Source organism: Brevibacillus daliensis (assembly GCF_021245735.1).
Taxonomy (GTDB): Bacteria; Bacillota; Bacilli; order Brevibacillales; family Brevibacillaceae; genus Brevibacillus_B; species Brevibacillus_B daliensis.
Window position 1 is genome coordinate 1 of the sequence record NZ_JAJISB010000006.1, and the last position, 57,671, is coordinate 57,671.

The 57,671-nt window shown below is 41.2% G+C and carries 57 protein-coding genes and 1 other RNA gene (1 of these 58 running past the window's edge); 43 read left to right on the top strand and 15 right to left on the bottom strand.

Features of this window, described 5'->3' with window-relative positions:
• Positions 1-631: 631 nt before the first annotated feature.
• Both LM917_RS07670 and LM917_RS07675 read right to left on the bottom strand, forming a co-directional pair.
• Positions 632-1,585 (bottom strand): stalk domain-containing protein, encoded by a 954-nt coding sequence (locus LM917_RS07670; protein ID WP_232696915.1) that lies wholly within the window; start codon positions 1,583-1,585, stop codon positions 632-634.
• A gap of 171 nt (positions 1,586-1,756) precedes the next feature.
• Positions 1,757-2,275: a hypothetical protein gene (locus LM917_RS07675; protein ID WP_232696916.1), complete on the bottom strand. Its 519-nt coding sequence runs from the start codon at positions 2,273-2,275 to the stop codon at positions 1,757-1,759.
• A gap of 792 nt (positions 2,276-3,067) precedes the next feature.
• On the opposite strand from LM917_RS07675, the gene LM917_RS07680 reads away from it, so the two are divergent.
• Both LM917_RS07680 and LM917_RS07685 read left to right on the top strand, forming a co-directional pair.
• Complete coding sequence (locus tag LM917_RS07680) at positions 3,068-3,607, top strand: GNAT family N-acetyltransferase (protein ID WP_232696917.1); 540 nt, start codon at positions 3,068-3,070, stop codon at positions 3,605-3,607.
• Between the two features lie 164 nt (positions 3,608-3,771).
• Positions 3,772-4,011: a hypothetical protein gene (locus tag LM917_RS07685; protein WP_232696918.1), complete on the top strand. Its 240-nt coding sequence runs from the start codon at positions 3,772-3,774 to the stop codon at positions 4,009-4,011.
• 83 nt (positions 4,012-4,094) lie between these two features.
• Here LM917_RS07685 and LM917_RS07690 read toward each other — a convergent pair whose 3' ends face one another.
• Entirely contained in the window at positions 4,095-4,265 is a 171-nt protein-coding gene (locus LM917_RS07690) for a YjzC family protein (RefSeq protein WP_232696919.1), read from the bottom strand.
• 596 nt (positions 4,266-4,861) lie between these two features.
• Here LM917_RS07690 and ssrS point away from each other — a divergent pair.
• Both ssrS and LM917_RS07700 read left to right on the top strand, forming a co-directional pair.
• Positions 4,862-5,052: non-coding RNA, 6S RNA (ssrS, locus tag LM917_RS07695), on the top strand.
• 551 nt (positions 5,053-5,603) lie between these two features.
• Positions 5,604-6,587, top strand: coding sequence for a LacI family DNA-binding transcriptional regulator (locus LM917_RS07700; protein WP_232696920.1), 984 nt, complete (start codon positions 5,604-5,606; stop codon positions 6,585-6,587).
• Between the two features lie 218 nt (positions 6,588-6,805).
• On the opposite strand, the gene LM917_RS07705 is transcribed toward LM917_RS07700, so the two are convergent.
• From LM917_RS07705 to LM917_RS07715, 3 genes are all read right to left on the bottom strand, one after another.
• On the bottom strand, positions 6,806-7,366 hold the full coding sequence (locus tag LM917_RS07705; protein WP_232696921.1) for a hypothetical protein: 561 nt from the start codon (positions 7,364-7,366) through the stop codon (positions 6,806-6,808).
• A gap of 120 nt (positions 7,367-7,486) precedes the next feature.
• The gene (locus LM917_RS07710; RefSeq protein ID WP_232696922.1) at positions 7,487-8,146 is read right to left on the bottom strand and encodes a hypothetical protein; all 660 of its coding nucleotides are present in this window, start codon (positions 8,144-8,146) and stop codon (positions 7,487-7,489) included.
• Between the two features lie 123 nt (positions 8,147-8,269).
• A complete protein-coding gene (locus LM917_RS07715; protein WP_232696923.1) occupies positions 8,270-9,982 on the bottom strand; it encodes an Rqc2 family fibronectin-binding protein in 1,713 nt (570 codons plus the stop codon).
• A 169-nt stretch (positions 9,983-10,151) separates the two neighbouring features.
• Here LM917_RS07715 and LM917_RS07720 point away from each other — a divergent pair, with 169 nt between their 5' ends.
• From LM917_RS07720 to spoVM, 21 genes are all read left to right on the top strand, one after another.
• Positions 10,152-11,033: a YicC/YloC family endoribonuclease gene (locus tag LM917_RS07720; protein WP_232696924.1), complete on the top strand. Its 882-nt coding sequence runs from the start codon at positions 10,152-10,154 to the stop codon at positions 11,031-11,033.
• A gap of 14 nt (positions 11,034-11,047) precedes the next feature.
• On the top strand, positions 11,048-11,308 hold the full coding sequence (gene remA / locus LM917_RS07725; protein WP_232696925.1) for an extracellular matrix/biofilm regulator RemA: 261 nt from the start codon (positions 11,048-11,050) through the stop codon (positions 11,306-11,308).
• A gap of 23 nt (positions 11,309-11,331) precedes the next feature.
• The gene (gene gmk / locus LM917_RS07730) at positions 11,332-11,946 is read left to right on the top strand and encodes a guanylate kinase (protein WP_232696926.1); all 615 of its coding nucleotides are present in this window, start codon (positions 11,332-11,334) and stop codon (positions 11,944-11,946) included.
• 3 nt (positions 11,947-11,949) lie between these two features.
• Entirely contained in the window at positions 11,950-12,153 is a 204-nt protein-coding gene (gene rpoZ, locus LM917_RS07735) for a DNA-directed RNA polymerase subunit omega (RefSeq protein ID WP_232696927.1), read from the top strand.
• Between the two features lie 261 nt (positions 12,154-12,414).
• Entirely contained in the window at positions 12,415-13,680 is a 1,266-nt protein-coding gene (gene coaBC / locus LM917_RS07740; RefSeq protein ID WP_232696928.1) for a bifunctional phosphopantothenoylcysteine decarboxylase/phosphopantothenate--cysteine ligase CoaBC, read from the top strand.
• Between the two features lie 6 nt (positions 13,681-13,686).
• Positions 13,687-16,119, top strand: coding sequence for a primosomal protein N' (gene priA / locus LM917_RS07745; protein WP_373688768.1), 2,433 nt, complete (start codon positions 13,687-13,689; stop codon positions 16,117-16,119).
• 64 nt (positions 16,120-16,183) lie between these two features.
• Positions 16,184-16,663 (top strand): peptide deformylase, encoded by a 480-nt coding sequence (gene def, locus LM917_RS07750; RefSeq protein ID WP_232696930.1) that lies wholly within the window; start codon positions 16,184-16,186, stop codon positions 16,661-16,663.
• A 3-nt stretch (positions 16,664-16,666) separates the two neighbouring features.
• A complete protein-coding gene (fmt, locus tag LM917_RS07755) occupies positions 16,667-17,620 on the top strand; it encodes a methionyl-tRNA formyltransferase (RefSeq protein ID WP_232696931.1) in 954 nt (317 codons plus the stop codon).
• 13 nt (positions 17,621-17,633) lie between these two features.
• Positions 17,634-18,983: a 16S rRNA (cytosine(967)-C(5))-methyltransferase RsmB gene (gene rsmB / locus LM917_RS07760; RefSeq protein ID WP_232697166.1), complete on the top strand. Its 1,350-nt coding sequence runs from the start codon at positions 17,634-17,636 to the stop codon at positions 18,981-18,983.
• Between the two features lie 170 nt (positions 18,984-19,153).
• A complete protein-coding gene (rlmN, locus tag LM917_RS07765; RefSeq protein ID WP_232697167.1) occupies positions 19,154-20,224 on the top strand; it encodes a dual-specificity RNA methyltransferase RlmN in 1,071 nt (356 codons plus the stop codon).
• A 7-nt stretch (positions 20,225-20,231) separates the two neighbouring features.
• Entirely contained in the window at positions 20,232-21,020 is a 789-nt protein-coding gene (locus LM917_RS07770) for a Stp1/IreP family PP2C-type Ser/Thr phosphatase (RefSeq protein WP_232696932.1), read from the top strand.
• Entirely contained in the window at positions 21,002-22,999 is a 1,998-nt protein-coding gene (gene pknB, locus LM917_RS07775; protein WP_232696933.1) for a Stk1 family PASTA domain-containing Ser/Thr kinase, read from the top strand. Before LM917_RS07770 ends, pknB begins: the two co-directional genes overlap by 19 nt.
• A 14-nt stretch (positions 23,000-23,013) precedes the next feature.
• A complete protein-coding gene (gene rsgA / locus LM917_RS07780) occupies positions 23,014-23,913 on the top strand; it encodes a ribosome small subunit-dependent GTPase A (RefSeq protein WP_232696934.1) in 900 nt (299 codons plus the stop codon).
• On the top strand, positions 23,907-24,554 hold the full coding sequence (gene rpe / locus LM917_RS07785) for a ribulose-phosphate 3-epimerase (RefSeq protein ID WP_232696935.1): 648 nt from the start codon (positions 23,907-23,909) through the stop codon (positions 24,552-24,554). The genes rsgA and rpe overlap by 7 nt, the downstream gene beginning before the upstream one ends.
• A 407-nt stretch (positions 24,555-24,961) precedes the next feature.
• Complete coding sequence (locus tag LM917_RS07790) at positions 24,962-25,735, top strand: class I SAM-dependent methyltransferase (protein ID WP_232696936.1); 774 nt, start codon at positions 24,962-24,964, stop codon at positions 25,733-25,735.
• A 591-nt stretch (positions 25,736-26,326) separates the two neighbouring features.
• A complete protein-coding gene (locus tag LM917_RS07795) occupies positions 26,327-27,151 on the top strand; it encodes a transporter substrate-binding domain-containing protein (protein WP_232696937.1) in 825 nt (274 codons plus the stop codon).
• Between the two features lie 67 nt (positions 27,152-27,218).
• Positions 27,219-27,878: an amino acid ABC transporter permease gene (locus LM917_RS07800; protein ID WP_232696938.1), complete on the top strand. Its 660-nt coding sequence runs from the start codon at positions 27,219-27,221 to the stop codon at positions 27,876-27,878.
• Positions 27,871-28,593: an amino acid ABC transporter ATP-binding protein gene (locus LM917_RS07805; RefSeq protein WP_232696939.1), complete on the top strand. Its 723-nt coding sequence runs from the start codon at positions 27,871-27,873 to the stop codon at positions 28,591-28,593. Before LM917_RS07800 ends, LM917_RS07805 begins: the two co-directional genes overlap by 8 nt.
• A gap of 204 nt (positions 28,594-28,797) precedes the next feature.
• Positions 28,798-29,511 (top strand): thiamine diphosphokinase, encoded by a 714-nt coding sequence (locus LM917_RS07810; RefSeq protein ID WP_232696940.1) that lies wholly within the window; start codon positions 28,798-28,800, stop codon positions 29,509-29,511.
• A gap of 654 nt (positions 29,512-30,165) precedes the next feature.
• A complete protein-coding gene (locus LM917_RS07815) occupies positions 30,166-30,342 on the top strand; it encodes a hypothetical protein (protein WP_232696941.1) in 177 nt (58 codons plus the stop codon).
• A 23-nt stretch (positions 30,343-30,365) separates the two neighbouring features.
• The gene (gene spoVM / locus LM917_RS07820; RefSeq protein ID WP_232697168.1) at positions 30,366-30,452 is read left to right on the top strand and encodes a stage V sporulation protein SpoVM; all 87 of its coding nucleotides are present in this window, start codon (positions 30,366-30,368) and stop codon (positions 30,450-30,452) included.
• Between the two features lie 333 nt (positions 30,453-30,785).
• Here the strand turns inward: spoVM and rpmB are convergent, their stop codons facing one another.
• On the bottom strand, positions 30,786-30,974 hold the full coding sequence (gene rpmB, locus LM917_RS07825; protein WP_232696942.1) for a 50S ribosomal protein L28: 189 nt from the start codon (positions 30,972-30,974) through the stop codon (positions 30,786-30,788).
• A gap of 228 nt (positions 30,975-31,202) precedes the next feature.
• Here rpmB and LM917_RS07830 point away from each other — a divergent pair, with 228 nt between their 5' ends.
• The 8 genes from LM917_RS07830 to LM917_RS07865 all read left to right on the top strand — a co-directional run bounded on the left by LM917_RS07830 (position 31,203) and on the right by LM917_RS07865 (position 39,186).
• Complete coding sequence (locus LM917_RS07830) at positions 31,203-31,568, top strand: Asp23/Gls24 family envelope stress response protein (RefSeq protein WP_232696943.1); 366 nt, start codon at positions 31,203-31,205, stop codon at positions 31,566-31,568.
• Positions 31,569-31,580: 12 nt separating this feature from the next.
• Entirely contained in the window at positions 31,581-33,272 is a 1,692-nt protein-coding gene (gene fakA, locus LM917_RS07835; RefSeq protein WP_232696944.1) for a DAK2 domain-containing protein, read from the top strand.
• 18 nt (positions 33,273-33,290) lie between these two features.
• A complete protein-coding gene (gene fakB, locus LM917_RS07840; protein ID WP_232696945.1) occupies positions 33,291-34,145 on the top strand; it encodes a DegV family protein in 855 nt (284 codons plus the stop codon).
• A 270-nt stretch (positions 34,146-34,415) separates the two neighbouring features.
• A complete protein-coding gene (fakB, locus tag LM917_RS07845) occupies positions 34,416-35,279 on the top strand; it encodes a DegV family protein (protein WP_232696946.1) in 864 nt (287 codons plus the stop codon).
• A 230-nt stretch (positions 35,280-35,509) separates the two neighbouring features.
• Entirely contained in the window at positions 35,510-36,451 is a 942-nt protein-coding gene (locus LM917_RS07850; RefSeq protein WP_232696947.1) for a TraB/GumN family protein, read from the top strand.
• Positions 36,452-36,796: 345 nt separating this feature from the next.
• Positions 36,797-37,366 (top strand): tyrosine-type recombinase/integrase, encoded by a 570-nt coding sequence (locus LM917_RS07855; RefSeq protein WP_232696948.1) that lies wholly within the window; start codon positions 36,797-36,799, stop codon positions 37,364-37,366.
• Positions 37,367-37,467: 101 nt separating this feature from the next.
• The gene (locus tag LM917_RS07860; RefSeq protein WP_232696949.1) at positions 37,468-37,962 is read left to right on the top strand and encodes a cation:proton antiporter regulatory subunit; all 495 of its coding nucleotides are present in this window, start codon (positions 37,468-37,470) and stop codon (positions 37,960-37,962) included.
• A 6-nt stretch (positions 37,963-37,968) separates the two neighbouring features.
• Positions 37,969-39,186, top strand: a complete 1,218-nt coding sequence (locus LM917_RS07865) for a cation:proton antiporter (RefSeq protein WP_232696950.1) — start codon at positions 37,969-37,971, stop codon at positions 39,184-39,186.
• 594 nt (positions 39,187-39,780) lie between these two features.
• Here LM917_RS07865 and LM917_RS07870 read toward each other — a convergent pair.
• Positions 39,781-41,007, bottom strand: a complete 1,227-nt coding sequence (locus LM917_RS07870; protein ID WP_232696951.1) for an MFS transporter — start codon at positions 41,005-41,007, stop codon at positions 39,781-39,783.
• A 229-nt stretch (positions 41,008-41,236) separates the two neighbouring features.
• On the opposite strand from LM917_RS07870, the gene sdaAB reads away from it, so the two are divergent.
• Genes sdaAB through recG form a run of 3 tightly spaced genes read left to right on the top strand, consistent with a single transcriptional unit; the run spans position 41,237 to position 44,865 of the window.
• Positions 41,237-41,902 carry an L-serine ammonia-lyase, iron-sulfur-dependent subunit beta gene (sdaAB, locus tag LM917_RS07875; RefSeq protein ID WP_232696952.1) on the top strand — a complete coding sequence of 222 codons (666 nt, stop codon included), beginning with the start codon at positions 41,237-41,239 and terminating at the stop codon, positions 41,900-41,902.
• A 24-nt stretch (positions 41,903-41,926) separates the two neighbouring features.
• Entirely contained in the window at positions 41,927-42,814 is an 888-nt protein-coding gene (gene sdaAA, locus LM917_RS07880; RefSeq protein WP_232696953.1) for an L-serine ammonia-lyase, iron-sulfur-dependent, subunit alpha, read from the top strand.
• Positions 42,811-44,865 carry an ATP-dependent DNA helicase RecG gene (recG, locus tag LM917_RS07885; protein ID WP_232696954.1) on the top strand — a complete coding sequence of 685 codons (2,055 nt, stop codon included), beginning with the start codon at positions 42,811-42,813 and terminating at the stop codon, positions 44,863-44,865. The genes sdaAA and recG overlap by 4 nt, the downstream gene beginning before the upstream one ends.
• 209 nt (positions 44,866-45,074) lie before the next feature.
• Here recG and LM917_RS07890 read toward each other — a convergent pair whose 3' ends face one another.
• Positions 45,075-46,187 carry an RNA-guided endonuclease TnpB family protein gene (locus LM917_RS07890; protein ID WP_232696955.1) on the bottom strand — a complete coding sequence of 371 codons (1,113 nt, stop codon included), beginning with the start codon at positions 46,185-46,187 and terminating at the stop codon, positions 45,075-45,077.
• A 214-nt stretch (positions 46,188-46,401) separates the two neighbouring features.
• On the opposite strand from LM917_RS07890, the gene LM917_RS07895 reads away from it, so the two are divergent.
• Entirely contained in the window at positions 46,402-46,824 is a 423-nt protein-coding gene (locus LM917_RS07895; protein ID WP_232696956.1) for a GNAT family N-acetyltransferase, read from the top strand.
• An 82-nt stretch (positions 46,825-46,906) separates the two neighbouring features.
• On the opposite strand, the gene LM917_RS07900 is transcribed toward LM917_RS07895, so the two are convergent.
• Positions 46,907-47,278 carry a hypothetical protein gene (locus tag LM917_RS07900; protein ID WP_232696957.1) on the bottom strand — a complete coding sequence of 124 codons (372 nt, stop codon included), beginning with the start codon at positions 47,276-47,278 and terminating at the stop codon, positions 46,907-46,909.
• Positions 47,279-47,291: 13 nt separating this feature from the next.
• Positions 47,292-48,857 carry a hypothetical protein gene (locus LM917_RS07905; protein ID WP_232696958.1) on the bottom strand — a complete coding sequence of 522 codons (1,566 nt, stop codon included), beginning with the start codon at positions 48,855-48,857 and terminating at the stop codon, positions 47,292-47,294.
• A 169-nt stretch (positions 48,858-49,026) separates the two neighbouring features.
• Here LM917_RS07905 and dinB point away from each other — a divergent pair, with 169 nt between their 5' ends.
• Together dinB and LM917_RS07915 are read left to right on the top strand one after the other, a co-directional pair.
• Complete coding sequence (dinB, locus tag LM917_RS07910; protein WP_232696959.1) at positions 49,027-50,265, top strand: DNA polymerase IV; 1,239 nt, start codon at positions 49,027-49,029, stop codon at positions 50,263-50,265.
• Positions 50,262-50,687 carry a YhjD family protein gene (locus LM917_RS07915; protein WP_232696960.1) on the top strand — a complete coding sequence of 142 codons (426 nt, stop codon included), beginning with the start codon at positions 50,262-50,264 and terminating at the stop codon, positions 50,685-50,687. Before dinB ends, LM917_RS07915 begins: the two co-directional genes overlap by 4 nt.
• Here the strand turns inward: LM917_RS07915 and LM917_RS07920 are convergent.
• Together LM917_RS07920 and LM917_RS07925 are read right to left on the bottom strand one after the other, a co-directional pair.
• On the bottom strand, positions 50,605-51,873 hold the full coding sequence (locus tag LM917_RS07920) for an MFS transporter (RefSeq protein WP_444876687.1): 1,269 nt from the start codon (positions 51,871-51,873) through the stop codon (positions 50,605-50,607). The genes LM917_RS07915 and LM917_RS07920 overlap by 83 nt on opposite strands.
• Before the next feature lie 2 nt (positions 51,874-51,875).
• Positions 51,876-52,331, bottom strand: coding sequence for a MarR family winged helix-turn-helix transcriptional regulator (locus LM917_RS07925; protein WP_232696962.1), 456 nt, complete (start codon positions 52,329-52,331; stop codon positions 51,876-51,878).
• Between the two features lie 122 nt (positions 52,332-52,453).
• On the opposite strand from LM917_RS07925, the gene LM917_RS07930 reads away from it, so the two are divergent.
• Both LM917_RS07930 and LM917_RS07935 read left to right on the top strand, forming a co-directional pair.
• A complete protein-coding gene (locus tag LM917_RS07930; protein WP_232696963.1) occupies positions 52,454-52,804 on the top strand; it encodes a YolD-like family protein in 351 nt (116 codons plus the stop codon).
• Positions 52,805-53,089: 285 nt separating this feature from the next.
• Positions 53,090-53,371, top strand: a complete 282-nt coding sequence (locus tag LM917_RS07935; protein WP_232696964.1) for a hypothetical protein — start codon at positions 53,090-53,092, stop codon at positions 53,369-53,371.
• A 190-nt stretch (positions 53,372-53,561) separates the two neighbouring features.
• On the opposite strand, the gene LM917_RS07940 is transcribed toward LM917_RS07935, so the two are convergent.
• On the bottom strand, positions 53,562-54,233 hold the full coding sequence (locus LM917_RS07940) for a GTP pyrophosphokinase (protein ID WP_232696965.1): 672 nt from the start codon (positions 54,231-54,233) through the stop codon (positions 53,562-53,564).
• Between the two features lie 549 nt (positions 54,234-54,782).
• On the opposite strand from LM917_RS07940, the gene LM917_RS07945 reads away from it, so the two are divergent.
• Positions 54,783-55,457 carry a hypothetical protein gene (locus LM917_RS07945; protein ID WP_232696966.1) on the top strand — a complete coding sequence of 225 codons (675 nt, stop codon included), beginning with the start codon at positions 54,783-54,785 and terminating at the stop codon, positions 55,455-55,457.
• Positions 55,458-55,683: 226 nt separating this feature from the next.
• Here LM917_RS07945 and LM917_RS07950 read toward each other — a convergent pair whose 3' ends face one another.
• On the bottom strand, positions 55,684-56,883 hold the full coding sequence (locus LM917_RS07950; protein ID WP_232696967.1) for a S8 family peptidase: 1,200 nt from the start codon (positions 56,881-56,883) through the stop codon (positions 55,684-55,686).
• Positions 56,884-57,362: 479 nt separating this feature from the next.
• On the opposite strand from LM917_RS07950, the gene LM917_RS07955 reads away from it, so the two are divergent.
• A protein-coding gene (locus LM917_RS07955) for a response regulator transcription factor (protein WP_232696968.1) crosses the window boundary here: on the top strand, positions 57,363-57,671 show its 5' portion. Its footprint extends 66 nt past the window's final position; 309 of the gene's 375 nt are visible here — the first part of the coding sequence; it begins with the start codon at positions 57,363-57,365; its stop codon lies beyond the right edge, outside the window.

Genomic DNA, 57,671 nt, shown 5'->3' on the forward strand with positions numbered 1-57,671 from the left:
AATATGTGGAAGGAAAAGGACCTATCGTTTGGGATATTTTACAGAAAGCTCATATTTGGTCGCAAGAAGTAGGTTGGAAACCAGGTGTATCTGATATATAGGGAATTACTTACTTATATCTTGAACTAACGGGTTCGTTAGTTCAATGAAACAGTGACAGTCTAGGACTTTATTTTCACGTCCATGGCTGTCGCTGTTTCAATTTCTGGGGTTAGTCTAAAACTTAATTTACGGAGTCTGACGGTTTGTGGTTGAAAAAGCCACGTGAACTAAACACATTCGGTCTAATACTTTATTTTCAATGTACAGCCGCGGCTTCGGATTAGATTTCTTCACTAGTTGGTTTCAACTTTGAGGCTATACCTGTTGGACTTTCACCAAACCAGCACTTAACGGTCTGAAAGCACACACAAATTAAAAAACAGTCCCAAAACACTAATATCGTGTTTTTGACTGTTTTTTGTTGTATAAGGTGTAAGAGTCAATTAATACTGATTATATCATTGAATACATGAATATAAAGAATTAGCACTAATTAATACGCTATTGTGAAAAAATAAGTCTTGATAACCTGCTTTGAACTATCGAACCAGTTAGCGTAACAAAAGGCTTCCACGTGGAAACTTTCTTGTTAATTTTTAAATTTAAAACTGGTTTTAACCGTATTTATGTGGTCCCACATGGATTTATATTCTGCCGTTAATTTGTCATCGTTTGGATCGTATTGTACATCTGAAGGAGTGTTTATTGTGAAAATTTCGTCTCCCCTTTCTCCAATCTTTGATATTTGAATTAGCCCTTTCACTTCTTCCTCGTCTTTACTCCATTTTTCTTTAGACCATATATGGATAGTAAATAACAGTCCCATAAACCCTTTTTCTTTTGGTATGTTATTATTTGCTTTGCTAATAAAATGAATAGTATCAGTATCTTCAATTACTTCATATTTCCCTTCCCAACTTTTAGGTAGCTTAAGTGTGAAATTGTAATTCATGTTTTCATAAAGTATGCTTGGGGCTTCACTAATAATATGATTATTAACAGCGCCAATGTGAAGGTTGACCGTTGAATATTCTCTAAAATCACCTGAACCCTCTGTCACAAATGTTTGAGAATCGACTCCAAAATCATTTCCATTTATTGCAACATCTCCGATTTTTTCGCTTTTATCATTGTAAAAAGTCAAGTTTGCTCCAATCATATTTTTTGAGCTTCCTACTCCTTCCATTTTCAATTGACCAGTAACTTTTGTGCCATTACTTATTTTAGTTAATATGATATTGCCTACAGATATGCCTTTGTAATCCGGATCTGTTAAGTCTAGTTTTTTATTTTTGATAAAAATTTTTTTTGATTCTGCATCATAGTCGATGGTTGCTCCCAAATTTTCAGCTACAAAACGAATGGGTACATAAGCATTTCCATCTACATTCAGTACCTGGTAGTTATTGTTTAATGCAATATGACTACCATTGATTTCAATACTTGCTGGGAATAACAAGGCTTGAATAGAGCCAGAAGCCAAAGCAACAGATGAACAGGCAATAGCTAAACCGAAACTTAATCCCAATATAAATTTTTTCAAAACTACACCTCTTTTTTTATTGTTTCTTGGTATAGACGTTAAACATTTCGATTAGTTGTTAAAAAATGGGTAATTTACCAAAAATATTTTCCTGTTATCAGCTTTTCTTACTCAGCTATACTGCCCATTAGTTCAATATTTAAAATGGACCTCATACGAGGCCCATTGATATTATCTAATAACTGTTTCGGCAGGAGTAAACGCCTCGTATTCATTAAACTTTGTAGTAATTTCAGTTATAAACCAGTTCTTTCTCAATGGTTCAGGGTTCTTTTTTACCGTAACTACTTTTTGTCCTTTACCGTAGTTTGCTTCAGAAGTTAGTAACTCGTATTCTATCGTATATTGTACCTCGGTATCACTTATCTTTTCTTCTTTTACGAAACGGACATTTTCAACCCACGGACTTGATTGACCTGTACCCCAAGACCTTTTCTCAAATTGATTCCTTGTCTTTTGTTGTAGATTTGGCGATAGCGTAGCATATTGGACGGCACCACTACGATTTTTAACACCTAGAACCCATAATTCAACAGCTTGTTTTGGTGTCTCTGCTTGTAACCCAGCCAAAAATGAATCAATTATTGTCGCTTGTTCTCGTTTTGGGGAAGTTTCAGGTCCAGCATAAACATTGCTTCCAGAAAACCAACATGAAACCAAAAGTAAGATGCAAATAGAGAACCGGAACATACGCTATCCTCCGTTGTATTTATCTTTTGAGGATAATATTCCCAAGACCAAATTAAATGAATCGTATGTTGCGTTAATCCTACCCGTTAGTGGAGCGAAGGCCGGATAATTAGATGAACATAGAAAAAGACCTGTGTTACGGCCTTCTAATAAAACCCTGCTAATGCGGGGGAAGTTTATGTGTTTCTAGGTGTTCAAACTTAACCAATTCTACTTCATCTGGAATTGTCGGAGCTATTTCAAATGTCACCGATGGTATCGAAAGCGCTACGTGACATAATTGTAAGGATCGGAGCATGAAACTGTAAGGGAAATCGATGGGTTCGGCACTTCCTTCATTCTAAACTAACGTTATTGAAGAAATTACAGGCCAGCTAAGGAAAGCCCGTTGTGTATACATTAATGATTGGAAGCTTTATTCCCAATATATGAGTAACCACATATTCAAGCCGTTAGAAATGAGCCATAGCTACACTTCGCCCAAAGGCCAAAGAGAACGGTATGGCAATCAGATAGCTAACCAGGTGTTAAATTGAATAATTTGACCACGGAGAATTTCATAAAAAATCATCGATGAAAACATGAATAAATACGTATTCATATAAATGTAAGAAGGGAGTTACTTCTGATGAATGAAAACAAAGATTTATTATTTACTCAAACGATTGTTATTTCTTGTGCAGCCAGTTTTGTATTACTATGTGGTATAGGTATGATTACAGAAATAGTTCAACACTTTCGAATGTAAAAGGATTGTATCAGTAAATGGTAGAAATAGGAGGAGGATTGGTGGTGTTCATTTTCCAAAATGAATTGCTAAAAGTAAGGACACTACGTGATTCGGATAAGCACAACCTCGTAAAATGGCTCTCCAATCCAATTGTCTTAGAGTATTATGAAGGAAGAGACAACCCTCATGATCTGGATAAAGTTATGGAGAATTTTTATGTACAAGATGATGCTGAGAGCCGCTGCATCATTGAATACGAAGGGCAAGAAATCGGTTATGTCCAGTTTTATGAGGTAGAGAATCAAACCAAAATAGAGTATGGGTACGATGAAAACGAAGTGATCTATGGAACAGATCAGTTTATAGGTGAGAGTACATACTGGAATCGTGGCATTGGCAAACTTTTTGTGGCAGCGATGATCGAGTATCTAATAAATATAATGGGAGCACACAAGATAATTATGGACCCACAGACCTGGAATGAGAGAGCAATTCGTTGTTATGAAAGCTGTGGTTTTCAAAAGATAAAGCTTTTACCTAAGCATGAAATTCATGAGGGGGAAGCAAGAGATTGCTGGCTAATCGAATACAGAAAGAAATAATTCAAGTACTGCTAGTCTTTTCGAAAATCAACCTGTATGGAAAAAGCTGATGCGATGCCGGATGCATGAGAATGTGCGCCTTTTTCTCTTGGAAATGGGTATAGTATAATAACAGTAAGTAGCCAATAGGCCTACATTTGAATGAAATCGGGAGTGAGCGGAGTATGACAAAACAAGAGATTCTAGATGCATTAAAAGAAAAAAGAATGACTGAAATCATAGAGCTGATTGAAGATGCTGAAAGCAAAGATCTGGAAGAACTAGAACTCGTAGAAAGTCTTGGCCTGTTAGCTGATGAGCAATTAAATGCGGAAGTAATTAACCTACTTAAAGATTTAGGAGTTGAAATCATTTATTTAACAGGCGATGAAGAAGATGAAGATGATGAGGAAGAAGAAGATTAATACTGAATCCCCGGAGTTTATACTTCCGGGGATTTTTTTAGGTAGTTCATAATTTCCTAATAGGCCAATAAAGTAGGGAGTACTTATTTTTGCGTCCACACACGATTTTTATTTCGAGTAGCCGGAAACTTTTCATCTTTCTTCAATTCCACAATCATCGGGTCCTCAACATTTGAACCAGATTCGCCTATTTCCATGTAAACCTGATTTTTTGGAGATTTTTGACCTTCCCGAAAACGACTCTGTTCACCCATTATCGTCACCTCATTTTCTTATTGGTTGTTATTATTTTCGATTTCAAGGTGGCACATGTCAGGAAAAGTTTGTGAATCGTGACAAATGAATCAGGACAATCGCTTATTTTCTATGAACTAGGTGTTTTCATCAGTCACCGGGTGGGATTTTTACATACGTTGTAACGTATCAAACAAAGAAAGGATGATTGTCATGGGATTCTGTTGTAGAAGACGAAGAAGAAAAAATAATTGTTGCAACTCTTATGGAGGTTATGGTGGAGGTCATGGCGGAGGTCATGGCGGAGGTCATGGCGGAGGTCATGATGGAGGGCATGACGGAGGTAGAGTCAGACCAAAACTGTATGAAAAGCACATGAAAAAAGTTTGCACTTGCGTACCATACTTCAAACCGGTTTATTGTCCAATAGAAAAAGACTATGATTCCTGCCATCACAGTATGAAAAAACATTGGGACTACTAAACTGATGAACAAAGAGGAGGCGTTTTCTGAAGACGCCTCCTTTTTGTTATTTTTGAAAATATACTGAGATTTTGAAAGGGATTGAGTCTCTCTCTAACCTGTGTTAGAATAACGATAAGAACAAAAGAGATATTAATTCCTGCGATGTGCGTTAAGCTACTATGTTTTTAACCTTAAGTGTTTCTAGGGAGACAGAGAGATTGGGTCTATGCCACGCCCACCTCCATTTGGACGTATGGGAAGGCAAAAGCACAACAGAGTCACCCACCTGGTATATTCAGGTTAAAAGAAACATCTGAAGCAAGACGGCAGAGCGGGGTACATATTATCAAACAAGCTTGGGGCATTTATGCTTCAGGTTTTTTTTATGTGTAAGAATGTATAAACTTCTGTGCTTCTTCTGCAAAGGGTTACAGTGGAAAAAAGCAAGTAAAACCAACAGCTTGAAAAACCAGATTCTTTTTTCATACTGAGCGACTTTGCGAAGCCCATCTAAGCGGAGCATTATTCATCGGGAAAAAGAAGCGAAACGAGAGCAACTTACAGTGAGGACATCGTTTTGAGCTTCCCCGATGAATAGTGCGGAGCGGACATCCCAACTCCTTGTAGGGCGAAGACTCTAGCGAAGGATGAAAAGAGAAGCTGGTTTTCTCCACGATCGCAGGATGAAGATGAACCTCAAAAATCCTGGAGAGTAATACCATTGTTATGAACACCCAAGAAATAAGGGTTTCTCAGAACCTTTTACTGTTATACTTTATTGGAAGATAATGAAATGGTGTGTTATTTTCTGTTAAGATAAAACCAATTTGTATACTAAATGTCATAGATAAAAATTGCTCCATGGATTGTGCAATCATTAGGGAGGGTGTTGGATGGCAAATATTAAACAGATTGCCCAACTATCAGGTGTCTCTGTTACGACCGTTTCTCGTGTGCTTAATCATCATCCTTATGTAAGTGATGAAAAGCGTCAGGCGGTCTGGAAAGCGGTTGAAAAGCTAAGTTATACACCTAACAGTAATGCTGTTCATCTTGTCAAAGGAAAGACAGGAATGATTGCGATCATCTTACCTTTTGTTAATCACCCTTGCTTCGCTCTTATGCTGGAGGGAATTGCCGAGCAGGCTTTACAGTATAATTATCGACTAATCGTTTGTCAGAGTAATTATGATACTGATGAAGAGATACGTGTTCTGGAGATGTTGAAAACAAAACAGATTGATGGAGTTATTATCGTCTCTAAAAAAGGGGAATGGGATGCAATTACTCCATATACCGCTTTCGGTCCAATCGTTGCCTGTCAAAAGGTTGATCATAAAGAGATCTCATACGTTCATATAGACCGTTATGCAGGTACAAAGCAAAGCTTTGATTATCTGGTCCAAAAAGGTTACCAGAACATCGCCTTTTGCATGGGAGTAAGTGATACAAGAAACGGGAAAAAGCGTAAGGAAGCTTATGTACGAGGCGTGAAGGCATTGGGGAAAGACGTGAAGCCAGAGTGGATTTTTGAGAACTGTTACCAGATTGAGGATGGCGTTTTTGTCGCCCGCAAACTTGCTGAAATGAAGGATCGTCCGGAAGCAATTCTTGTTGCTGGAGATTTGCCAGCAGCGGGTATCATAACGGAAGCAAAGCGACTACACTGGCGCGTACCGGAAGATCTCGCGGTTATTGGTTTTGATAACCTTCCTATTGCCAGCCTGTTGGACTTAACGACGATGGAATTACCCAGCTTTACAATGGGGCAAACTTCTTTTCAACTGTTAATGGAGCGACTGGAGCAAGGAGAGAGTGCTGTTCCAATAAAACAAGTGGAGTTGCCACTCCGATTCTTTGAAAGAGGTAGTGCTTGATGTGTAATAATTTCCCCGGATCAACCTGATTTGTATGGAAAACAAACGCTCAAAGAAGAATCAGCTTCTTTTTTCACACAGTGCAAGCAGTCCAGCGCCTTTGTGGGGCAAGGAACTTAGCGAAGGGTGAAAAGAGAAGCTGGTTTTATCCCAAAATGGTAGGAAGGAAAGAAAACGATTCTATACAATCCTGGCTAGTAATCTAATAAATGTTTTTCTTAAGAGAATTGGTCTTGCTGGTTACTTGAACACTGCTGATTGCTACTGCTGTTCTGCTGGTTTTGACTTGAACCCTGTTTATTTGAACCTTGTGACTGCTGACTGTTTTGGTTACAGGACTGACTATTTGATTGACCACTAGATTGATTATTTTGTTGGCTATTATTCGAGTGAACGGCTACAACTGTTACTCGTTGTTCCAGATCAGATACCTGCTTCGCATCCTTCAAGATTTGATACATTTGTATGAAGGTTGCTTTCTCGCCTTCAGGGATTCCTTTTATTCTCACAGTCATTTCCTGTGGCTGGTTCTGTTGCTGTTGACCTGAGGATTTGTTGCTTCCAGCAGACTTGTTTTTTTCACGGATGTCCTCTGATTCTAAGATATCTCCTCCAAGAAATCCGAAAAATCCCTGCTCTTCTGAGTTGTCCTTTTTCTTGGAACTCTGCCCCGAATTATTTTCGTTATTTCCTCCATTATTGTTCTTGCCTTTTCCTTCTTCATCAAATAAAATGCTAAATTCATTTATATCAGTCTGCACCATCCCGATTACTTCCATTTAGATAACTCTCCTTCTTTAAAGGCGCTCTTTTTCACTAGGGTGGTCAGAATCAGCCTTTTTATTCCTGATAACTTACTTAGCTATTCAATGAGCAACAACTAGTAAATATGCTTAGTTTTATGGAAATGAAAAGGAGAGAGTTTTCTTTTTTTGTGATTCAGATTGCCATGCTAGGAGTTGCTCATAACTAACATGTTTGAGATCAGGAATTGTAACTTCGACGGTAGAAGAATCAATCCATGTTGATTTATATAAGGGAAGTGTGAATGATTGGCCAAAAATGGTTTCATAATAGAAGCCTCTATTTGTTGAAGGAGAAGAGAGGAGAGCAAGATCGTCTGTACGTAATACAGCTAGTGAGCTTCTAAGCACCAGATTACCTTCATTGCGACCAAATTGAATGAGCAATTTGGAGTGATCGGGTGAAAGGAGAAAATTTGTGACGATACTTGATTCTATTAAGAAAGTGGACTGCAATGAATCGCCTTTCTGTTTCAAAAGCAGATTATCACATCGTTTATTTCCACAATTATACGAAATGATAAAGAAGATCGAATGGTCTTTTGTTTCGAAAGATTCAGCATGAATTCTTTTCAGTTCAACCGCTTTTTCTGAAGAAGAATAGGATGAAAAATAGTTATTCAGATCGGGTATTTGTTGAATGGGGACGCTAAGTTTATGTGTATCGCTTGCAATGGTAAAGGTCTTCGAATATTGCTCAAACGCATAGTCATGTGAGACAGGAAATAATAGAATTAGTAGCAGAGTGATTAGCAAATGACTCAATCCTTTCAGTGATTATTCGAAACATTTTTTATTATAAAGAATGATCGAATTTACATGAAGATCACAAATAAATCAAGGAACATAACCATAATAAAAGCCTGAGAAAATTACTTCTCAGACTTTTTTTAGCTGCTGAACCAATGACACGTCTGGCGTTACAAATAATGTTTTTTGCTGTTCATAAATGACGTAGCCGGGCTTAGCTCCATTTGGTTTCTTCACATGACGGATCAGGGTGTAATCAACAGGAACCTTGCTGCCTTGCTGTGCTTTGCTAAAATAAGCTGCGATCATGGCCGCTTCATGCAAAGTTTGGTCGCTAAACTGACGAGAGCGGATCACAACATGTGAACCGGGAATATCCTTGGTATGAAGCCATGTATCAGAACTTGCTGCTAATTTGTTGGTTAAATATTCATTTTGTTTGTTATTTTTTCCTACCAATAAGGGGATTCCTTCTGAAGAATAATAGGTTTCAAGTGAAGGGACGAGCTCTTTTTTCTTTTTATTGCCTCGTTTATTACGATTACGTAAATACCCTTGCTCTACCATCTCTTCTCTAATTTCCTCTGCTTCAGCCAGAGAGGCATGAGATAGCTGAACTAGTAAACCATCCAGATACTCGATATCTTGTTTTGCAAGATCGATTTGTTCCTTACTATATTGCAAGCTAGTTTTAGCTTTGTTGTATTTCTTGTAGTAAGACTGTAAATTCTCAGATGGTGTTTTCTGAAGGTCGAGGGGAATCGTTACGGTTTCTCCTGTCTCGCTATACCAGTTTACCGTTGTGAGTTCCGTATCTCCCTTTTTCATCTGGTGCATGTTCGCTGTCATTAATTCACCATACAGGCGGAATCGATCAGCCTCGTGTGCATCCACAATAGATTGTTCCAGTTTATCAATCTTCTTTACATTCTTATTTCTTTCATTGGTCACGATTCGAATAAGATCTTGTGCTCGTTGTTTTACAATGTCTCGCATTGCCTTATCTTGATAAAAATGCTGTAGGCAAGCATTGATTGTATCGAATGTTTTACTTTCACCCTCACCTAAATGAGTGAGTGTAGTAATAGAGAAAGCCGATTTCGCAGGAGTAATGATGAGAGTAGGCAGGTATCGATGTTCCTTAACCTCTGTCATTAATTCATGGAATGCTTGCCAGAGAGCATCTCGTGTGGATAACTTGGCACGATACACGATCTCTTTAGCAATCAGAGGGCTTAAACCGCTAAAGCAATCGACCAATTGCTTATCAATTTTTCCTGCATTCCAGTCAATTGCCATGAGAAATTCCTGCTCGCTGACCGTTAGTGGGTTACGTTTGTTTTGGACAGGCGGGACGATATATGGACGACCTGGTAATACCTGACGATACTGACTGATACCGTGCGATACATGGTGGATACCGTCTAAAATCATATTGGTTGCAGGATCAATCAATATGATATTGCTGTGACGTCCCATTATCTCCATCATGATTCGTTTGATTGTCACATCACCCAGTTCATCTCTACTTCTGACATCAATCGTGATGACACGTTCCAGATGATCCTGATTAATCGCCTCAATGACACCACCCTCGCAATGTTTACGCAATAGCATACAAAACATTGGGGCTTCCTGTGGATTGGTAAAGTCCTCGGTAGTCACATGCATCCTTGGATAGGTAGGATTGGCTGACATAAGAACTTTGTGTGAATCTTTTTGCGCACGTATAGTAAGGACAATATCGCTAGCGTGCGGCTGATGTATACGAGTAATGCGGGCACCAACGAGAAAAGATAGCTCATGTGTAACCGCTCTAGTAACAATTCCGTCAAAAGCCACTATTATTTCACCTCATGCTTCCTTCCCATTCAAAATCTATTCCACAAGTTTACCATATACCGGGGGTGAACCCAAGTAGTGGTGGGAATTATGGCCTAACCATAAGTTGACACTACCCTTTGTTCTCTCCTATAATAAATTAACGATTTTATGTCTGTGAGTGTGAGCCATGATTACTTCAATGACTGGCTTCGGCCGAAAAGAGATAGAGCGTGACGGTATTCGTTTGACGGTGGAAATACGCGCCGTTAATCATCGTTTTTGTGAGATACACGTTCGATTACCTAAGAATTGGATGATGTTTGAAGATCGCATGAAGAAGCAGGTTTCTGCTTGTGTTCAACGTGGACGTGTTGATGTGTCAATTAATGTGGAGCAACTGGTAGAAAAAGGAGCTTCGCTAACAGTCGATTGGCAGACAGCTGAATTTTATGTGATGGCTTCTAGGCAATTAAACGAGCGTTTTAGTTTGCCTGAGCCTTTGCATGTCAAAGACCTTTTGCACATGCCAGGAGTCATTACAGAAGCTACATCTCCAGTCTTAACAGAGGAACAGATCGAGGGAATTTTAACGACCTGCACAAGCTATGCATTGGAAGATCTCCTCTTGATGAAAAATAGAGAGGGAATTGCTTTACAGGCTGATCTGGAGAGCCGACTTCAACTGATCAAAGAATGCTCAGGAAAAATGCAAGTCTACACTCCAGAGGTAAAAGACTTGTATCGCAAGCGAATTATAAGTAAAATAGAAGAGTTTATGCATGAACAAAGCTATGATGAAGCAAGATTGCTTCAGGAAGTGGCTATGATGGCAGAGAGAGCTGATATATCGGAAGAAATTATCCGTTTACAGAGCCACTGTGACCAACTTGCAGAACAGCTACAACAAGAAGGCGCGGTGGGTAAAAAACTTGATTTCCTGTTGCAAGAAATGAACCGGGAAGCAAACACCGTAGCGTCCAAAGCTAATCATTTGGAGATTCAGCGTCTTGCCGTTGAGGTAAAAACTGAACTGGAAAAGATGAGAGAGCAAGTGCAAAACGTTGAGTGAGGGGTGCCATTTCTATGGGAATCAAGCTGATTAATATCGGATTTGGAAATATTGTAAATGCGAATCGCATTGTTTCAATCGTTAGCCCTGAATCTGCACCAATCAAGCGGATCATTCAAGAAGCTCGTGATCGAAATATGCTTGTAGATGCTACATATGGACGTAGAACCCGCGCTGTAATCATTGCTGACAGCGATCATGTTATTTTGTCTGCTGTCCAACCCGAGACGGTTGCACAGCGTCTCACGAATAAAGATGACGATTCTGATGAATAAGAGTAGGAGTTGAATCAACAGATATGGACAACGACCATGGCTTGCTGTTAGTGTTGTCAGGGCCTTCTGGAGTGGGGAAAGGCACAGTATGCGCAGCTCTTCGCGAATACATGCCAGAGATTATTTACTCCGTATCGGCAACGACAAGACAGCCACGCGTCAATGAAGTGGACGGAGTAAACTACTTCTTTAAAGAACAGGAAGAGTTCCAGCGAATGATTCGTGAAGATGAGCTCTTGGAATGGGCAGAATATGTAGGTAACTATTATGGAACACCTCGACGATTTGTGGAGGAGATGTTAGCTACAGGTCGAGATGTCATCCTTGAGATCGAGGTCCAAGGTGCTATGCAGGTAAAAGAAAAGTTTCCGGAAGGGATCTTTTTGTTCCTGGCTCCTCCAGATCTGGAAGAATTACAGAGCCGCATTGTTGGTCGCGGTACGGAAACAGAGGAATCTATCCGTAATCGCATGGCGGTAGCCCGTACAGAGATTGAGATGATGGAACACTACGATTACGTGGTGGTAAATGATCAAATCTCAACAGCTTGTGAAAAGATCAAGGCGATCGTAACAGCAGAACATTTAAAAAAGGATCGCCAGGTTCATAAATTTATGAAAATGCTCAAGGGGGTTTAATCCATGCTATATCCATCCATTGATATCTTGGTAGACAAAGTAGAAAGCAAATACACATTGGTTACACTTGCTTCTAAGCGTGCTCGTATGTTGCGTGAAGTGAATGATCTGAATGTAGAAAAACCATTCTCCAAAAAATTTGTTGGTCAAGCTTTGGAAGAAATCGTATCAGATAGTCTGGAGTACGAATTACCATCTACAAAATAACATCAGGCGTAAAACAACCTTTCGAGGTTGTTTTTTTGCGTAAACAGATAAGAATGGTATACATTCTTATCCGCATATGTGTAACTAAGGCTTTACGAACACCAAGGCTTGGCAGAACCAAGTTTTCTAACTATATCGGAAAGAATAAACGTCAGAGCGTTACTTCCCGAAATGCATGAAAAACATCCACTAAAGAAGAACCAGCTTCTTCGAAATGGACTTCCATTAACGTTTTTCTTACACGAAAGAGAGGTCATCGATATGCACAACTTGCAGGGAAAACAGATTGTACTAGGTGTTTCAGGCGGAATTGCTGCTTACAAGGCGGCAGCGTTGACCAGTAAACTGACACAGGCAGGTGCAGACGTTCATGTTGTAATGACAGGTAATGCCACAAAATTTGTACAACCGCTTACATTTGAAGCTCTCTCCCATCAGCCGGTTTACACCGATACGTTTACGGAACCTGTACCAGGGAAAATATCTCATATAGACGTAGCCGACAAGGCAGATCTAGTTGTTTTAGCACCGGCAACGGCAAATATAATCGGCAAGTTTGCCAATGGAATAGCAGATGACATGCTTTCAACTATGCTTTTAGCTACCAAAGCACCGGTAATGGTTGCTCCGGCCATGAATGTGAATATGTACCATCATCCTGCTGTTCAACAAAATATGGAACGAATTCGCTCCTATGGAGCCATGCTGGTAGAGCCTGGTGAAGGTATGCTAGCCTGTGGTTGGATAGGGAAGGGGCGTCTGGCTGAGCCTGAGGAGATTCTAGCAGCGATATCTCGTTTTTTTGAACCAAACGGTCATGACCGTTTTGCTGGACCGCAAGCCACGAAGAACCAAGACTGGTCTGGCAAAAAAATCTTGATAACGGCAGGACCAACTCGTGAAAAAATTGATCCAATCCGATATATCTCCAACTTCTCCAGTGGGAAAATGGGCTATGCCATTGCTGAAGCAGCACGTGATCGTGGGGCTGATGTCATTTTGATTAGCGGACCGACTGCTCTTACGAAACCATCAGGAGTAACCTTTATTCCCATTGAGTCTGTTCAGGAGATGCTAGATGCTTCACTACTTAATTATGATCTGGCTGATGTAGTAATTAAGTCAGCAGCAGTTTCCGATTATCGCCCAGAAAAAGTATTTGCACATAAAATGAAAAAAACAAATAAAGATGATTGGCACTTGTCGCTGGTCAAGAGTCCTGACATTCTACAAACACTGGGAGAGCGGAAACAGAACCAGTTTGTAGTGGGATTCGCAGCCGAAACACAAGATGTGGAAAAACATGCAATCGATAAAATGAACCGTAAAAATACGGACATGATCGTAGCGAACGACGTATCACAAGACGGTGCGGGGATGGGAGTCGATACGAATATCGTAACGATTTATCGTAAAAACGGAGCCCCGATTCCTTTTGAAAAAATGAGTAAGCGGGAAGTAGCTGATAAGCTATTGGATGTAATCCTACAGGAAATCACTTCAGTGACACCAGCGAAACAGGAGTAATGCATGATGTTAATCGCCAAGGTTATCGTAGATATTCCCGTTTCACGTACCAACCGTCCGTTTGATTATCTAATACCAGCTTGGCTAGAACCACTGCTCGCTGTTGGGGGACGTGTCATTGTACCTTTTGGTCCAAGAAAAGTTCAGGGGTATGTGGTCTCTATAACAGAAGAAGCAAATGATTCAGATAGCAAGATGCTGCGGGAGATTGAACAGGTGTTGGATGATGTTCCTCCACTGACGCTGGAGTTGATCCAACTGGCTGAATGGATGAGCACTCGTTACCTCTGCCCTCACACGATGGCAATTGCAGCTATGTTACCTGCTGTATTAAAAGGTAAAACAGAAAAGTGGTATTCACTAGTGGACGAGCCTGACCGAGAGCTGCTTACGCAATCTGGATTTCTTACGTATTTATTTAATCAAGGTAGCATGAAACAAACGGAAGTGGAAAAGCAGTTTCCTGATGAAGGTAAAGCAATACCCGGTTATATCAGGCAAGGAATCGTGGAGAGCGAGTACACGGTGAAAGACAGGATTACTCGGAAAAAAGTAGCGCATGTTGCACTCTCCTTGGGTGAGATGCAGGCGATGGAATTGATGGATAGCCTGCCTGCGCGTTCTGCGCGAATGAAAGAAGTAATCGCTTTTCTTCTCGATAAAACAGAGCCCGTTCCAATGAAGGATTTATTAATGGAACTAGGGCTGACACGCTCTACCTTAACGAGTATGGAGAAGAAAAACTGGATCACGCTTACGCAAAAAGAAGTGTACCGAGATCCTTATGCAGACCGTACCTTTGCCATGCCTACGAAGCATATATTAACAGCGGAACAAGAAAAATGCCTGAAAGCGATGGAAAAAGCGATAAAAGCAGAAGAATATCAAGCCTTTTTATTGCATGGTGTAACAGGTAGCGGCAAGACAGAAATCTACATGGAAGTAATTGAACAGACACTTGCCAAAGATCGAGAGGCAATTTTTCTCGTGCCGGAAATCTCGCTGACACCCCAAATGGTAGAACGGATCAAGGGGCGATTTGGAGATCAGGTCGCTGTGACGCACAGCGCCCTATCTCAAGGTGAACGTTATGATGAGTGGAGAAAAATTCTTCGCGGTCAGGTAAAAGTGGTTGTCGGAGCTCGATCAGCCGTGTTTGCGCCCTTTCGTAATCTTGGCCTCATTATTATTGATGAGGAGCATGAGGGTTCCTATAAACAGGAAGAGACGCCGCGCTACCATGCTCGTGATGTTGCTATATGGCGAGCGCAACAGAATCAGGCAGTCTTACTTATGGGTAGTGCGACACCTGCACTGGAGACCTATGCCCTGGCTACTAGAGGGCGATATCAGCTCCTTACCATGAAAGAGCGGGTGAATAACCGTCCCTTACCGCGAGTACAGGTTGTGGATATGCGTGAAGAGATGCGTCAGCAGAATCGATCGATGTTTAGTCGGGATCTGCACAATATGATTGAAGATCGGTTGAAAAAGCAGGAGCAAATCGTTCTCTTTTTAAATCGACGTGGATTTTCTACATTTGTGATGTGTCGCTCTTGTGGGTTCACATTAGCATGTCCGCATTGTGATATCTCGCTCACTTATCACCGGACGAATCATACGGCAAGGTGCCATTATTGTGGGTACACGATCGTACAGCCAAAAAACTGTCCAGAATGTCAGAGTGATCATATCCGCTTTTTCGGAACGGGTACGCAGAAGGTTGAGGAGGAGCTGTCTAAGCTTTTCCCAGGGGTTAGAGTGATCCGAATGGATGTGGATACCACCTCGAAAAAAGGGGCGCATGAAGCTTTACTTACCAAGTTCCGTACCGGGCAAGGGGATATTCTTCTTGGAACACAGATGATTGCTAAGGGGCTTGATTTTCCAAAAGTAACGCTAGTTGGAGTAATTGCAGCAGATACATCGTTATATCTGCCAGATTTCCGAGCAGCCGAAAAAACGTTCCAGCTGTTGACCCAAGTAGGTGGAAGGGCTGGTCGGCATGAATTAACAGGTGATGTAGTTATTCAAACCTACACACCAGAGCATTACAGTATCACACATGCAACCAACCATGATTACGAGGCATTTTATTATGATGAGATGGTACTCCGTAAACAGAACGGTTATCCACCATTTTTTAGGCTGGTATTAATTACGTTTGCTCACGAGGATGTACCTATGGTGATTAAAGCAGCGGAGCAATTTGCCGATTACTTGCGTCCCCGATTGGCAGATAGTACTATTTTACTTGGTCCGGTAACCTCGCCAATCTCACGCATCAAAGATAGATTTCGTTTTCAGCTCATGTTAAAATATCGGGATGAACCGAAAATTTTTGACTTGCTAGCGCAGGTGTCCATGCATTTTGATTCGTGGCTGAAACAGAACAAGGTAATACTCTCAATTGACCTTGATCCACAGATGCTCTTATAAATCTGGATGTAATACACGAAGAACAGAAAAAATAGATGAATGGAAATAGAAGGAGGCCTTTTTCATGGCTATTCGTAACATTGTTAAGCACCCAGACCCGATTTTACGAGAGAAAGCAATGAAAGTAACAAAGTTTAATTCCAATCTGCACAAATTGCTAGATGACATGAAAGATACGATGTACCCTGCAAATGGTGTAGGGCTGGCTGCTCCACAAATTGGTATTTCCAAACGAGTTTTCATTATGGACTGTGGTGATGAGTATATTGAAGCGGTAAATCCAGAAATTATTGAGTTCCGTGGCGAACAATTCGATAATTATCCGGAAGGCTGCCTAAGCATTCCTGGATTACAAGGAAACGTGCGTCGTCATGATTGGGTAAAAATGCGTGCGCAAGATCGTGATGGCAACTTTTATGAGTTGGAAGTAGATGATCTGGAATCTCGTTGCATTCAACATGAATTGGATCATTTGAACGGCGTGCTCTTTATTGACATTGCGGATAAGGTCTTCCCTGCAAAAGAGGAAGAGGAAGGGGTATAAGCGTTGAAAGAGACCAGAATATTATTTATGGGGACTCCTGATTTCGCTACCCAGAGTCTGGAAGCATTACTTGCAGACGGCTACAATGTGGTTGGTGTAGTCAGTCAGCCAGATCGTCCGGTGGGGCGTAAGCGTATCCTTGCGCCTACTCCTGTGAAAGAGGTGGCACTACGCCATAACCTCCCTGTCTATCAACCAGAAAAAATCAGGGAGCCACAAGCACTGGAAGCAATTCTGGAGGCAACCAAACCAGAGTTGATTGTTACAGCAGCTTATGGTCAGATCTTGCCTAAAGTATTGCTTGATGCTCCGAAATTTGGCTGTATCAATGTCCATGCTTCGCTCTTGCCTAAGTATCGTGGGGGAGCGCCTATTCATGCGAGTATTATTAATGGAGAGCAAGAGTCTGGAGTCACCATTATGTACATGGTAGAAGCGCTTGATGCAGGAGATATGATCTCGAAAGTGGTTGTACCGATCGAAGAAACGGATACCGAAGGGACTCTGTTTGAAAAACTAGCGTCAGCAGGAGCTCGGTTATTGATGGAAACCGTTCCGAAGTTGATTGCGGGTAATATCGACCCACAACCACAGAATCACGAGGAGGCTACGTTTGCTCCGAATATTAAACGTGAAGCGGAACGTTTAGATTGGAATATGACAGCTGTTCAAATATATAACCAGGTTCGAGGGATGAATCCTCGGCCGGTAGCGTTCACTACGTTTGAAGGGAAGATATGGAAGGTTTGGTGGACGGAAAAAGACCAGATTACAGGAATTCTCGGAGAACCAGGTACCATTATTGAACGTCGTCAGGACGGCTTGGTTGTTGCTTGCAAGGAAGGCAGCATCGTTATCAAGGAAATTCAACCGGAAGGCAAAAAGCGCATGAGCATGCTAGATTTTTTACGTGGTGCAGGTGCTTCTATTGCCCTTGGTTCGAAAGTAGGAGAATAATTACGTGTCAAACATGAAGAAAATGACAGCTCGTGAAGTGGCTTTGGACGTTTTAATACGAATTGAAGAGCACCAGTCTTATAGTAATCTGGAATTGAAACATGCTTTGGAACGTGCGGATCTTTCCAAGGCAGATACAGGTCTTGTAACGGAGCTGGTATATGGAACGACTCAACGCCGCAATACACTGGATGAAGTGATTAACCAATTTGTGAAAGGCGGCACAAAAAAACTGCAAGGTTGGGTTTTGCAACTATTGCGTATGAGTCTTTATCAGATTCGCTACCTAGATCGAGTACCAGAGCGTGCAGCCGTTCATGAAGCTGTAGAGATCGCCAAAAAACGTGGTCACAAGGGAATATCCTCCCTAGTCAACGGTGTTCTTCGCAATGTCCTACGTACACCAGAAGCTTGGGACAAGCTCCCTAAAGGGAAGGCTAAGCAGATTGCCATTACCACTTCTCATCCGGAATGGTTAGTTTCCCGCTGGTTAAAACAATATGGTGAAGAGACTACGATTGCAATCTGTGAGAGCAATAACCAACCCCCGATGCCTACCGTACGTGTAAACCGGCTTCATACTTCTCCAGATAACTTATTGGAGGAGATGAAGGAGTCATTTCCGGAAGCGGAAATTTCAGCGGTCACTGATGACGCTATTCTATTGAAGCAAGGTTATGCGGCAGGTTCAATTTGGTTTAAAAATGGGGATTGCACGATCCAGGATGAAAGCTCGATGCTAGTTGCCCCTGCCCTTCAACTTAAACCGGGACTGCGCGTTTTGGACGCATGTGCAGCTCCTGGTGGGAAAACTACACATATCGCTGAGCGCATGCAAAATGAGGGTGAAATCGTGGCTTGCGATATTCATCCTCATAAGCGAGAGCTGATTGAACAGACTGCCAAACGTTTGGGAGTTACGATGATTAATACAATGGTTGCAGATGCTGGTGATCTTACACAGGAACAAGTTGGTTTATTTGATCGTGTGTTACTGGATGCTCCATGCAGTGGATTTGGGGTTATCAGACGTAAACCAGATCTGAAATGGAACAAAAAAAGTAGTGACGTCGAGGCAATTTCAGAAATTCAGTATGAATTGCTCACACAAGTAGCCAAGTTTGTAAAAGCGGGTGGTTATCTTGTCTACAGTACATGTACCATAGATGTAGAAGAGAATCAGAACATTGTAGAACGTTTTGCTCGGGAAAATGATTCGTTTGAAATGGATAAAGAGCTGTACCAGGACATGCCACAACTTGTTGTAGAGAAGATGGACAAGGAAAAAGGATATGTACAAATTCTTCCACATCATTTTGGAAGTGACGGCTTCTTTATCGCGCGTTTAAAGAAAAAAAGCTAAATAAATTAGCAGGAAAATCAAAGTGGAGCCTACTACTGTCGGCATTCCACTTTTCCTTTTTGGTGACAAAGGGTAAAATGAAGAAATGGAGGTTTTTTAGCTGAGGAAAAGTAACGGTTTTATTTCAGCTACCTTCCATCATAATCTTATTAAAAGGTGAAATTACATTGATAAACATACCAACCTTTACTGAACATAAACCTTTAATTTACAGCCTACGTCTTGAGCAATTGAAACAATGGCTAGAAGAAAACGGAGAAAAATCATTCCGTGCAGCGCAAATCTTTGACTGGCTCTATGTTAAGAGAGTGACCAATTTTGAAGAAATGAGCAATTTATCAAAATCGATGCGTGAAAAACTTGCGGAGCACTTTCGAATGAATGCTCTGTCTGAGATAACGCGTCAAGAATCCTCAGATGGAACGATTAAAATTTTGTTCCAATTGATTGATGGACATGCAATCGAGACAGTAATTATGCGTCATAACTATGGAAACAGCATTTGTGTAACAACTCAGGTAGGATGCCGTATTGGCTGTACGTTTTGTGCCTCCACGTTGGGTGGTTTGAAGCGCAATCTGGAAGCTGGGGAGATTGTTGCACAGGTTCTTCAGGCGCAACGTGTGCTTGATCAAGACGAACAACGTGCTAGCCATGTAGTCGTAATGGGAATTGGAGAGCCATTTGAGAACTTTGAGCCATTACTCTCCTTTTTGAATGTTATTAACGATAATCTTGGTCTTAACATCGGACAACGCCACATTACTGTTTCAACAAGTGGAATTGTTCCTAAGATCTATGAATTTACTGAACGTGGCGGGCAGGTTAACCTGGCAATCTCCCTACATGCTCCTAACACGGAGCTGCGTACCAAGCTGATGCCGATTAACCGAGGCTTTCCACTGCCTAAGCTGATGGAAGCATGCCGCCACTATGTAGCCAAGACAGGTAGACGTATTTCATTTGAGTACGGATTGTTTGGAGGACAGAACGATCAGCCTGAACATGCGGAAGAACTGGCTGATTTAGTAGGAGATTTAATGTGCCACATCAATTTGATTCCGGTTAACTATGTGCCGGAACGTGATTATGTGCGTACCCCGAAAAAGGATATTTTTGCCTTTAAACGAATTCTGGAAGATCGCGGTTTGAACGTAACGATTCGTAGAGAGCATGGTAGCGACATTGCTGCTGCTTGTGGACAGTTGCGTGCCAAACACGCTGAAGAAACGGCAAGGTGATTATTTGATGGAAATAGCGATGAAATCGCATGTTGGATGCGTTCGCCAAGTTAACGAAGATTTTTATGCATGTGCGGTTGATTTGGCTGGACGAGTATTCGCGGTTGTCGCAGACGGTATGGGTGGTCACAAAGCGGGCGACGTAGCGAGTAAAATGGCAGTAGAAAGTATTTTGGAAGAGATGAAAAAATTGGAAGACGATATGACAGAAGAAGATGAACGAGAGCTATTGATGAATGCGCTAATCAAGGCGAATCGGGAAGTGTTTGAATATGCCGAGAGTCACCCGGAATGCAGTGGTATGGGTACAACAGTTGTCGCCACGTTAGTAAAGGAAGAGCGCGGGGTTACAGCTCACATTGGAGACAGCAGAATCTATTTATATAAAGAAGATGGCTTGACCCAGCATACGGAAGATCATACCCTGGTTCAGGAATTACTGAAAACAGGGCAGATCAATTCCTTTGAAGCATCCGTTCATCCCCAAAAAAATGTGATCATGCGTGCTCTTGGGACCGAGGGAAATGTGAGAATTGATCTGGGGCAGTATAGCTGGAGTGAAGGCGACATTGTGATGCTTTGTTCCGATGGGCTCTCTAATAAAGTGCCAAATGAGATGATCCAAAAAATGTTATCTCAGCCAGGGCCGCTACAGGAAAGTGTAGATGTCATGGTGCAGTATGCACTTGATTCAGGTGGAGAAGATAACATTACTTGTGTGGCACTTCGCAACAAAACTAAGCCTTTGCAAGTCTGTGAGAAAGAGGGGGGAGCAGAATGCAAGGTCAACGACTAGGTGGAAGGTATCAACTAGAGGAAGTGGTCGGTGGCGGAGGAATGGCCATTGTCTACAAGGCAAAGGATCTTGTCTTGAACAGACAGGTTGCCGTCAAATTGCTGAGACCCCAATTTGGCACAGATGAAGACTTTGTTCAGAGATTTAGAAGAGAGGCGCAAGCAGTAGCTAGCCTTTCTCATCCTAATATCGTTAGTGTGTATGACGTAGGACAGGATGAAGATATTCATTTCATGGTCATGGAGTTCATTGAGGGCTCCACTTTAAAAGAACTGATCACAGCTCATGGCGGATTGTTACCCGCAGAGGCTGTTCGAATTGCGATTCAGGTATGTGATGCACTAGAACATGCACACCAGAATCAAATTATTCACCGGGATATTAAACCGCACAATATTATGATTGGAAAAAATGGACGGGTTAAAGTAGCAGATTTTGGGATTGCACGAGCAGTTACGTCACAGACGATTACGCAAACAGGCTCTGTGCTTGGCTCGGTACACTATTTTTCTCCAGAACAAGCACGTGGCGGTCATACTGCTGAGAAGTCTGATATCTATTCGGTTGGGATTGTCCTGTATGAGATGGTAACGGGGGAATTGCCTTTCTCTGGAGATTCACCAATTACTGTAGCGTTAAAACATTTGCAGGACCCGCTACCGGAACCACGTAAGATCAATCCTGCAATTCCGCAAAGTCTGGAAAATGTGATGATTAAAGCTCTGGCAAAAGATCCATTCATGCGCTATAAATCAGCTAAAGCTATGATGGAAGACCTGGAGACGTGCTTGTCTGTGGAACGACGCAATGAGTCTAAATTATCGCTGATGAGTGACATTGATGATGAAGAGACAAGAGTAATTGCGGCAATCACACCAGAGATGCTGGAGAAGTCTAAGCAAGATAGTTATACGCTGTATCGGAATGAGCCTGCGACACCACCGAAAGTGATGACAAAGGATTACGAAGATGATGATGAAGCGTACGACGATGAAGAGGATGGCGAGAAGATGTCTGTTTGGTGGAAAAAGGCTTTACTCTGGTCTGGAATTGGCGGACTGTTCATCGTACTTGCCTTTTTCGGTTTTAATCTGGCAATGAACTTGTTTACAGTGCCAGAGGTATCCGTTCCACCTGTTGTAGGAGTGACCCTACAGGAAGCAGAAACCGCTCTGAAGAATGTAAACCTGAAGACGGTTCCTGTTGAGGAATTTAACGAGGCGAAAAAAGGAACGGTTTATAAGCAAGACCCTGTCGCTGAGGTGAATGTGAAAGAAGGCTCTACCGTTACCGTCTATGTAAGTAAGGGTTTAGAAGAGATTCCGATGCCTGACTATACAGGTAAGAAGCAAGAAGAAGCTATTGAGCAGATGAAACTCGACAAGTTCAAGGCTGCACCTAAAATCGTTACGGAAGAACATAATGAGATTCCAGCTGGCGAGGTTATTTCCCAGGATCCATTGCCAGGAACCAAGGTGGTACCTATGAATGCGTCAGTCACCTTGAAGGTAAGCGCAGGTAAGAAAAAGACAACTGTACCTACTAACCTTGTGAATAAAAAATGGACACTTGCTGAAATAGAATTGAGAAATCGTGGATTGGATTTAGGTAGTATTACCCCTGAAGGCTCCTATGAAGTCGCTGAAGAAGGAATTGTACTGCGGACGGATCCTGCAGAAGGTGCTTCCGTCGTGGAAGGCACAAAAGTAAACCTGGTCGTTAGTAATGGCAAATACCCAGCTGATACGAAAATAAAACCGTATCCGATCAGGGTAGATGTGGAAGAAGGAATACCAGCTGAAGTTAAAATTGTCGTCAAGGACGCACGCAATAAAGAGATGGAAGTAGTAGCGGAAACGATCGCAGAAAGTAAGATCTATAATGTAGAAGTTATTCTCTCACCAAAAGCGAATGCAAGAATTCTATTGTATGTTAATGGCCATGAATCACTGGATCAAACCGTGTATTATAATGAGTAGTTGGAGGTGTATGCATGCCGGAAGGGCGTATAGTAAAAGCATTAAGCGGTTTTTATTACGTAGCAGATCAAGAAAATCCGGACCGGATTGTGCAGTGCCGGGCGAGGGGTCTATTTAAGAAAAAAGGGGCGAAGATAACGCCACTTGTAGGAGATTGGGTTGCGTACGAAGCGGAAAATGATCGGGAAGGATATGTAATGGGGGTGGGTGAACGGACTACAGAGTTAGTTCGCCCTTCCATTGCTAATGTAGAGTTGGCAATCCTGGCCTTTTCAGCAGTGCAACCTGCTTTTAGTCCACTTCTCTTGAATAAATTTTTAGTTCATACCGAGAACGCAGGGCTTGATGCCATCATCGCATTAACAAAAGCTGATTTAATGGATCAAACGGAATGCGCAGAAATTGTGCGACGCTATGAACAGGTAGGCTACAAAATTGTGCCTACCTCGATTCATGATCAGAGAGGAATAGACCAGCTACGTTCTGAGCTGAGTGGCAAGCTTTCTGTATTTGCAGGGCAGTCAGGTGTAGGAAAATCCTCCTTGTTGAATGCCATGTTCTCTGATATCAGCTTACAGACGGGGGAAGTTAGTCAAAAGCTGGGACGAGGTAGACATACAACACGCCATGTTGAGCTAATCCCACTTGGAGATGGTGGATATGTAGCGGATACGCCTGGATTTAGTTCACTTGAATTTATGAATCTGAGCGAACTGGATCTTGCTCAATCATTTCGAGATTTTGAACGTTACAGTGATCAATGCAAATTTAGAGGCTGTCTTCATCTGAAAGAGCCTGGATGTGCCGTTCAAGAAGCGGTTGAATCAGGGGAAATCCTGTTGGAGCGTTATCGGCATTACCAGCAGTTTATGGAGGAACTTAGAGAATACTTGAGGAGGAACAAACCATGGTAAAAATTGCACCATCTATTCTATCCGCTGATTTTGCTCGTTTAGGGGAAGAAATTAAGGATGTAGAACGTGGCGGAGCTGACTGGATTCACGTAGATGTGATGGATGGTCATTTTGTCCCTAATATTACAATTGGACCATTAATCGTTGATGCGATCCGTCCGGTAACTGAATTACCGCTTGATGTACATCTGATGATTGAAAATCCGGATAAATATATCCCGGAATTTATCAAAAGTGGTGCTGATATTATTACTGTTCACCAGGAAGCTTGTCCACATCTACATAGAACCATCCATTTGATTAAGGAACAAGGCGCAAAAGCTGGTGTAGTTCTAAATCCGTCTACACCTATCGTGACGATTGACGAGATTTTGGATGATTTGGATCTGGTTCTTTTGATGACCGTAAATCCAGGTTTTGGTGGACAAAAATTTATTCATGGTGTGTTAAATAAAGTTCGTCAGCTGCGTACTAATCTTGATGCTCGTGGTTTGTCCCATGTGGATATCGAGATTGATGGTGGTGTGAATACGGAGACTGCCCGTCTATGTGAAGAAGCAGGAGCAACTGTACTTGTTGCTGGTTCCGCCGTTTTTAACAAAGAAGATCGTGCTCAGGCTATTGCTGCTATTCGCGGATAAAAAGGCTTGTTATAAGTAAACAGCCACATACAATTAAAAAAGGTTACTTCAATCGAGTGAGCCAGTCACCCTTGTCTCTTCGATGAAGTAACCTTTTTTGTATGAGAAAGATTAAACTTTGTAGAGGTACATGGATAGAATTTCGTATATCTACACTGTAGTGGGCTAGCAGAGGATTACCAAAACCAAAAATAAAACTAACAGCCAAAAACCAGATTTTCTTTCCACAAGGAGTAGATAGTCCATTTCCTTACAAGTATTCTTATTGTTACTGGGCTTCTAAAATGCTTTTACTGTATACTTTAACAGTTTAGTTATAGATAAAACCTATAAATATAATAATTTATATATATTTTTCCTATCGTTGAGGTTGTGACATAATGAATCAAAGAGAAAGGGGTGGCAACATGAGTTCAGTGAACGAATGGAATGCACAAATGTATGATCATCAACTTGGTTTTGTTTCTGAATATGGTAAGGGGTTGCTTGAATTGTTACAGCCTCAGGCGGGAGAGCGTATTTTAGACCTGGGGTGTGGGACTGGTGATTTAAGTAAGCAAATTGCAGAGTCTGGTGCTGTTGTCATCGGCATGGATTACTCAGAAGATATGGTAAGAGAGGCTAGGAATAAATACCCGACTATTTCATTTATTCAAGGAGATGGGGCGGAATTTAGCCTGGATCAAAAGGTAGATGCTATTTTTTCGAATGCTGCCCTCCATTGGATTAAGCGCGCACCAGAAGTAGCAACATGCATGTATGATTGCCTACGTCCTGGCGGAAGGCTCGTCGCAGAGTTCGGAGGGAAGGGAAATGTGGGAAGCATCGTCTCAGCATTAACCACAGTTCTTAAAGAGGAGTTAGCAATAGATGCAACCAAGCGTAATCCATGGTATTTCCCAAGTGTAGGAGAGTATTCCAGCCTACTTGAGCAGAAAGGTTTTCAAGTTACATATGCATGTCTCTTTTCGCGCCCTACCCAGTTAACGAATGGCGTGGAAGGACTAAATGATTGGCTATCACACTTTACAGATGATTTTCTGTTTGATTTATCAGTGGCACAACGAACTCACATACAGCAAAAGGTCTCTGATATACTAAAAGATCAACTATTTTCAGAAGGGGCATATTATGCTGATTATAAGAGATTACGTGTGATTGCCAGGAAGCCTAGTACCTAAGCACACTACAAATCAGAAGTAGAACCTTCATTTATACATGAATATACAGTAAATATACGTTTTTTTGTATAAAAGTAGAGTTTTTTGTATAGTAGAGAAGAACGGAAGAGGAGTACTGAAGTCCGCTATTAATATCAATGGATAGTGGAGTAAGTAGTAGTGAATATACAAAAAAAGGTGGCTTGCGGCTGAGCCATCTTTTTTCATGTGTAATCAAAATGTATAGTTATCACTTTATTACTTTATATAGGAAGCAGAGTTCGTACATGGAAGTGGAGTTTCGTCGGGGATTCCTGTTTGGCTTTCATGTGTTTAGTAAATGTTTACTAAATAACAATTTATTGCAAGGTAATTCAGCTAGTGTTCCCTATTTCCTGTGGATATTTATATGAAATAGACTATTTTTATCCACTATAACAAAAATTTAGCGATATAATTAATAATTCATTAAAAAATATTATTTTATTTTACTTTCTTATTTTTATTCATATGATATTATATTTATAAGTTATCTGTGTTTCATAAATACTTTCAAACGACCAACATTATAGAAGAGACACAATGTTGTTGTTCATACAGGAGGAAACCATTATGCAAAAGAAAAAATCATTCATGACTTTAGCCCTTACATCACTTCTCTCTATTTCATTGTTAACTGCTTGCGGTACGGGTGGAAATGATGCAGCTACTACTGGAGCGCCTGGCTCTACTGATAAACCGGAAGGAACGGAAGCTCAGAAAAAACTAACGATGTATACGTCAGCAGACTACTTTCCGTATGAGTTCCATGAGATGAAGGATGGTAAAGACCAAATCGTTGGTTTTGATATCGACGTAGCTAATTATATTGCAAAAGAACTTAACTACAAATTGGAAGTTGTAGACACTGATTTTAATGGCCTAATTCCAGCACTTCAATCCAAACGTGCCGATATGGTACTGGCCGGGATGTCAACTTCTCCAGAACGTAGAGAAAACGTAGATTTCTCTGATAACTACTATGAAGCGAAAAATACGCTCGTCTATCTAAAAGATACGCCTGTTTCTTCCCAGGAAGAATTGGCTGGCAAAAGAGTATCAGCACAATTAGGTTCTATGCAGGAAAAAGCAGCACAAGAGGCAGCTAAAACAGTGCAAGGTGTTGAAGTGGTCTCTCTAAACAAAATGGGTGAAGTAATCCAAGAGGTTAAGACTAAGAGATCGGCTGCTGCTATCGTGGAAAATACAATTGCAAAAGGCTATCTGGAACAACATCCTGACCTAGCGATGACAGAAATGACTACACAAAATACAGAAGGTTACGCAATTGCATTCCCTAAAGGATCTGAATTGACTCCACAGATTAATGAGGTCTTGAAAAAGATGAAAGAGAACGGGGAAATGGACAAGCTGATCCAAAAGTGGTTGGGGCAATAATCCCCACCGCTTTTTCATTTCAGATGAAAGATATTCCCATGCAAGTAAAGAAAGTGAGTTGACATGAATGCAGATAGATTTTTCTAAAATAGAACCCCATATTCCCTACATGTTAGAGGGGATTGGGATTACACTACAGTTTACCAGCCTGTCCGTTTTCTTTGGTTTCATTCTGGCTGTACTGCTAACCCTGTGCAAAATCTCAAATTTTAAGCCACTTAACTGGTTCGCTGTGTTTTATACTTCGATTTTCCGCGGAACTCCACTTTTGGTTCAGTTGCTTCTTATTTATTACGCTACACCGCAATTGTTTGATTACCAAATTGAACCGCTCGCGGCTGGGGTACTTGCTTTTAGTTTGAACTCAGGGGCTTACTTGTCTGAAACGATGCGTGCTGGTATCCTTGCCGTTGATAAAGGACAATGGGAAGCAGCGAAAGCATTGGGTATCTCTTATCCTCGCATGATGAAAGACATTATTTTTCCGCAGGCAATCCGCAATATTCTTCCAGCTATTATGAACGAATTTATTACTTTGTTGAAAGACTCGTCCCTGGTTTCCATGATCGGGGTAGCGGAAATTCTGCGTCGTGCAGATGTTGTGAAAGGGCAGTTGTTCATCTATTTTGAACCCCTAATTTTTGCAGCCCTGATTTACTATATCCTGGTTATGATTCTAACTCTCTTGTCTACATGGCTGGAACGGAGGTTGCGTCGCAATGGTTAAAGTTGAGAACTTGCATAAATCATTTGGAAAACTGGAAGTGTTGAAAGGAATTAGCACAGAAATTAAAAAAGGGGACGTCGTGGCAATTATCGGTCCGTCCGGCTCAGGTAAATCTACTTTTTTGCGTTGTCTTAATCTGTTGGAGGAACCAACAGCTGGCAGTGTACAAATTGATGGTCAGGATATTACTCAAAAGGGTGCTGATATTCAAAAGATCAGACAAAAGGTTGGAATGGTATTTCAGCATTTTCACTTGTTCCCACATATGACTGTTTTACAAAACCTAGTCTATGCACCTATGAAGGTAAAAGGCATGGCGAAAAATCAGGCAGAGAAAAAGGCATTGGAGCTACTTATGCGTGTCGGACTCTCTGATAAGGCAGGCGTATATCCTGCTAAACTGTCTGGCGGTCAGAAGCAACGTGTAGCAATCGCGCGTGCTCTTGCTATGGAACCGGAAATTATGCTTTTTGATGAGCCTACATCTGCTCTTGATCCTGAGATGGTAAAAGAGGTACTGGAGGTAATGAAAACACTGGCCAACTCCGGTATGACAATGGCCATCGTTACGCATGAGATGGGCTTTGCCAGAGAAGTAGCAGATCGTGTTCTCTTTTTGGATGAAGGAAAGCTTGTGGAAGACACAGTACCAAGCCAGTTCTTCCTGAAACCAGATAGCGAGCGTGCTCGCCAGTTCCTGAAAAAAGTGCTGTAACTCTAAAATAAAGAATTTCTTCATTAAAAGCGGGGATATTTGCAAAAGGAAGTGTAGAGATAGTTTCTATCGACTCACCTTGATGCGATATTCTCGCTTATTTCTTTTCCGTTTTACATCTTCTTATTGCTTCCGTACAATATAAAAGGATGAAATTAGGATAATAGAGTAACATGCAGGAATTTCTAGAAGGAGTTGTAAGGGATGATTGATGTAACAATACATATTGTGACAGGCGGAGACTTGGACATGTTTCCACAAATGGAGCGACCTGACCTGTTAATTGGAGTAGATGGAGGTGCTATCGCTTTATTAGAAGCGGGCATGATACCTCATTATGCGGTTGGAGATTTTGATACCGTCCAGGATGAAGGGATTCGTCAACTGGAGGCGGCTGGTATCAGGTTACGAAAAGTATCCGCGATGAAAAATGCAACCGATACGGAATTAGCAATTGAAGTGGCTGTTGAAGCTGCACGTGAACATCTGCGCCAACTCGGAAGCCAGCTGGAGGATGAGAATGATGTCGTCCATCTCTACCCGCCACATAAACTAAAGTTTATCTTATACGGGGCTACTGGAAGCCGTATGGATCATACTCTGGCTAACCTCGGCTTGCTTAAGCGTGCTCATCAATTAGGAGTATGGATGGAGATCGTCAATCTGCAGAATCGGATTATGCTTCTCTCCGATTATTTTCCTCATGTAGAGTTGCGCAGACGAAAAAATGAGTTCCTCTCTCTTCTACCAGCATCCGTTGAGGTAACAGGCGTTACTCTGAATGGTTTTCTTTATCCCTTAGATGATGCCACAATTACTTTTGGCCAATCGATCGGGATTAGTAATGAGTGGGCCGAGGAGGTAGGCAGAGTGGAGCGTAGGTCAGGAGATCTGTATGTAATCGTTTCAAAGGATTAATAAGGCTTTTTACTTTGACAAACAAGGTTTTATTTATATGAAAGACATATGAATAGTAAAAAAAAGATAGTAAGGATTGAATATCCCTACTATCTTTTTTTACCAAAGCCAGCCTTTGATAGTCCAAGATTATTGAGTGTAATGATTTCATCATCTGGAGTATGGTAAGGCGATTGGGTTACACCGACATAATTTTTACCAAGAGTTTGTACGGCATTAACTAAATAAGTTTGGTCAAATTTCTGAAATGAACCTGATACAATGGCACTGCCTGTTACACGTAAAGGATTTGCAACGTTCAGATAATCATGACAAGTAAAGGGACCAGGTATGTATCCTTGGTTTTCAATCAATGGAAATTGAGGGTTTTGTAATTTTTCCCCTGTATGATCTCTGGTATCGCTTATTCAATAGGCCTTATATAGTACCATAAGCTGAAAAAGAGCAGTATCGTACTAACTTTTTACTTCAACACGTGAATGAGTATTTTTCAGTCAACAAACAGAACAAGGGTGCATATATTTATCAGGTAGGCAGATACCTTTTCGAAACTTTTTCTTCTTTCCCGGCATACTGGACACATGTTTGACCCTCTTCGGAATATGATGGTAATAGCAACGTTTCGGACTAAGCCCAGAGGGGGTGCCGTGTGGGATGAGATTTCGCTCGTTTCATATCAAGCAGGGAATGGCTGTGAAGCGCATACTTGGTATCGTGATTGGAGTGGGTGGGCTTACCCTTATTTTGAATGCGACACCCCTGTGGGTGTGGTATGCCATGTTAGGGACAGCATTAATTGCGGCAGGCTGGTTTTTATTTCATTATAAGTAATTCCGGAGTAAGGAGGGGTCAACATGCGTTTTTATACGATCAAATTGCCAAAATTTCTAGGTGGTATGGTCCGTGCCGTCATTGAAGCCTTCAACAAAAAAACGAAGTAACAATTAGGGTGTGGACATAAATGGCAAAACCATTTCAACTGCATACACCACCGGAAAAAAGAAAAAAGGCATTCACCTTCCAGTCATGTTAGTCATGTCCTGTTTAGTGTGGGTGCCTTTTTTCATTATGTGTAAATCTCTATCAAGATTATTTATACAAGTGCACTAATACGGATACATTATAGAAAAAAAGCACCTAAGATCGGTGCTTTTTTTGCAGTACATAATCCGTCCAAGCATGACGAGGGCTTAGTCCACTATAGAGCGGAACCAAGCCGAACGATTGTATAAGCGAGTCGTTGCCGAATCGCTAATCACTCAGCTTTGCCGAGATTATACGCGAGTTACTAGACCAGATTTCAAAGCTCTAGTGCTGACATAAACGCGTTTTGGTTTCCCGTTTACAAGGATGCGCACCTTTTGAACGTTAACTCCCCAAGTACGGCGAGTTGCACGCATAGAGTGGGAACGAGCGTTACCCGCTTTAGCTGATTTTCCAGTTACGAAACATTTACGTGACATTTACATCCACCTCCCTTGAAGCAACTTAAAACAAGCCCAATTAGGGCGTAGGAACAACTTGAATAATAGTATCATAGGGTGCTGTCAATTGCAATACTTGACAGTAAATTCATCAATCATCCAGATCAATCCATTGAAAATCCTTCAAATCAGTCCATACTTATAGTAGAATGAGTGAAAGTACGAGTCATACCAATATGCGGTTTTGCTGCAAAGGAGGAACCATAAATGCCAGTAGAAATTAACTCACCTCTTGGAAAAATAGACGTAGCCGAAGAAGTAATTGCACGCATTGCAGGCGCGGCTGCTATGGAAGTTTTTGGTCTCGTGGGGATGGCTTCGCGCAAAGCGTTAAAAGACGGCTTTGCTGAGTTACTAAAAAAAGACAATTTGAGTAAGGGCGTCGTTGTTCGTAACGAAAACAACGAAGTTAATCTTGATTTGCATATCATTGTAAGCTATGGTACAAAGATTTCTGAAGTAGCTGGCAATGTGCAAAGTCGCGTTCGATATACGCTACAACAACAATTGGGTATCGAAGTAACGACGATTAACATATATGTCCAAGGGGTCAGAACAGACCTTGAACTGTAAGGAGGAACTGTAGTGGTACAACAGCGTCTTGATGGCGTTCAATTTAGTCAGATGGTTTATCTAGGCGCCAATAACCTGCAAACAAACTACAAAATCGTAGATGCATTAAACGTATTTCCTGTACCTGATGGTGACACAGGAACAAATATGAATTTAACGTTTACGGCTGGTGTAGAAGAGCTTTCTCGTAGGGAGTCTGCCAATATTGGAGATTCATCGCAGGCTTTGGCAAAAGGTCTGTTGATGGGAGCAAGAGGAAACTCCGGTGTTATCCTTTCTCAGTTATTCCGTGGGATGAGCAAGGTAATGGCTGGAAAAGCCTCTGTTGATGCGAAAACGTTTGCAGATGCATTGAAAATGGGTGTAGATACAGCGTATCAAGCCGTAATGAAACCTGTTGAGGGTACGGTATTAACCGTTGCTCGTGAATCTGCTGAAATGGCTGTAAAGACAGCTCGTATCACAGATAACATAGTTACGGTAATGGAAAAAACGTATGAACAGGCTAAGCTCTCTTTGAGTAAAACGCCTGATCTGCTTCCTGTATTAAAAGAAGTGGGTGTAGTGGATTCTGGTGGTCAAGGTCTTGTCTATATTTATGAAGGCTTTGTACGTTCTCTGCATGGGGAAAAAGCTGTTGAGAAAAAAGACATGCCTGGAGCCCTTAGCAATCCATCAAAAATGGATGAGCTTGTAGAAGAAAAGCATAGCGCTCAAGCTCTTATGAAGACGGAAGACATTACGTTTGGATATTGTACAGAATTCATGGTACATGTATCACACAGTACGGAAAGTAACAAAAAGCCATTTGTAGAAGCTGGATTCCGCAGTTATCTGGACACGATGGGTGATTCCTTGTTGGTTGTTTCTGATGACGAAGTAGTAAAAGTACATATCCATGCTGAAAATCCGGGGAATGTGCTTAACTATGCACAGCAATTCGGTAGCTTACATCGCATCAAGATAGATAATATGCGTGAGCAGCACTCCAATATCCTAAAGGATGAGAATGTGCAAGAACAGCCTAAAGCTGAAGAAAAAGCACTTCTGCCATATGGAATTATTGCGGTGGCAGCAGGTGAGGGCATCGCAGAAATTTTCCAAAGCTTAGGTGTTCATGTGGTTGTTCAAGGTGGACAAACCATGAATCCAAGTACGGAAGATTTTATGAAAGCTATTGAAGGTATTAACGCTGAAAAAATCATTATTTTACCAAATAATAAAAACATCATTATGGCAGCGCAGCAAGCTGCTGTCTTGGCTAGCGTACCAATTGCCGTGATTCCTACCAAGAGTGTGCCACAGGGCATGAGTGCCTTGGTTGCCTTTAACGGCGGAGAAGAATTAGAAGCCAATAAAGAAGCTATGACGGAAGCAATTGAGAACGTGAAAACTGGTCAGGTTACACATGCAGTCCGCGACACCAAAATGGGTGATGTTGATATTACAGAAGGTGACTTTATCGGGATTGATGAAGGTACGATTGTTACGGCACAACCAGATCTGATGGAGTGTGCGAAGGAATTGATTTCAGCAATGGTAGATGATGAGACTGGTCTTGTAACCGTGATTTATGGAGAAGATGTCTCAGTTGATCAAACAGCCCTGCTTGAAGAAATGTTGACTGATGCATTCCCGGATGTGGAAGTCGAGATTCTTTCAGGTAGACAACCATTATATCCTTTTATTTTTGCGATTGAATAAGCAAAGGGGAAATGTAAGTTGTCAGCGATTGTAATTCTTACAGATAGTTCAACGGATGTTGAGCTTTCGCTTGCCAACGAGTGGGGAATTGAAGTGGTACCATTAAAAATCAGTTTCGGAGAAGAGACGTTCATTGATGGTGTTACTATCAACCCTCGAGAGTTTACAAGACGATTGGAAAATGGTGAGACTCCAGTAACCTCACAGCCATCTCCGGGTGAGTTCGCTGACAGGTTTAAGGAGATTGTGGAGAAACACGGGAATGACGTAACTATCATTGGTGTGATGATGTCCAGTCAGCTCTCAGGTACCTATCAGTCAGCTGTCATCGGAAAATCAGTGATGGATGAAAATCTTGATATTACCATTATTGATTCCAAAAAGGGGTCAATGTTTGCAGGAATTATTGCAGTCGAAGCTGCCAAAATGGCGCGAGCAGGTGCTTCTAAGCAACAAATTCTGGATAAAGTTGAGTATATGATGGTAAATCAGGTCAACTTTATTGTGTTAGATACTCTTGATTACCTGTATAAGGGTGGTCGAATAGGTAGAGCTTCTGCTTTGTTCGGTTCTCTGATTAATATCAAACCGATCTTGGGTGTGGATGAGAATGGCTCTGTTTTTCCTATTGCCAAGGTGCGTGGGCATAAAAAAGCTGTCTCTCGCATGATGGAGGAAATCCATAAGTTCGCTCACGGAGCAAAAGTGAAAATTGCTGTTTTACACATCAATGCTTTAGAAGAAGCAAAAGTAATTAAAGAACAACTTTGCAGAGAGTACAATGTACTGGAAGCATATCTGAGTGAGATTGGGCCTGTTGTTAGCGCCCATGTTGGACCTGGTGGGGTTGGATGTGTTGTGGTAAAAGAGTAGCACAGGACTCTTCTGCATGCTACATATACACATAGTAGAAAGAAACCTCTGGAATCCTAGGTGAAACAGCCAGACTGTTTTACTTGATCCCAGAGGGTTTTTTACTGTATAAGACAATAAAAGTCTTTCATTATCACTTTCTGATACGCATGAAAACATCCACTTGTGAAGATCCAACTTCTTCGCGAATGACTTCCAGTAAGAATTGCTTTGATGTTTCTTCCACTTTATCCTTATATGTTCGCAATTGAATAAGCAAAGGAGACTTGTATGACATCATCCATTGTGATTGTAACGGATAGTGCATCTGATATTAACACTAGCATTGCAACTGAACAAGGCATAGAAATCGTTCCATTGAAAGTAAGCTTTGGAGAAGAAGCCTTTATTGATGGAGTGACGATGCTACCTGAAGAATTTTTTAAACGGATACAAACAGCTGAAGAGATGCCAAAAACGTCTCAGCCTTCGCCAGCTGAATTCGCGGCCAAGTTTAAAGAGATTATTGATAAGCATGGTTCTGATGTATGTATCATTGCTATTATGTTATCCAGCAAATTGTCAGGCACCTATCAATCTGCTGTGATTGGCAAATCCTTGTTGGAAGAGGAAGCTGACATTACCATTATTGACTCCAAAAAAGGTTCGTATTTTCAAGCCTTGTTTGTGATGGAAGCAGTAAAAATGGTACGGAATGGATTTACCAAGCACCAAATTCTGGATGAGATTGATCGAATGATACACACGATGAGAGAGTTTATGATTCTCGACTCACTGGAATATTTACATAAAGGGGGACGGCTTGGTAAGGCGTCTGCCATGATTGGTTCATTGCTAAATATAAAGCTGGTACTCTCTCTTGATGAAACTGGAGCGGTATATGCATTCGATAAAGTGAGAGGTAAGAAAAAAGCCTTGGCACGTATGATGGATGAATTCAGGGAATATGCACAGGATGCGAAAATTAAGGTAACCATTATGCACGCAAATGCTTTGGACGAAGCGAAAGCACTAAAAGAGCGTTTGCAAGAGGAGTTCCATGTTATCGAAACATACGTATCTGAAATTGGTTCTGTTATCGGAACATATAGCGGCCCTGGGGCTATTTGTTGTGGAATGGTGAGAGCGGAGTAAGCGCGCTATCTTAAGAGAAAAGCTTTGCAGGTAAGCTGTCGTCTGTATGTAACAGGCGACAGCTTTTTTGGCTTTGTGAGGTTCTAAGTGTACTACAGAGATACTAACTTTACTAAATGGTATTTAAATTCAAAAAATTATAGTCTATTATGTTTATATTTCAGGGAATAAATGTAATTAAAGTATTCAAATTACAATTAATTAATTTTATTACATAAAGGAGATGCTAAATGAAAAGACTATATCAGTTATGTGTAATTTTGTTTCTCATAGGCCTAATTGGTTGTAGTAACACGGTACAGACCTCGAAAGAAGAAGTAGAAGTTATAGCAGAAACAGAAGCAAAAGTAGAAATTGTAGCAGCAACCAAACCGGAAATAGATGTTGATTGGCAGCTTTACAAAGTGAAGAAGGATGATAAGTATCTGTATTTACTAGGTACGCTGCATTACGGAAGAAAAGAAATGTATCCATTTCCAGATAAGATTAAGGATGCTTTAAAGGAATCTAAATATCTTGTAACAGAATTAGATGTTGACGGTATGTATTATAGGAATGAAGGTAAAGAGTTGGATTATATGTTTTTGCTGGAAGAAGAGGAATCCTTAGAAGAGTATTTGACAGATAAATCCGAAAAACACCTTAAAGAGATGTCAAACAAATTTCAAATAGATTATAACACTTTGCTCACCCTCAAGCCGTTTTTAGTTAGGACTACCTTTGAAGCCACTGCCGGAATCAAAGAATATAGTTTTTCTTACGGAGTTGATTTACAAATTACCGCATTGGCTAATCTTTATAAAATGGAAAAAAAGTTCTTAGAGACCATACGTTATCAATTTGAAATGCTTGAACTGGCTTATCCATTAGATAAAACTGATGAAATTATTTTAGCTATACCTGAAAAAAGCGTATTACAGGAACAAAACATGCAGACGATTGAAAGCTATTTTAAGGGAGATACAAAAGTTCTAATGGAACTGTTTATGAAGGATAAACGAATGAAAGAGGTACTGATAGATAAAAGAAATCGAGAGTGGGTACCAAAACTTAAGTCATATCTGGAAAGTGGAGATATTCATTTTGTTGCTGTTGGCTTAGGGCACTTTGATGGAGAAAATGGTTTACTGTCCTTGTTAGAAAAAGAGGGATATTCCATAGAGAAAAAATAATAGGTAAGAGTATGACTCGTACATGTAACGTACAAGATAACTAAGTCCCTCATCTTTTATAGATGGGGGATTTTTCACTGTTGTGCTTCTTTTCCGCCCTGGTAGGAATATTCACTTTAACTTATATTTTGTTTGAATGTTACTTAAATGCATGTTAAAATACTTTTGAGTAACATCAACGAGTGTTATTCTCTACGTATTAATCTGAATTTCAATCTAATTTTGAGGTATGACCTTACTTAGACGTTTATCAGATTTCACGGTTTAACCAAACCACTTGCGCCAGACTCATTTCTGACCTTATATTAGTAAGATTGTGTACTAAGAACAAAGGGGAGCAGGAAGATGGAATGCGTAGAAGCATTAAAAGATATTGAACAAATTAATTCGATGAAACGCTTTTTAAAGGACCACTCAGAACGTGATTATCTGCTTTTTGTATTTGGAATTAATACAGGCTTAAATATAACCGAAATATTGGAGATCAAGGTTCAAGACGTCCTGGAATCTGAAGGGATCGTGAAAGATTTTTATCTCTTTCCTGAGACCGATTCCAAAGGGGAGAAGATCGAGATATTCCTGAACCGAAAAGTTAAGACTGCTATCTTGGACTTTTTATCATCTAGTCAGCTAAGCGGTGATGATTATTTGTTCCAGTCTTCCAAAACCAAAAAAGCAATTACTCGTCAACAAGCGTACCGAATTATCCATCATGCAGCAGAGGAAGTAGGAATCGAAGGTAAAATTGGCACGAACTCCATGCGCAAAACGTTTGGTTACCATGCCTATAAACGAGGAGTTTCCATTGCTCTTATCCAAAAGTATTTTCACCACGCTACTCCTTCTGAAACGCTTAAATTTCTTGGTTTATCCAAGTCTGAGTCGATCAGAAGTGAAATAGATGTAGATCTTTAAGATCTATTAATAAGCAACAATTTGGTAATAATAACATCAGGAACTAATCACGCATATCACTGTGATTCGTTTCAACGATACTTTTCAAAGGGGGAATAATCGTGAACATTAGGGAAAGTGAACTGCCAGGTATTGGGTGTAAGTTCGAACTGATAACGCGTAATAATGAAAAGCTGGTCATTGTCATTCACGATGACGGTCGAAGGGAGCTATATCACTTTGATTCTGAAAACGAGGAGAGCATTTCCAGCATCTCTTTTAACGATTCCGAAGCGAGGAAAATTGCAGCCATCATTGGTGGCATGGTTTATAAACCACAGGCTTTGGAAAAAATCGAAATGGCATTTGAGGGCTTAGTAATTGAATGGTTTAAGGTTGAGGCAGGTTCTGCAGCGATCAATAATACGATTGTAGATTTAGAAATTAGAAATAAATACAATGTCACCGTTATTGCGATCTTAAAAAAGAACATGAAAAAGTTCTTCAATCCAGGTCCAGATACCATTATCGAAGCAGGGGATAAGCTTGTTCTTTCAGGGGAAAGACATGAATTATCTCAACTTATTAAAAGCGTGCTATCTTACGGAGGTGATTGATAGAAGATGGATCATTTAATTTTTGAAGTTGGAACTGCCTTAGTCTTAGTTTCTATCGCTGCGATTCTTGCCGGAAAATTTAAGTTTTCCATTATTCCTTTTCTAATCGTACTTGGTATGATCGTGGGTCCCCATGCTCCTCAAATTGGTATCATTGACTTGAGGTTTATTCAAAGTGAAGATATCATCTCCTTTTTGGGGAGAATCGGGGTTCTTTTCCTGCTCTTTTACTTAGGGCTAGAATTCTCCATTAAAAAGTTGATCAAATCTGGTCGCAACATCGTCGTCGGTGGAACCATCTATATTCTGATCAATTTCGGGCTTGGATTGATTTATGGATTTTCAATGGGCTATCCGCTATTAGAGGTACTGATTATGGCTGGAGTTATTTCATTCTCCTCCAGTGCTATTGTAGCTAAGGTAATCGTTGATTTACGACGAACGGGTAATACGGAAACAGAGCTAATACTTGGTATTATCATGTTTGAGGATATTTTCCTCGCTGTGTATTTATCTGTTGTGTCTGGTCTAATACTGGGCGACAATACTTCCGTCTGGGGGATGCTTGCCTCATCGGGAATAGCTCTTGGGTATATGCTACTGTTTTTTGTTATCGCCCGTAAAGCTACTCCGCTGTTAAATAAGTTGTTAAATATTTCTTCTGATGAAATCTTTATTATCGTTGTTTTCTCTGCTTTATTCTTCGTGTCAGGCTTTTCTGAAACTATTCATGTTGCTGAAGCGATTGGTGCCCTATTATTGGGACTTGTCTTCTCAGAAACAGAGCATAGTGATCGAATTGAGCATCTTGTCGTTCCATTTCGAGATTTTTTTGGAGCCCTATTCTTCTTCAGTTTTGGTCTTTCGATCGATCCGTTCACACTTGGTGGGGCAGTATGGCTTACATTAGGCGCTGTTCTCATAACCATCTTGGGTAACTTCATTGCTGGTATGATTGCTGGACTAAAGGCTGGCTTATCATATAAGGCTTCAACCAATATTGGTTTGACGATTGTATCTAGAGGTGAATTCTCGATTATTATGGCGAATCTAGGAATAGCAGGAGGATTAATGCCGATGCTAAAACCCTTCTCTGCGCTCTATGTTCTCATATTAGCCATATTAGGACCTATCATGACCAAGGAATCAAAAACCATTTATTTATGGCTAGATAAAATCTTTAAATGGAGCAATAAGAATCAAAATCAAAAGTCTGGCATGTAAGTCCCAATAAATAATAAAACCCTCTGGAACAAGTGCGTAAACAGTGTTGCTGTTAGGACTTTTCCCAGAGGGTTTCATTTATTACTAATGACTGAGTAAGTGGCTAGCAGAAGAAGCACATTTTTTGTCTGTGAACTCGGTTAAGGTCCCGCAATGGAGTGAAGACTGTCCGCTACACAGCAAAGAGTGAGGAAAGTGCAAAAAGTCGTAGATGCTACGCAGTGTCTCATGGGTTGCACTTTTTAATCCGCACTCTTTGCTGTGTAGCTAGGTAGGACCTTAAATAGTTCTGGACAAAAAATGTGCGTCTTCTACTAACGGCCTCAGTGGAAAGACAGAATCAAAACCAACAGCTTGAAAAACCAGATTCTCTTTTCACACAGAGCGTCTTGGCGAAGCCCGACCTAGCGGAGCACTGTTCATCGGGATTAAAAAGCGAGACCAAGCAAGTCTTACAGTGAATCCATCGTTTTGAGCTTTCCCGATGAAGAGTACGGAGCGGACAGTCAATCCTCATAGGGGCGAAGACTTTTAGCAAAGTGTGAAAAGAGAATCTGGTTTTCTCCACTAAAGTAGGATCAAGACAAATACGCATTATGTAGTTTGGTTTTCCTGCTCCTTCTTTTGCTTCCGTAATAAAGGGAGTAAAGCAAATGCGAGACAAGAAGAAAGAAGAACACCTACACCACTAAACAGATATACCATCCTTACTCCGTACCAGTCGCTGATTACTCCTATGATGAGAATCGACAAGCTGGTAGTGGATGAGAGAACAATGCTGTGTGCAGAGTAAACCTTGGGTAGTTGGGCAATCCCAACACTGGTTTGCAGAATGGTTTGTTGGGAAATATCCCGAATCTGATAAGCAGGTCCCATTACTACACAAATGAGTAATGCAATCCATGGTGTACTATTTACCCCATAGAGCAGAGTGAGTATTCCAAACAGGAACGAACCGACAGCCATACTGATAACCAGATTCTTTTTTATATAACGGGAGATGGTAAAAGCAAGTAGCCCTCCCAAGATCGTACCTATGTAGTAACTTGCATTGATGTACCCCCACCAAGCTTCATTTTGCAAGAGAATTTCTTTGACAAATACTAGTGTAATTGCTCCAATCCATACACCGCCTGCTATACTTTCAACGATATCCATAATCGTCACAATGCGAACGGCTCGGTTTTTCCATAAGATGACCCAGCCTTCTTTCATGGCTTTCCAACTTGTTTTTTTCGTTTGCACCTTCTCTTCTGGCTCTATTTTTTTAATTGTAACTGCTAGGAACAACACGCTAATTAACAAAATGGCGCTAGTGAGGATTAGCATGATTGTGCTTCCCCAGAGGACAACGAGCACGCCCGTGAAGGCAAAACCAAGTACCGATATGGACTGATTAAACATAGAAAGCATACTATTTGCTTTAACCAGCTCATCATTCTCCACTAGTCGAGGAGTAACCGTACTCAAAATAGGATTGGTCCAGCCATCAACAATTGAGATGAGTACAACAAAGAGAAAGAGTAGACCGATATACTGTGAAATAGGGTCAAACAAGGCTGTGAAAATGAGTAGTACGACTAGTTTACTAACAGGTAAAACGGATAATAGACGAGTGAAACGTACTCTATCCACTAGAACTGGACTTGTAAAACCAGATGACATACTGGCTACCATCCGTAGCACTGGTAACATGGCGGCATAGGTGGCAGAGGATGTTTGTTGATAAACAAACGTAGTTAGAATCATGATATACATGACATCCGCTAAGGTCATTAGACTACGGGCAGTAAGAAATGGGTAAAATCTCGAAAGTGGCATACTGGTGTCTCCTTTGAAGTTAATGGAAAGCGTTGTTTACTTTATATACAAAAATATATCATAATTATGAAAAGTGTAAAGATATGTTTTATTAATCGTGAATAAAATGCTAGTATTTATAAAGATGACTACCATTTCTTAGGATGGTTTTGCCTATACAAATGTTCTGAATCTGCGATACAATACTATACAGTGTACGAGATTTTTTGGGTGAAAGCGAGGGACTGCTTTGAAGTTTAAAAGTGTGTTCGATATTATTGGTCCCATCATGGTGGGTCCGTCCAGTTCACATACAGCGGGAGCAGCCCGCATTGGCCGTGTGGCTAGGACTTTGTTTGGTAGACAGCCAGAGAGAGCGGAGATTATGTTCTATGGGTCTTTTGCTAAAACATATCAGGGGCACGGCTCCGACGTTGCTACGGTGGCTGGTATATTGGATTTCGATACGTCCGACCTTCGCTTAAAGGATTCATTACAAATAGCTAAGGATGTTGGGATTGACATTAACTTGTCCACCTCAGATGAACAAAGAGAGCATCCCAATACGTCCCGCATAAAGCTAAGCGATCAGAAGGGAAGCTTGGGAGTAGTGGGTATTTCAATTGGTGGTGGAAAAATGCTGATCACCGAGATTAACGGGTATCAGCTTACGTTATCAGCAAGTGCACCTACTTTGCTCGTTTATCATGAAGATCGGTTCGGGATGATTGCCAAGGTATCTGAGATTTTGGCGAAACATCGGGTTAACATAGGGTATATGGAAGTATCCAGGCAAGAAAAAGGGGCATTGGCTCTGATGCTGATTGAACTGGATACAGGGATTGATGAAAGTACTATGAAAGAAATGATGGAACTCGATTATGTAGGGCAGGTACTTCTTTTACCTACAATGTAAATACGAAGAAAGGGGGAGTATCTGGTGTTTCGTAATGTTAAAGAGTTAGTGGAACTGGCTAACACAGAAAAAAAACCAATATCCGAAATAATGATTGAAGCGGAAATGAACTTCTCCGAGCGTTCTCGCGAGGCTATTTTAGAGGAGATGTATCGTAATCTGGATGTTATGGAAAAAGCGGTACAGCGCGGTCTGACTGAAGACATTCGTTCACATAGCGGACTTACTGGCGGAGATGCCAAAAAGCTACAAACTTATATGAAAGAAAAACCATTTCTCTCCGGCAATACTCTGCTTAATGCCGTAAGCATGTCAGTTGCTGTGAATGAGGTTAATGCGGCAATGGGGACGATTGTTGCGACTCCGACTGCTGGTGCCTGTGGTATTGTACCTGGAACGCTGTTCGCTGTATCTGAAAAGCTGAATCCAACGCGGGAACAGATGGTCAACTATCTGTTTACGGCTGGTGCGATTGGGTATTGCATCGCTAACAATGCCTTTATTTCAGGGGCAGCAGGAGGTTGTCAGGCAGAGGTTGGTTCTGCTACGGCAATGGCTGCCGCAGCGATTGTAGAGATGGCTGGCGGAACTCCTGAAGAGTCTTCCCAAGCCGTGGCGATTGCCCTAAAAAATATGCTAGGTCTTGTGTGTGATCCGGTTGCTGGCTTAGTTGAGGTACCATGTGTCAAGCGAAATGCCATGGGAGCTGCTATAGCCACGGTAGCTGCTGATATGGCGATGGCGGGTATTACCAGCGTCATTCCAACAGACGAAGTGATTCTCGCAATGTACCGGATTGGTTGCAGTATGCCAAACACGTTGAAGGAAACAGCGTTAGGGGGTCTCGCTGCAACTGACACGGGCAAGCAGATCGAAGCCAAGATTTTTGGAGTACGGGTGAAGGGTGTATGATTGACTTGCTAGCCTCACCGATCACGGAACTGTACGGAATTGGGGAAGAGAGAGCCAGAGACATGGCGGCGCTTGGTATTGTCAGCATTCGTGATTTGTTGGAGCACTTCCCCTCTCGCTATGAGGATTACCGAGTTCGGGATTTAACTGAAGTGAAGCATGATGAGAGGGTTACTCTCGTAGGTACAGTCTACGGCGAACCCTCTGTTCGTTTTTATGGAAAACGCAAATCGCGTATCTCCATTAAGCTGGTGATTGATCGGGTAGTTGTATCGGCGGTCTGGTTTAACCAGATGTATGTGAAAAATCAGTTGTCCCCAGGTAAAGAAGTTGTCGTTACTGGCAAGTGGGACAAGCATAAGCTACAAATTACGGTAAGCGAGATGACGGAGAAGGATTCTCCGCGTGAAAAAAAACGGACGGATCTGGTTCCTGTGTATCCGCTTGGTGCTGGAGTCAATTTACTGTTTTTACGTAAAACGATTCAGCGTGCTTTGGATAAGTATAAATCACAGATTCCAGAAATCTTGCCTGAAGAACTTGTGCAAAAGTATCGTCTGTTGCCACGAAGAGAAGCAATTGAAGCGATTCATTTTCCACAGGATGCAGAAGAAGGGAAGCAAGCGCGAAGAAGGCTGATGTTTGAGGAATTATTTTTATTCCAATTAAAAATGCAAGCCTTCCGTCGTATGACTCGTCAGCAGACGGAAGGGGTATCCCAACAGCTCCCGATGGAAGAAGTACGGGAATTTGTACGTCAGCTTCCCTTCCCGCTCACAGGTGCACAAAAGCGAGTGGTAAAAGAAATTCTGGATGATATGCAGGCTCCTTATGCGATGAATCGCCTGTTACAGGGGGATGTAGGATCAGGTAAAACTGTGGTTGCCGCCATTGGTTTATACGCAACGGTAAAAGCAGGCTTTCAGGGTGCACTGATGGTTCCTACTGAAATTCTTGCTGAACAGCACATGGATTCGTTACAGGCGATGCTTGAGCCTCAAGGCTTGCAGGTAGCACTTTTAACTGGGTCTGTGACAGGGAAAAGACGCCGTGAAATCCTGGATGCCCTTCAAATGGGGCAAATTGATATCCTTGTGGGAACGCATGCCTTGATCCAGGATGATGTCTTCTTTAAAAATCTAGGGCTGGTCATTACGGATGAGCAGCATCGCTTCGGAGTAGAGCAACGTCGGGTTCTTCGAAATAAAGGGCTGTCACCTGATGTATTGTTCATGACTGCTACACCGATTCCAAGAACGCTTGCCATTACAGCATTTGGTGATATGGATGTCTCCACGATTGATGAAATGCCTGCTGGACGTAAGCCTATTGAGACCAGTTGGGCAAAGCATGAACAGTTCCATACTGTTTTGGAGCGGTTGCGCGTGGAGCTGAAACATGGTAGACAAGCTTACGTGATTTGTCCGTTGATTGAAGAGTCGGAGAAGCTGGATGTTCAGAATGCGATCGATGTACATGCACAGCTAAGTGTATATTTTAAAGAGTATCAGGTTGGTTTGATGCACGGTCGCCTTCCGTCCAAAGAGAAGGATGCTGTCATGCAGGACTTTGCCAGCGCCAAGACCAACATTCTAGTCTCCACTACGGTTGTAGAAGTTGGGGTTAACGTGCCAAATGCTACCTATATGGTGATCTATGATGCCGAACGCTTTGGGCTTGCCCAGTTGCACCAGCTTCGCGGACGTGTAGGACGGGGAGCGGATCAATCGTACTGCGTGTTGATTGCTGACCCTAAGTCAGAGGTGGGAAAAGAGCGCATGCGAGTCATGTGTGAAACTAACGATGGCTTCGAGCTGTCCCAGCGTGATTTGGAGCTACGTGGTCCGGGTGACTTCTTTGGAACGAAGCAGAGTGGTTTGCCTGACTTTAAGGTGGCTGACCTGTTAAGTGATTATAAGGCACTGGAAGTAGCTCGACAGGAAGCTGCTGTCATGGTGAATTCCGATGTATTCTGGAAAGAGGAAAAGTACGGCTGGTTGCGCCAGTATTTGCGTACACAGGGGATTTTGGAAGGAACTGTGCTGGATTAAAAGCATTTGTAAGTAAGCAAAAGGAGCCCTAGCTATTGAACTGGACGGGCTCCTTTTTTACTATATTGTGTCAACTACCCGCCACTTAAATTCTAAGAATTTTGAAGTGGGGGCTTGTAACTCTACTACACGTCATGCAAACGACCTTCGGTCTCTGACCTCAAACGTAGGTTACTATAGGCAGGCTGACAACTGCCCAACAAAAGAAGTCATGCTTCTAATGTCATTTGGTGATGGTACTCAATTCCCATTTGTCTTAGATTCATTGCTCCGATCCTATCGTCATTCGATTTATATTGGCATGTTGTACAACAAAATGTATGTATCTTCTTATTACGATTATTTTTGTTTGTATTTCCACACTTTGGGCATTTTTGGCTTGTATAAGCAGGATCAAATGCAGTTACTTTTATATTGTTCATATTTCCTTTATATTCAAGCATTTGTCTGAGTTGGTAAAACGCCCACGTTAGACGATAGTATCTGTCACGTTTCCGAACGGTAGTTGTTAGATTCATTCCCGTTAAGTCTTCAATCGCAATCAGTGAATGTTCTCCTGCAAACTGGATAAGTGCCTTCGACAATACATGATTTGTATGTGTCATGAAACGGTTTTCTTTTCCACTTACTTTTTGGAGTTTTCGTTTAGCTGATTTTGTACCACAGGCTTGTAATCCTTTTCGTAAACGGACATATCTAGCTTTTGTTTCTTTTATCGCTGCTCCATTTTTAAAGAAGTGACTGTCGTTACTATCAATAGCCGTAGCTAAAAAACGCATTCCAAAATCAACACCAACAATATTTTTAATGGTGGAAGTGGCTTCAAATATTTTTTTTACAGCAAAATGCAAAAAGAATTTACCTTTTTTATATACAAGTGTGGCAGTACCAAATTCCCAAGAACCATCAAAATATTGCTCTATTCCTTTTGTGATAAAGGGAATTTTAATACGTCCTTGTAAAGTACCAATACTGACTAGACCATCTTTTGCAAAAGAGTAATCACGCCCATAGGAGTATTGCAATTTAGGGCGTTCATATTCTACAAGTGTGATTTTGCCTTGTTCTTTCACAGTAGCATAACTTCCTGCAACAACCGTACAGACATTACAAGCCATTTGTGATTTCAAACCAAACTGTTCTCGTAGTTCTGTATATACCAATTGTTGTAGCGACTTAAACTTAGATAACAAGTTGTTTTTATACGCTACTTGCGATGCATAATTTAATGCTTTTCGATTAGCATGTAAGGCGTCTTGTAGTAATATGGCTTGTTTACTCGTCGGTAATACTTTTGCTTTTGCGGTAATGATTAGTTCCACTTTCACACCTCCTTTCTCAGTATGTGTACATTATATTGTCATTTACTGAAAAAGGAAATGTTTCGCTACGCAAAAAGGCAATTCCTCCCTGACCTACTCACTGGTGCTATCGCACCTTCACGTTCCTTGAGGAAGGGGACTCCTTGCCTAAAAATGTTGAAACATGATCTCCTTATAAGATAAATACATGTAAACGAAAAGAGGTGCGAAAATTTTGAACATTAGAGTGGCGAATGAATTAGATTTTCCTGAATTAAGACGGATATACATTGAAACACGACGTAATAGCTTTGTGTGGGAGAATAAAAATGAAATGTCATTAGAAGATTTTGATAAACATACAGAAGATGAGTATATCATTTTAGCTGAGGATGATAATCAGATTATGGGGTTTACCTCTTTATATTTGCCAGAAAATTTTATTCATCTTTTATTTGTTCTTCCTGATTGTTCAGGCAAAGGTGTAGGTAGGAAGTTATTACATGCAGCCAGCGAAAAAATGAGTAAACCGTTGAGATTGAAATGCGTGTCCCAAAATCAACTTGCATTGAAATTCTATGAGAACAATGGTTGGAAGAAGGTTGTTGAAGAGGGTAGCCCCGGTGAAGAAAAATATTGGGTTATGGTGTATGAATAAGAAGCCGTGTAAAAGTTGATATTGCTTGGATGGAAAAAAAGGAGCCCCAGTCAAAGTGCTGATAAGGCTCCTTTTTTCGAATCTATGCTCCAGTCTGCTTCATTTTTTTCCATTGCCTGATCAGGTTGATTACACCAATAAGCATTACACCCCAGAAGCTGATGCTATCCAAGGTAAGGCCGACATATGACGTACCGCCCAGCATTGTCAACACCAGCATTAATCCGGGAAAGTACAGTAAAATGAACAAGGAGTATCTGAATCGCTGTACGTTCGTAGCCGGAGTGCATATTTGATAATAGAGTATGCTACCTATCAAGATACTAATTTGGAGTAAAAGCAGAAGATTTTCGTTGATAAAAGCGGACCAGCTTCTTGCAAGGAAATAATCATAGGCAAAAATCAAGGTTATTACTAGTAGAAAAAAGGCATTTGCTGCTTTTTCCGATTTCAAAGCATCACACCCCTTATTTCCATCCTACCACAAATAACCAATTTCCATCGGGTGTTGCTCCAATTATTTTTGAATCATTAGATTGCAAACGAATGGTCTTTTCTTTTTTCTGATCGGCATCATAGAGATGTAAGGTATCTGCCGTACCCCCGTTACTTGTGGCCGATTTTACATAAGCCAGCTTATGTGTACCTGGAATCCATACTCCATCATGCCCTTGGTTATTAACTACTTGGTGCAGTTTGTTCCCTTTATATACTTTTCCTTCCGTAAATCCAAAGTAACGATAGATACCATCTGTCGATTGTTTAAAGCCTAGGTAAGTTACTTGCTCTGGAGATTTCCAAGGAGCCACCTTTTTGGTTTTCCAATCATAGCTGTAGGTGATTAAGGTATCGGTTCCTGTATAGTCCTCAAGTCGAATATAGGCATATTGGCCTTCATCCTGGAAGTAAACAGGGTAGTTTTGATCGGACACCTGATTGATTGGTGCATGCCCTTTCAATGCTTTTTTATGACGTTCTAGCTTGCCAGTCTTCAGATGATAGATTCCTAAATCAAAATCTGTCTTCTGCTCCTTCGTTCCTAATGCTACAAATAGGTAATTACGGTCCTTACTGAATCCTGAGCCATGCACATAATCCTTCAAAGCGATACGGTAGGCTGTGTTACTTTTTGGAATAGAAGGTGCAACCTTGGCGTCAGGAGCTGGATAAAAGAACCCTCGGGTATCCGCTACAAATGTACCTGCTCCCATATAGTTGGTTTTCAGTTCAACTGGGTATTTGATCTCGGCTTTTGTTAGTAAATCGTACAGCGAAGAAAAGCGGAGTAATGGTCCATCACATTCACAATATTGTGCATAGCGTTGTACAAGCAGGTAGCGTTGTGCAGGGTCTGACAGGATCAAACTCTCATTTGACTTTTTGAATGAGGTTAGTTTGATTTGTTTTGATCCATCCGTAGTAACCTTGTATAGCTGTTTTGGTTCTTTTACATATAGTGTCAGACCATTTTCTGAGCTTATTGTTTTACCGGTTTTTGTTTTTGCTCCTTTTAGATTTAATTTGTAATAGCCGAGAAAATAATACTCATTTTTTGCCGGCAATCTTTTCTGATCAGCTGTCACCACTACCTGGCTGTCGCTTTTCCAATGGAAGGAAAAGCAGGTATCCCCAATCACAACTTCTCTTTCTCCCACATTTGCTTTTAGCGTTTTTTCGACTGAGGTGCGATCCATAGGTTCTTTAAAGTAAATGGTAAACTGCTGTTCGTCAGGTGTAATAAGTTGGGCGCCAAAGGTGTCGAGTTGACTGGCAGAATTCATGCGTGGTTCAGAGTCTACCTGCATCCAGTATTCATTATTCTTCACATCTGGTTTCGGCACAAATGGAGTAGTTCCGGGCACTGCCTTACTTCCTGATAAAATAGTTGGATCTACAGGTTTATCGGGTGTACATCCTATGTTGGAAGTGGGTGGCTTGGGTTTCGCAATAACTTTAGCTTCCGAAGCAGGCATTGAAAAGGCAGTGCTCATCGAGAGAGCTACCACTAGTAACAGAATCAGTCGTTTTACCATGAAGTTTCTCCTTTCCAAATAACAAAATATTTCTATAAGTATGACGATAGAAAACTCGTTTCGTTTCGTGATCGATGGAAAATATTTCACAATTATTTTCGGTATAAATAAGAACATTTGTTTGCTATACTGCATATATAAGAATATATGTTCGTTTTTGGGAGGGTTCATGGTGAGCAAAAAGCGGGTGATTTTCCTCATCGATATGCAAAGTTTTTATGCGAGTGTGGAAAAAGCAGCTAATCCAGACTTGCGTGACAAACCGATTGTCGTAGCAGGTGATCCCAAAATAAGAAGTGGGGTCGTATTAGCTGCTTGTCCACTGGCTAAAGCATATGGGGTAGCTACACCAGAACCTTTGTGGCAAGCAGAGCAGAAATGCCGTCATCTGGTTGTGGTTCGTCCGCGCATGGAACGATATTTGGAAGTGGCTGTGCAGATTTCGATGATTTTTGAGTCTTATACAGACTTGGTGGAGCCTTTTTCGATTGACGAACAATTCCTCGATATTACAGGAAGCTTACGATTGTTCGGGAATGATCCAGAAGCAATTGCGGCTACTATTCGCAAGCGAGTATTTCTGGAGACAGGGGTGGTCTGTCGTGTAGGTATTGGAGAGAACAAGGTATTGGCAAAACTGGCTTGCGATATGGCAAAAAAGCGAGAGGGCGGGTGTTTTTGGCTAAAAAAAGAAGAGCTGGATCAGTCTTTGTGGAAATTGCCGATTGAGAAACTGTTTGGTGTAGGCTCACGCATGAAGAGCCATTTTCATCGAATGGGGATATACAAGATTAGGCAGCTGGCAGAGACGTCCGTTGATGTACTGATTAAACGGTTTGGTGTAAATGGAGAGGTGTTGTGGCGTACGGCGCATGGAATTGATGAATCGCCTGTTTCTGCTAAGGCACATGATGTACAGAAAGGAATTGGACATCATATGACGCTGCCGCGCGATTATCATACTGCAGAAGAGATCAAAATCATTATCCTGGAGCTATGCGAAGAGGTGTGCCGGCGAGCACGTAAGAAGGAATTAATGGGGGCTGTTGTTTCGCTAGGCTGTCGGGGTGCTGATTTTGACTTGCCTACAGGTTTTTCTAGGCAGGTGAAGATGATAGAGCCAACTAACGATGCAATGACACTTTACAAGTATGCCTGTCAGCTGTTTGCGGAGCATTGGGAGCATTCGCCTATACGTAGTGTCGGCATCCAGCTAAGTCAGCTTGTTTCTGACCAGGTATGCCAATTGAATCTATTTGAGGACAAAATGAAGCAACGATCGCTTGCCTATACGATGGATGGCATTCGTTCTAAATATGGCAATGATTCAATTGTGCGCGCCACATCACTGCTCTCGGCCGGGCAGGCCAAAGAGCGAGCGAATAAAATTGGGGGGCACTACAAATGAGTGAGACGACGGCAGTGCCTGAAGAATGGCAGGATCATGTGCGAGAATGCATCCTGTATGACCTCTTGTTTAAAGCAGCAATGGTTGACCATCAGGCACTGTATGGTCTGTCCCTCTCTTTGTCCTACCATAGCTTATTGGAGAGCCTCTCACGTTTTGCGGAGCGAAGGCATCATGAACTTCGTCGGGCTTTGCTTGACCGAAATTGCCGAATACTTGAGGCAAAAAGTAAAAAAGGTGTGTATCTGGTTATGATCAGAAAAAACGGGTACCTGCATGAGCTAATCTATTCGCCAGAGCTGCTGCGCGCTGAATGTGAAGTTCGCATTCAGGAGTGGCTTATGACGACTCGGAATTTTGTTTCCGATCCATTCGTTCAGTCCAGAGAAACAGGAGATAAGCAATCAGGAATAAAACCATGAACAGTGCTGAAACGCCATACATCACGGAATAGGAATAAAGGGTAGCGACGAGTCCTAACAGCATAGAGCCGACTGCAACGCCCAAATCAGTAGCACTTAAGAAAACAGCATTCGCCATTCCGCGCTTTTCAATAGCGACTTCCTTAATCAGCCAGGCTTGAATGGAAGGTTGAATCATTCCAAAGCCTGCACCATACAATAAAGCAGAAATAATCAGTCCTCCCACACTTGTGGTAAAGGCAAGAAATAGCATGCTGATCATTACGAACAACGCGCCGGGAATGAGTACAGCTTGATGTCCCTTACGATCAAAAACTCGTCCGGAAACAGGGCGAACCAGAAAAATCATGAGTGCATTATATAAGTAAAATTGTCCCACATTGGCAAGTTGCATTTCCTTACCAAATAGGGCAAGGAAGCTAAGCAATCCACCATAGGTAATGGCGAGGAACATGTTAAGCATGCAGGGAAGCCAGATTTTTTTATCCAGAAAAAAGTGACCTGATTTCTGAGTGTTTTCCGTTACATCTGCATCACTCGACGCTTGGCTGGCTGGCGATGCCTGAACGGATTCCTGCGGGAGAGAAGCGGAACGCGAAGATACTTTTCTGATACGACGCATGATAAAGAGCAAGGGGAAAATCAGAATAAGCAGGATCGTAGAGATTACAGATAACGTGGTGAAACCCAAATCTGCTAAAATCCACAACCCGATCATTGGCCCCAGTGCCATAGCGAGACTTCCTGACAACCCGAAATACCCCATGCCTTCTCCGATCCGTCTGATGGGAACCGCATAAGATGCCATCGTAGGGAATGTAATGCTAGCCATTCCGAAGCCGAATCCATAAGCAACACGCATAACAAGTAAAAAGAGGATGCTTCCGGCAAACGGATAGCTGATTGTGGCGACGGCAGAAGCGAGTAGCCCTACTATCATTACAAATGGAAGCTTGCCCCGTCTGAGCATTTCTCCTGCAAATAAGCGTGTTACGATTGCCGTCAATGCAAACAAACTGGTTACAAGACTAACCATAAAATCGTTTGCTAAAAATGTCTCTTTTACATAGAGGGGAAAGGCAGAGAGTACCATTTGTAAATTAAGAGCTAAGAGCAAATTACAGATGATCAAAATAATAAAACGTTTGGTCCAAAGCTGTTCTTGATGACTTTCCAAAAAACTCACTCCTAAATTTGTAACTGTTTGATCTGTTGCTGTACATTTGCTGAAACCTGAAGCAAGAGCTCAATGATCAGCTTTTGTTTTTCTTCATCCATACCAGTAAGAGCATCACGTATGGTTTCCTGTTCAATGGGAATTGTTCTTGCTGCTGTTTCTTGCCCTGCATGGGTAAGAAAGATGAGAAAAGCACGCCGATCTGTTTTACACATGCGTTTTTCTACCAATCCTTTTTTTATTAGGGCATCAAGTATACGAGTGGTAGTCGGCTGATCTTTACCAGTGCGCAGGGCAATCTCCTTCTGATTGATGCCATCTTCGAAATGTAACTGATAAAGGATAGCAAACTGCTCAGTAGTAAGATCGTATTCACGTAAGCGATAGCTAAGCAAATGGACCAGTTTGCGGTAGGTATGACCTAAAAGGAATCCAAACGAATCGCTAGCGGCTTGAGGTGGTTGCAATGTAGATTCTCCTTTGTATGTGAAAATTACAGCTATATAAATAGTTGTTACAACAATTATATGTACAACAAGTTTGTTTTGTAAACAAATGGAGTGTAATTGAGAAAAGAAGGAGCCAGAATATGAATCGAAACAAAACAACATCTAAGAAGGAAAATCTCTTCGCAGCAAGTCGGTTCGTGCTTCCCGAACATAGGGAAGTATATCTGCGAATGAAGGAGGCACAGACAAGATATCTACCTCCTGCTCTGGATGAAGAAGAGCGTGCCCAGATAAGTGAGATCATGTATCAAGGATTTATAGAAAAAAAACCAGTACTCATTCGTTACTATGATCGAGATGGTGAGCACGATCTAAAAGGAAAGCCTGTTCATTTTGATCCTGTAAGCCAACGCTTTAAGTTACAAGTAGCAGAGGGGAACACATGGCTAGATTGTACTGTTTTATTACGTGCAGAATTGCAAGACGAGTGAATAATGGAGAGAATCTCACTATAGATAAAAGAAAAAAGGGAAAAAGTAGTTGATTTGGACAATATAACAGCGATAAAAATCATTACGAAAACGAAAAAGTAAGCAGGGATGAAAAAAAAGCAGTGCAATAGAGATTCAGTGATCTATTTTCATGTAGCAAATGAAAATAAGTGATTTTCCGCATGAATTTGCCGTAAAATCAATTTTGCTTTGTGTACCAGTTTGGTTGTATTGTAAGTAGCGTGAGGTTTTGAAAGAAACCAAAGTGCACAAAGGGGATTGGAAATGTTAGCACAAGAAATGGGCGTATTGCTTAATAAGCACGCAGAAATAATGGATGCCAAGCGTTGGGCAGATTTAATTGAGCAAATGGAGAAAAAAGGCTTGTATGTGGTGATTGAGACAGATACGAATTGCCGTATCCTTAGTCCACTAGGTGGATTGATGCCCATGCCGTCTAAGAATCAGAAGGTAAGCATCATGACAGAAGAAGAATTGATGGAAAGAGGTCTTGATAGAGGACACCACATTGTAACGAAACCAAAAAATGAGATGAGAATTGGATAAAGAATGGGGTATACGACAAGAAGCATGAGAATTGCTTACGTATACCTCTTTTTGTTCATAATCATAATTATCCTGCCTACCATAGTAAAAATCCCTCTTTGCTTATTATGCAAAGAGGAATTACGCACAAATATAAACAGCTTTATTATGTGTATCGGTTGCGCAGCCACTCACTTTCAGATGGGAACATTTATGAAGATAAAGCTCCTATCGTCTGTTTACGTCGAAGAAACTCATCGGAGAGCGTGGATTCCTCACGGCTAAGAATTTCTTCCCGAAGTTTGAGCATTTTTTGATCGAGCTGGTTAGCAGCCTGGGCAGCTTCCGTTAATTCTTGCAAAATGGAAGAAGGGACATGCTTGTCATACTTGTAAAACAAAATATGCTCTAGACTAGCCCAGAAATCCATAGCTAACGTACGGATTTGAATCTCGGCATTAATCCACGTGACACCTTCATGAAGAACAAGAGGGACCTGAACAATAAGATGTAAGCTTTGGTAACCATTTGGCTTCGGATTAGCAATGTAGTCTTTCACCTCAATAATTCGTAAATCCTCACGATCTTTGAAATGAGAGGCAATTCGATAAATGTCTTCAACAAATGCGCAAACAATCCGCACACCTGCCACGTCAAAAAGTTTGTCCCGAATGCTTTCAAGTGAAAGTGGAAACCCTTTTCGCTCTAGCTTAGCCAAAATGCTAGCGGGATCTTTGATTCTGGTCTTAACATGTTCAATTGGAGTATATCCATCATCCATAGTCCACTCAGTGTTTAAAATCATGATTTTGGTTTCTAATTCTCGCAAGGCAAATTGATAGCGATAAGCCATGCTTTTCCACTGTTCCATATTGTTTAGCATTAGGTACGCTCCTCATAGGTCAGTTTCCTATACTTTTCTCTCTTCCTAAATTGTAAAAGAAAAATATAGGAGAAATGTGGAATGAAGATGAAAGTTCACACAGATCATTCATAAACATCCATTTACACTTGGATTAGCTGTAAAAGGAAATGGTTTCCTGGATACGGTAAAAAGGAACGTCGCCAGTAAAAAGCAACGTTCAAAATAAGTGAAGATCGATTTGTGGTGATACTGGGAAGAAATAGGATAGGAACGGAGGGGTCACCTTTAATGGATCTCCCTACATATGTATAAACCAAAAGACTTATAAGCAAATCAAATTGATAAAAAGTCGAAATAGTAAAATTAGAATCAATAATCATATCTAAATCTAATTAGTTATTGGTTAACAATCTTTACTTCATTAGGGGAATTGCCGATACTAATAGAAGGAAGTTACTTCCTTGGAAGGGAAATGGTAAAATGAGGGTGCCTCTGCGGTGATGATGTTTTAGTAAAAAAGAGACCTAACTTACGTAAGTGATACTATACTGGGAGGAGAGTGATACTTTGTTGAACAAGGAACAGCATAAGCTGACTGTAGTAATGTGGGTAAGTATACTGTGTTACGCTGTACTTCGTTTACTTGTTTCGACTGGCGCCCCATTCATTCAAAGTACCTTTCAAAAGCTGAACATTCCCGTGTCGTATCTTACGTACATCCCCGATTATTTAATGGATGGAATCTTTCTAACTTTTTTTCTATTCATGATTATGCTTGTTCTCATAAGGCGAGATGGAATGAAACAGCCGCATATCAGAGTCAGTTTCATTACTCCCATTGTTATATCTGTTACCCTACTGATACTCCAAACGTGTATGGCTACTGGAGTTTATGCTCTTGATTACATTAGTGGACGTAGCCACTGTAATTACAAATCAACCGTCGATGGCATGATTAATGGAAGCTGTCAGCTTTACATAAAGAATAATGGAAATAAGGTCATTCAATTTGCTGTAGACGTGCCTACTTTGCAGGGCATGGAGCAAGAAAAAGTAAATGATGAGCCGATACGGGCAGAATACATTATTCAGCCTCATTCCGAAGAGATATTTGAACTACCTTTTCAGGTTGGTCATCCAGTAGAAGGAAAAAAGAAGGGTATAAAGCAGTCTGAAGGTTCAGGCAAGATCCAGGTACCCCATATACTAATTGAGGCGGATGGGGAAGAACGATCTTTTTAGTTGGATTAGAATGTATAAACTTCGCAAAGTAACTTCATGATACGCAAGAAAAACACGGATGACAATAATAAAGGAATTGAAAAAACAGCCCTTCCGCGCGCGTGGTAAAGGGCTGTTTCATGTGTTTGGGTGTAACAAGGTTGTACATTCATAGGGCATTTTTAAAATTCTCTCCTTCTAGTTGTAGTTGGTGTAAATAAAGTACTGATTGGAAATTGGAAGCTGACTATTGTACTGCGTTGTAAACATTTACACGACCATTTAGGTAATCAGTACCCGTATCAGGTGTTTGATCAGCCGTAGACAGGACACGGTTTACAACTTGTTGGTTTGTGTAAGCAGTGTTTTTACCCCATGTGAGAGCAAGAACAGCAGAAACAATTGGTGTTGCCATGGAAGTACCATTTAGATTTTTGTATGAACTGCCAGTATAGGTAGAGTAAATGTTTGTTCCAGGTGCAGCGATATCAACCCATGTTCCATAGTTGGAGAAGTAGGCAGTACCATCCGTTTCATTAGTAGCAGCTACAGCAACTACGTTATTGTAAGCGGCTGGATAGCTGTAGGCAGAAGTACTGGAATTACCCGCAGCAGCTACAATGATTTTATTTTTGTTCCAAGCGTAGTTAATCGCATCTTGGAAGGACTGTTGATAAGATCCACCACCAAGTGACATGGATAAAACGTCTGCTCCATTATCCGTCGCCCAGATAACACCATTAATAATATCTGAGGTGTATCCAGAGCCTTGTTTGTTTAAGACTTTTACTGGAATGATTTTGGCAGTGGCATCTATGCCGCTAATTCCTATGCCGTTATCCCCGATTGCAGCAGAGATACCCGCGCAATGTGTACCGTGACCGTGATCATCATTTGCGCTTGTTACACCAGCGACAAAGCTTTTTCCAGGAAGCAAGCTATTTTGGAGATCGGGGTGATTGAGCTGCACTCCTGTATCGATAATGGCAATCTTTTTGGAGGAACCTTTAATGGTATCCCATGCTCCATAGGAATTAATCGTTTGGTGGTGCCATTGTTGGCTAAGTGAAGGATCATTTGGCGTGTAATCTACCGTGTAGATAAGGTTTAACTCTGCAGATTCAACGCTAGGATCATTTGCATACTTTTCTTTAAAATCTTTAGCCTTACCTTTTGGAACTTTTACCAATTGCCACTCTGACTTACCATTACCCAGTTGTTGAACCTGAGTTCCACCAAGTAGGGAATGAACTTCTGCTGTGTTAGAGATTCGGTACTCATCGTTTTTGAACTTGACCAAAATTTCATCCGGTTTGTACGAGCCCTCCTTCACCTCAAATTGTTCATCGGGTTGAGCCACGTCTTGATTCATTGTTGCAAAGACATTGGTTGGTAAAATGGTACCTAACATGAAGCTGGCGGACAAGATGGAAATGATCTTCTTCATTTTTAACACCTTCCTCTTAATAAGTTTATTTGGTGCATGTTTAAATTATACAAAATTTACAAAAAATTACAATAATTATTTTATCGACATTTTATTTACCTTTTCATTAATTAATGTCGAAATGCGTATATTGGTAATAAAAGTAATAGCTTTCCAAGCACCTAGTTTTCAAAAGGTAGGAGAAGAGGCGCAGTAAAAATGCGTATTTATTCCAATTTAAATATTTACATAGCTTATCTTGGTAGGTAAAATGCAATATAGATAGGGTAGTATGTGAATTCTTGTTACAAATAAAGAAAAGATCAGGGGAAGACCCTAGATCGGTCCGCAGACGATTATATATAAAAAAATGTCTGCATACATATTTAAGAGACCTCCCTCAGTCATAGCACTACAGGGAGGTCTCCTTGTGCGTAGGGAAAGAATCCTTTACAACAATACCCAAATGGGAGAGTAGCGTGAGGAGTGGACCAAAAGATATGGCTAACATATTAATTGCAGATGATGAAGTGGCATTACGTTTCTTACTGAGAGAAACCTTGGTAGATGAAGGATATGATGTAAGGGAAGCAAGCGATGGGCAAGAAGCAATAGAAAAACTGACTAACCACCAGTTTGACATTGTTATTCTCGATTATATGATGCCAGAAAAGACAGGAATCGAAGTATGTGAGTGGCTCAGAAAAAGTGATTCTATTAACCAGAATGCTCCTGTTATTCTGCTTACAGCAAAAACACAGATGAAGGATCGTGAAAAAGCTAGCGAAGCGGGCATATCTACTTATATG

Excerpts from the sequence above, each read along its gene's own strand:
- LM917_RS07675 (WP_232696916.1), bottom strand. The coding sequence starts at position 2,275 with ATGTTCCGGTTCTCTATTTGCATCTTACTTTTGGTTTCATGTTGGTTT.
- LM917_RS07685 (WP_232696918.1), top strand. The coding sequence starts at position 3,772 with ATGACAAAACAAGAGATTCTAGATGCATTAAAAGAAAAAAGAATGACT.
- LM917_RS07690 (WP_232696919.1), bottom strand. The coding sequence starts at position 4,265 with ATGGGTGAACAGAGTCGTTTTCGGGAAGGTCAAAAATCTCCAAAAAAT.
- LM917_RS07700 (WP_232696920.1), top strand. The coding sequence starts at position 5,604 with ATGGCAAATATTAAACAGATTGCCCAACTATCAGGTGTCTCTGTTACG.
- LM917_RS07705 (WP_232696921.1), bottom strand. The coding sequence starts at position 7,366 with ATGGAAGTAATCGGGATGGTGCAGACTGATATAAATGAATTTAGCATT.
- LM917_RS07720 (WP_232696924.1), top strand. The coding sequence starts at position 10,152 with ATGATTACTTCAATGACTGGCTTCGGCCGAAAAGAGATAGAGCGTGAC.
- remA (WP_232696925.1), top strand. The coding sequence starts at position 11,048 with ATGGGAATCAAGCTGATTAATATCGGATTTGGAAATATTGTAAATGCG.
- gmk (WP_232696926.1), top strand. The coding sequence starts at position 11,332 with ATGGACAACGACCATGGCTTGCTGTTAGTGTTGTCAGGGCCTTCTGGA.
- rpoZ (WP_232696927.1), top strand. The coding sequence starts at position 11,950 with ATGCTATATCCATCCATTGATATCTTGGTAGACAAAGTAGAAAGCAAA.
- coaBC (WP_232696928.1), top strand. The coding sequence starts at position 12,415 with ATGCACAACTTGCAGGGAAAACAGATTGTACTAGGTGTTTCAGGCGGA.
- priA (WP_373688768.1), top strand. The coding sequence starts at position 13,687 with ATGTTAATCGCCAAGGTTATCGTAGATATTCCCGTTTCACGTACCAAC.
- def (WP_232696930.1), top strand. The coding sequence starts at position 16,184 with ATGGCTATTCGTAACATTGTTAAGCACCCAGACCCGATTTTACGAGAG.
- rsmB (WP_232697166.1), top strand. The coding sequence starts at position 17,634 with ATGAAGAAAATGACAGCTCGTGAAGTGGCTTTGGACGTTTTAATACGA.
- LM917_RS07770 (WP_232696932.1), top strand. The coding sequence starts at position 20,232 with ATGGAAATAGCGATGAAATCGCATGTTGGATGCGTTCGCCAAGTTAAC.
- pknB (WP_232696933.1), top strand. The coding sequence starts at position 21,002 with ATGCAAGGTCAACGACTAGGTGGAAGGTATCAACTAGAGGAAGTGGTC.
- rsgA (WP_232696934.1), top strand. The coding sequence starts at position 23,014 with ATGCCGGAAGGGCGTATAGTAAAAGCATTAAGCGGTTTTTATTACGTA.
- rpe (WP_232696935.1), top strand. The coding sequence starts at position 23,907 with ATGGTAAAAATTGCACCATCTATTCTATCCGCTGATTTTGCTCGTTTA.
- LM917_RS07790 (WP_232696936.1), top strand. The coding sequence starts at position 24,962 with ATGAGTTCAGTGAACGAATGGAATGCACAAATGTATGATCATCAACTT.
- LM917_RS07795 (WP_232696937.1), top strand. The coding sequence starts at position 26,327 with ATGCAAAAGAAAAAATCATTCATGACTTTAGCCCTTACATCACTTCTC.
- LM917_RS07800 (WP_232696938.1), top strand. The coding sequence starts at position 27,219 with ATGCAGATAGATTTTTCTAAAATAGAACCCCATATTCCCTACATGTTA.
- LM917_RS07805 (WP_232696939.1), top strand. The coding sequence starts at position 27,871 with ATGGTTAAAGTTGAGAACTTGCATAAATCATTTGGAAAACTGGAAGTG.
- LM917_RS07810 (WP_232696940.1), top strand. The coding sequence starts at position 28,798 with ATGATTGATGTAACAATACATATTGTGACAGGCGGAGACTTGGACATG.
- LM917_RS07815 (WP_232696941.1), top strand. The coding sequence starts at position 30,166 with ATGAGATTTCGCTCGTTTCATATCAAGCAGGGAATGGCTGTGAAGCGC.
- spoVM (WP_232697168.1), top strand. The coding sequence starts at position 30,366 with ATGCGTTTTTATACGATCAAATTGCCAAAATTTCTAGGTGGTATGGTC.
- rpmB (WP_232696942.1), bottom strand. The coding sequence starts at position 30,974 with ATGTCACGTAAATGTTTCGTAACTGGAAAATCAGCTAAAGCGGGTAAC.
- LM917_RS07830 (WP_232696943.1), top strand. The coding sequence starts at position 31,203 with ATGCCAGTAGAAATTAACTCACCTCTTGGAAAAATAGACGTAGCCGAA.
- fakB (WP_232696946.1), top strand. The coding sequence starts at position 34,416 with ATGACATCATCCATTGTGATTGTAACGGATAGTGCATCTGATATTAAC.
- LM917_RS07850 (WP_232696947.1), top strand. The coding sequence starts at position 35,510 with ATGAAAAGACTATATCAGTTATGTGTAATTTTGTTTCTCATAGGCCTA.
- LM917_RS07855 (WP_232696948.1), top strand. The coding sequence starts at position 36,797 with ATGGAATGCGTAGAAGCATTAAAAGATATTGAACAAATTAATTCGATG.
- LM917_RS07865 (WP_232696950.1), top strand. The coding sequence starts at position 37,969 with ATGGATCATTTAATTTTTGAAGTTGGAACTGCCTTAGTCTTAGTTTCT.
- LM917_RS07870 (WP_232696951.1), bottom strand. The coding sequence starts at position 41,007 with ATGCCACTTTCGAGATTTTACCCATTTCTTACTGCCCGTAGTCTAATG.
- recG (WP_232696954.1), top strand. The coding sequence starts at position 42,811 with ATGATTGACTTGCTAGCCTCACCGATCACGGAACTGTACGGAATTGGG.
- LM917_RS07905 (WP_232696958.1), bottom strand. The coding sequence starts at position 48,857 with ATGGTAAAACGACTGATTCTGTTACTAGTGGTAGCTCTCTCGATGAGC.
- dinB (WP_232696959.1), top strand. The coding sequence starts at position 49,027 with ATGGTGAGCAAAAAGCGGGTGATTTTCCTCATCGATATGCAAAGTTTT.
- LM917_RS07915 (WP_232696960.1), top strand. The coding sequence starts at position 50,262 with ATGAGTGAGACGACGGCAGTGCCTGAAGAATGGCAGGATCATGTGCGA.
- LM917_RS07930 (WP_232696963.1), top strand. The coding sequence starts at position 52,454 with ATGAATCGAAACAAAACAACATCTAAGAAGGAAAATCTCTTCGCAGCA.
- LM917_RS07935 (WP_232696964.1), top strand. The coding sequence starts at position 53,090 with ATGTTAGCACAAGAAATGGGCGTATTGCTTAATAAGCACGCAGAAATA.
- LM917_RS07940 (WP_232696965.1), bottom strand. The coding sequence starts at position 54,233 with ATGCTAAACAATATGGAACAGTGGAAAAGCATGGCTTATCGCTATCAA.
- LM917_RS07950 (WP_232696967.1), bottom strand. The coding sequence starts at position 56,883 with ATGAAGAAGATCATTTCCATCTTGTCCGCCAGCTTCATGTTAGGTACC.